This window comes from Piezobacter thermophilus (genome assembly GCF_055386745.1).
Genome location: NZ_AP042380.1, coordinates 3,218,031 through 3,272,487, shown reverse-complemented (window position 1 = coordinate 3,272,487; position 54,457 = coordinate 3,218,031). Strand labels below are relative to the sequence as shown.

General features: G+C 65.0%; 57 protein-coding genes and 1 tRNA gene (2 of these 58 only partly in view). 17 read left to right on the top strand and 41 right to left on the bottom strand.

The genetic code is table 11. The features are described from left to right. Together ACZ5CM_RS15910 and ACZ5CM_RS15905 are read right to left on the bottom strand one after the other, a co-directional pair. Positions 1-529: the start of a hypothetical protein gene (locus tag ACZ5CM_RS15910; RefSeq protein WP_464640120.1), read on the bottom strand. The gene continues 2,861 nt to the left of window position 1, outside the view; 529 of the gene's 3,390 nt are visible here — the first part of the coding sequence; the start codon lies at positions 527-529; its stop codon lies off the left edge, out of view. Next, positions 526-1,485, bottom strand: a complete 960-nt coding sequence (locus tag ACZ5CM_RS15905) for a DUF4007 family protein (protein ID WP_464640118.1) — start codon at positions 1,483-1,485, stop codon at positions 526-528. Before ACZ5CM_RS15905 ends, ACZ5CM_RS15910 begins: the two co-directional genes overlap by 4 nt. A gap of 154 nt (positions 1,486-1,639) precedes the next feature. Between ACZ5CM_RS15905 and ACZ5CM_RS15900 the strand changes: the two genes are divergently transcribed. Further along, on the top strand, positions 1,640-2,830 hold the full coding sequence (locus ACZ5CM_RS15900) for a cysteine desulfurase family protein (RefSeq protein ID WP_464640116.1): 1,191 nt from the start codon (positions 1,640-1,642) through the stop codon (positions 2,828-2,830). A gap of 60 nt (positions 2,831-2,890) precedes the next feature. Here ACZ5CM_RS15900 and ACZ5CM_RS15895 read toward each other — a convergent pair whose 3' ends face one another. From ACZ5CM_RS15895 to ACZ5CM_RS15855, 9 genes are read right to left on the bottom strand one after another with little or no spacing between them, the layout of a single operon-like run. Then, positions 2,891-3,457 (bottom strand): holin family protein, encoded by a 567-nt coding sequence (locus ACZ5CM_RS15895; protein ID WP_464640114.1) that lies wholly within the window; start codon positions 3,455-3,457, stop codon positions 2,891-2,893. After that, complete coding sequence (locus ACZ5CM_RS15890) at positions 3,448-4,062, bottom strand: holin-associated N-acetylmuramidase (protein WP_464640112.1); 615 nt, start codon at positions 4,060-4,062, stop codon at positions 3,448-3,450. Before ACZ5CM_RS15890 ends, ACZ5CM_RS15895 begins: the two co-directional genes overlap by 10 nt. Then, positions 4,059-4,349, bottom strand: a complete 291-nt coding sequence (locus tag ACZ5CM_RS15885) for a DUF6127 family protein (RefSeq protein ID WP_464640110.1) — start codon at positions 4,347-4,349, stop codon at positions 4,059-4,061. Before ACZ5CM_RS15885 ends, ACZ5CM_RS15890 begins: the two co-directional genes overlap by 4 nt. 26 nt (positions 4,350-4,375) lie before the next feature. Next, positions 4,376-5,116 (bottom strand): DUF2793 domain-containing protein, encoded by a 741-nt coding sequence (locus ACZ5CM_RS15880; protein WP_464640108.1) that lies wholly within the window; start codon positions 5,114-5,116, stop codon positions 4,376-4,378. Then, on the bottom strand, positions 5,116-9,549 hold the full coding sequence (locus tag ACZ5CM_RS15875; protein WP_464640106.1) for a baseplate multidomain protein megatron: 4,434 nt from the start codon (positions 9,547-9,549) through the stop codon (positions 5,116-5,118). Before ACZ5CM_RS15875 ends, ACZ5CM_RS15880 begins: the two co-directional genes overlap by 1 nt. Positions 9,550-9,555: 6 nt before the next feature. Then, complete coding sequence (locus ACZ5CM_RS15870) at positions 9,556-9,999, bottom strand: NlpC/P60 family protein (protein WP_464640104.1); 444 nt, start codon at positions 9,997-9,999, stop codon at positions 9,556-9,558. A 20-nt stretch (positions 10,000-10,019) separates the two neighbouring features. Beyond that, positions 10,020-10,904, bottom strand: coding sequence for a DUF2163 domain-containing protein (locus ACZ5CM_RS15865; RefSeq protein ID WP_464640102.1), 885 nt, complete (start codon positions 10,902-10,904; stop codon positions 10,020-10,022). Next, complete coding sequence (locus ACZ5CM_RS15860; protein WP_464640100.1) at positions 10,901-11,527, bottom strand: phage distal tail protein, Rcc01695 family; 627 nt, start codon at positions 11,525-11,527, stop codon at positions 10,901-10,903. The genes ACZ5CM_RS15865 and ACZ5CM_RS15860 overlap by 4 nt, the downstream gene beginning before the upstream one ends. A gap of 3 nt (positions 11,528-11,530) precedes the next feature. Next, positions 11,531-13,666: a phage tail tape measure C-terminal domain-containing protein gene (locus ACZ5CM_RS15855; RefSeq protein WP_464640098.1), complete on the bottom strand. Its 2,136-nt coding sequence runs from the start codon at positions 13,664-13,666 to the stop codon at positions 11,531-11,533. Between the two features lie 69 nt (positions 13,667-13,735). Here ACZ5CM_RS15855 and ACZ5CM_RS15850 point away from each other — a divergent pair, with 69 nt between their 5' ends. Beyond that, positions 13,736-13,948 carry an AbrB/MazE/SpoVT family DNA-binding domain-containing protein gene (locus ACZ5CM_RS15850; protein ID WP_464640096.1) on the top strand — a complete coding sequence of 71 codons (213 nt, stop codon included), beginning with the start codon at positions 13,736-13,738 and terminating at the stop codon, positions 13,946-13,948. 41 nt (positions 13,949-13,989) lie between these two features. Further along, positions 13,990-14,280 carry a HigA family addiction module antitoxin gene (locus tag ACZ5CM_RS15845; RefSeq protein ID WP_464640094.1) on the top strand — a complete coding sequence of 97 codons (291 nt, stop codon included), beginning with the start codon at positions 13,990-13,992 and terminating at the stop codon, positions 14,278-14,280. Here ACZ5CM_RS15845 and ACZ5CM_RS15840 read toward each other — a convergent pair. The 4 genes from ACZ5CM_RS15840 to ACZ5CM_RS15825 all read right to left on the bottom strand — a co-directional run bounded on the left by ACZ5CM_RS15840 (position 14,251) and on the right by ACZ5CM_RS15825 (position 16,327). Next, positions 14,251-14,394, bottom strand: a complete 144-nt coding sequence (locus tag ACZ5CM_RS15840; protein ID WP_464640092.1) for a DUF7697 family protein — start codon at positions 14,392-14,394, stop codon at positions 14,251-14,253. The genes ACZ5CM_RS15845 and ACZ5CM_RS15840 overlap by 30 nt on opposite strands. A gap of 101 nt (positions 14,395-14,495) precedes the next feature. Continuing rightward, positions 14,496-14,933: a hypothetical protein gene (locus ACZ5CM_RS15835; protein ID WP_464640090.1), complete on the bottom strand. Its 438-nt coding sequence runs from the start codon at positions 14,931-14,933 to the stop codon at positions 14,496-14,498. Between the two features lie 2 nt (positions 14,934-14,935). Beyond that, a complete protein-coding gene (locus tag ACZ5CM_RS15830; RefSeq protein WP_464640089.1) occupies positions 14,936-15,874 on the bottom strand; it encodes a phage tail tube protein in 939 nt (312 codons plus the stop codon). A gap of 24 nt (positions 15,875-15,898) precedes the next feature. Continuing rightward, on the bottom strand, positions 15,899-16,327 hold the full coding sequence (locus ACZ5CM_RS15825; RefSeq protein WP_464640087.1) for an acyl-CoA transferase: 429 nt from the start codon (positions 16,325-16,327) through the stop codon (positions 15,899-15,901). A 77-nt stretch (positions 16,328-16,404) separates the two neighbouring features. On the opposite strand from ACZ5CM_RS15825, the gene ACZ5CM_RS15820 reads away from it, so the two are divergent. Together ACZ5CM_RS15820 and ACZ5CM_RS15815 are read left to right on the top strand one after the other, a co-directional pair. After that, positions 16,405-16,689 carry a CopG family ribbon-helix-helix protein gene (locus ACZ5CM_RS15820; RefSeq protein WP_464640085.1) on the top strand — a complete coding sequence of 95 codons (285 nt, stop codon included), beginning with the start codon at positions 16,405-16,407 and terminating at the stop codon, positions 16,687-16,689. Further along, on the top strand, positions 16,677-16,967 hold the full coding sequence (locus ACZ5CM_RS15815) for a type II toxin-antitoxin system RelE/ParE family toxin (protein ID WP_464640083.1): 291 nt from the start codon (positions 16,677-16,679) through the stop codon (positions 16,965-16,967). The genes ACZ5CM_RS15820 and ACZ5CM_RS15815 overlap by 13 nt, the downstream gene beginning before the upstream one ends. 44 nt (positions 16,968-17,011) lie before the next feature. Here the strand turns inward: ACZ5CM_RS15815 and ACZ5CM_RS15810 are convergent, their stop codons facing one another. From ACZ5CM_RS15810 to ACZ5CM_RS15770, 9 genes are all read right to left on the bottom strand, one after another. After that, positions 17,012-17,359, bottom strand: coding sequence for a type II toxin-antitoxin system RelE/ParE family toxin (locus ACZ5CM_RS15810; protein WP_464640082.1), 348 nt, complete (start codon positions 17,357-17,359; stop codon positions 17,012-17,014). Further along, positions 17,356-17,613 carry a type II toxin-antitoxin system ParD family antitoxin gene (locus tag ACZ5CM_RS15805; protein ID WP_464640080.1) on the bottom strand — a complete coding sequence of 86 codons (258 nt, stop codon included), beginning with the start codon at positions 17,611-17,613 and terminating at the stop codon, positions 17,356-17,358. The genes ACZ5CM_RS15810 and ACZ5CM_RS15805 overlap by 4 nt, the downstream gene beginning before the upstream one ends. A gap of 58 nt (positions 17,614-17,671) precedes the next feature. Beyond that, a complete protein-coding gene (locus ACZ5CM_RS15800; protein ID WP_464640078.1) occupies positions 17,672-18,292 on the bottom strand; it encodes a DUF6441 family protein in 621 nt (206 codons plus the stop codon). Continuing rightward, a complete protein-coding gene (locus ACZ5CM_RS15795) occupies positions 18,289-18,600 on the bottom strand; it encodes a head-tail joining protein (protein ID WP_464640076.1) in 312 nt (103 codons plus the stop codon). The genes ACZ5CM_RS15800 and ACZ5CM_RS15795 overlap by 4 nt, the downstream gene beginning before the upstream one ends. Next, a complete protein-coding gene (locus tag ACZ5CM_RS15790; protein ID WP_464640075.1) occupies positions 18,600-19,619 on the bottom strand; it encodes a major capsid protein in 1,020 nt (339 codons plus the stop codon). The genes ACZ5CM_RS15795 and ACZ5CM_RS15790 overlap by 1 nt, the downstream gene beginning before the upstream one ends. Before the next feature lie 32 nt (positions 19,620-19,651). After that, entirely contained in the window at positions 19,652-20,032 is a 381-nt protein-coding gene (locus ACZ5CM_RS15785) for a head decoration protein (protein ID WP_464640073.1), read from the bottom strand. Between the two features lie 26 nt (positions 20,033-20,058). Continuing rightward, positions 20,059-21,330 (bottom strand): S49 family peptidase, encoded by a 1,272-nt coding sequence (locus ACZ5CM_RS15780; RefSeq protein ID WP_464640071.1) that lies wholly within the window; start codon positions 21,328-21,330, stop codon positions 20,059-20,061. Between the two features lie 62 nt (positions 21,331-21,392). Beyond that, complete coding sequence (locus ACZ5CM_RS15775) at positions 21,393-22,856, bottom strand: phage portal protein (protein WP_464640069.1); 1,464 nt, start codon at positions 22,854-22,856, stop codon at positions 21,393-21,395. 1 nt (position 22,857) lies between these two features. Continuing rightward, positions 22,858-23,073: a phage head-tail joining protein gene (locus ACZ5CM_RS15770; protein WP_464640067.1), complete on the bottom strand. Its 216-nt coding sequence runs from the start codon at positions 23,071-23,073 to the stop codon at positions 22,858-22,860. 110 nt (positions 23,074-23,183) lie between these two features. On the opposite strand from ACZ5CM_RS15770, the gene ACZ5CM_RS15765 reads away from it, so the two are divergent. Beyond that, on the top strand, positions 23,184-23,777 hold the full coding sequence (locus tag ACZ5CM_RS15765) for a LysE family translocator (RefSeq protein ID WP_464640065.1): 594 nt from the start codon (positions 23,184-23,186) through the stop codon (positions 23,775-23,777). A gap of 12 nt (positions 23,778-23,789) precedes the next feature. Here ACZ5CM_RS15765 and ACZ5CM_RS15760 read toward each other — a convergent pair whose 3' ends face one another. Then, positions 23,790-25,790 carry a phage terminase large subunit family protein gene (locus ACZ5CM_RS15760; protein ID WP_464640064.1) on the bottom strand — a complete coding sequence of 667 codons (2,001 nt, stop codon included), beginning with the start codon at positions 25,788-25,790 and terminating at the stop codon, positions 23,790-23,792. Continuing rightward, positions 25,777-26,316: an elements of external origin gene (locus ACZ5CM_RS15755; RefSeq protein ID WP_464640062.1), complete on the bottom strand. Its 540-nt coding sequence runs from the start codon at positions 26,314-26,316 to the stop codon at positions 25,777-25,779. The genes ACZ5CM_RS15760 and ACZ5CM_RS15755 overlap by 14 nt, the downstream gene beginning before the upstream one ends. Positions 26,317-26,447: 131 nt before the next feature. Here ACZ5CM_RS15755 and ACZ5CM_RS15750 point away from each other — a divergent pair, with 131 nt between their 5' ends. From ACZ5CM_RS15750 to drt2, 3 genes are all read left to right on the top strand, one after another. Further along, positions 26,448-26,966 (top strand): DUF3489 domain-containing protein, encoded by a 519-nt coding sequence (locus ACZ5CM_RS15750; RefSeq protein ID WP_464640060.1) that lies wholly within the window; start codon positions 26,448-26,450, stop codon positions 26,964-26,966. A 137-nt stretch (positions 26,967-27,103) separates the two neighbouring features. Next, positions 27,104-27,301, top strand: a complete 198-nt coding sequence (locus ACZ5CM_RS15745) for a hypothetical protein (RefSeq protein ID WP_464640059.1) — start codon at positions 27,104-27,106, stop codon at positions 27,299-27,301. Positions 27,302-27,684: 383 nt separating this feature from the next. Further along, the gene (drt2, locus tag ACZ5CM_RS15740) at positions 27,685-29,007 is read left to right on the top strand and encodes an antiviral reverse transcriptase Drt2 (RefSeq protein WP_464640057.1); all 1,323 of its coding nucleotides are present in this window, start codon (positions 27,685-27,687) and stop codon (positions 29,005-29,007) included. A 29-nt stretch (positions 29,008-29,036) separates the two neighbouring features. Here the strand turns inward: drt2 and ACZ5CM_RS15735 are convergent, their stop codons facing one another. Next, on the bottom strand, positions 29,037-29,180 hold the full coding sequence (locus ACZ5CM_RS15735) for a hypothetical protein (protein WP_464640055.1): 144 nt from the start codon (positions 29,178-29,180) through the stop codon (positions 29,037-29,039). Positions 29,181-29,245: 65 nt separating this feature from the next. Here ACZ5CM_RS15735 and ACZ5CM_RS15730 point away from each other — a divergent pair. After that, a protein-coding gene (locus ACZ5CM_RS15730) for an IS3 family transposase (protein ID WP_464637742.1) occupies positions 29,246-30,405 on the top strand; the annotation gives its coding sequence in 2 pieces (ribosomal slippage) (positions 29,246-29,495 and positions 29,495-30,405; 1,161 coding nt in all). Positions 30,406-30,647: 242 nt separating this feature from the next. Here the strand turns inward: ACZ5CM_RS15730 and ACZ5CM_RS15725 are convergent. From ACZ5CM_RS15725 to ACZ5CM_RS15690, 8 genes are all read right to left on the bottom strand, one after another. After that, a complete protein-coding gene (locus ACZ5CM_RS15725; protein ID WP_464640054.1) occupies positions 30,648-32,576 on the bottom strand; it encodes an ATP-dependent helicase in 1,929 nt (642 codons plus the stop codon). A gap of 424 nt (positions 32,577-33,000) precedes the next feature. Further along, positions 33,001-33,077: transfer RNA gene (locus ACZ5CM_RS15720), tRNA-Met, on the bottom strand. A gap of 66 nt (positions 33,078-33,143) precedes the next feature. Next, positions 33,144-35,072: a 1-deoxy-D-xylulose-5-phosphate synthase gene (gene dxs / locus ACZ5CM_RS15715; RefSeq protein ID WP_464640052.1), complete on the bottom strand. Its 1,929-nt coding sequence runs from the start codon at positions 35,070-35,072 to the stop codon at positions 33,144-33,146. A gap of 26 nt (positions 35,073-35,098) precedes the next feature. Beyond that, positions 35,099-35,965: a polyprenyl synthetase family protein gene (locus ACZ5CM_RS15710; RefSeq protein ID WP_464640050.1), complete on the bottom strand. Its 867-nt coding sequence runs from the start codon at positions 35,963-35,965 to the stop codon at positions 35,099-35,101. Continuing rightward, positions 35,966-36,208, bottom strand: coding sequence for an exodeoxyribonuclease VII small subunit (locus ACZ5CM_RS15705; protein WP_464640048.1), 243 nt, complete (start codon positions 36,206-36,208; stop codon positions 35,966-35,968). Continuing rightward, positions 36,205-37,128, bottom strand: a complete 924-nt coding sequence (locus tag ACZ5CM_RS15700; RefSeq protein WP_464640046.1) for a histone deacetylase family protein — start codon at positions 37,126-37,128, stop codon at positions 36,205-36,207. The genes ACZ5CM_RS15705 and ACZ5CM_RS15700 overlap by 4 nt, the downstream gene beginning before the upstream one ends. Positions 37,129-37,199: 71 nt before the next feature. Continuing rightward, on the bottom strand, positions 37,200-37,901 hold the full coding sequence (locus tag ACZ5CM_RS15695; RefSeq protein WP_464640045.1) for a response regulator: 702 nt from the start codon (positions 37,899-37,901) through the stop codon (positions 37,200-37,202). Then, complete coding sequence (locus tag ACZ5CM_RS15690; protein ID WP_464640043.1) at positions 37,901-38,410, bottom strand: MarR family winged helix-turn-helix transcriptional regulator; 510 nt, start codon at positions 38,408-38,410, stop codon at positions 37,901-37,903. Before ACZ5CM_RS15690 ends, ACZ5CM_RS15695 begins: the two co-directional genes overlap by 1 nt. 157 nt (positions 38,411-38,567) lie before the next feature. On the opposite strand from ACZ5CM_RS15690, the gene ACZ5CM_RS15685 reads away from it, so the two are divergent. After that, the gene (locus tag ACZ5CM_RS15685) at positions 38,568-39,434 is read left to right on the top strand and encodes a branched-chain amino acid aminotransferase (protein WP_464640041.1); all 867 of its coding nucleotides are present in this window, start codon (positions 38,568-38,570) and stop codon (positions 39,432-39,434) included. Between the two features lie 91 nt (positions 39,435-39,525). Here ACZ5CM_RS15685 and ACZ5CM_RS15680 read toward each other — a convergent pair whose 3' ends face one another. Further along, positions 39,526-40,464 carry a DMT family transporter gene (locus tag ACZ5CM_RS15680; protein ID WP_464640039.1) on the bottom strand — a complete coding sequence of 313 codons (939 nt, stop codon included), beginning with the start codon at positions 40,462-40,464 and terminating at the stop codon, positions 39,526-39,528. Positions 40,465-40,560: 96 nt separating this feature from the next. Between ACZ5CM_RS15680 and ACZ5CM_RS15675 the strand changes: the two genes are divergently transcribed. Beyond that, entirely contained in the window at positions 40,561-42,078 is a 1,518-nt protein-coding gene (locus ACZ5CM_RS15675) for a malonate--CoA ligase (protein ID WP_464640037.1), read from the top strand. Positions 42,079-42,174: 96 nt separating this feature from the next. Here the strand turns inward: ACZ5CM_RS15675 and ACZ5CM_RS15670 are convergent, their stop codons facing one another. Further along, positions 42,175-43,041, bottom strand: a complete 867-nt coding sequence (locus tag ACZ5CM_RS15670; RefSeq protein ID WP_464640035.1) for a LysR substrate-binding domain-containing protein — start codon at positions 43,039-43,041, stop codon at positions 42,175-42,177. A gap of 104 nt (positions 43,042-43,145) precedes the next feature. Between ACZ5CM_RS15670 and ACZ5CM_RS15665 the strand changes: the two genes are divergently transcribed. From ACZ5CM_RS15665 to ACZ5CM_RS15650, 4 genes are all read left to right on the top strand, one after another. Beyond that, positions 43,146-43,901: a class II aldolase and adducin N-terminal domain-containing protein gene (locus ACZ5CM_RS15665; RefSeq protein WP_464640033.1), complete on the top strand. Its 756-nt coding sequence runs from the start codon at positions 43,146-43,148 to the stop codon at positions 43,899-43,901. A 40-nt stretch (positions 43,902-43,941) separates the two neighbouring features. Then, entirely contained in the window at positions 43,942-45,105 is a 1,164-nt protein-coding gene (locus tag ACZ5CM_RS15660; protein ID WP_464640031.1) for an acyl-CoA dehydrogenase family protein, read from the top strand. Between the two features lie 277 nt (positions 45,106-45,382). Beyond that, complete coding sequence (locus ACZ5CM_RS15655) at positions 45,383-47,404, top strand: acetate--CoA ligase family protein (RefSeq protein ID WP_464640029.1); 2,022 nt, start codon at positions 45,383-45,385, stop codon at positions 47,402-47,404. Next, positions 47,401-48,180 (top strand): carnitinyl-CoA dehydratase, encoded by a 780-nt coding sequence (locus ACZ5CM_RS15650; RefSeq protein WP_464640028.1) that lies wholly within the window; start codon positions 47,401-47,403, stop codon positions 48,178-48,180. The genes ACZ5CM_RS15655 and ACZ5CM_RS15650 overlap by 4 nt, the downstream gene beginning before the upstream one ends. A gap of 114 nt (positions 48,181-48,294) precedes the next feature. On the opposite strand, the gene ACZ5CM_RS15645 is transcribed toward ACZ5CM_RS15650, so the two are convergent. After that, positions 48,295-49,164: an SDR family oxidoreductase gene (locus tag ACZ5CM_RS15645; protein ID WP_464640026.1), complete on the bottom strand. Its 870-nt coding sequence runs from the start codon at positions 49,162-49,164 to the stop codon at positions 48,295-48,297. Between the two features lie 80 nt (positions 49,165-49,244). On the opposite strand from ACZ5CM_RS15645, the gene ACZ5CM_RS15640 reads away from it, so the two are divergent. Beyond that, positions 49,245-49,880, top strand: coding sequence for a class I SAM-dependent DNA methyltransferase (locus ACZ5CM_RS15640; RefSeq protein ID WP_464640024.1), 636 nt, complete (start codon positions 49,245-49,247; stop codon positions 49,878-49,880). A 117-nt stretch (positions 49,881-49,997) separates the two neighbouring features. Here ACZ5CM_RS15640 and trxA read toward each other — a convergent pair whose 3' ends face one another. The 3 genes in view from trxA to addB are tightly spaced (at most 36 nt apart) and all read right to left on the bottom strand, a layout consistent with a single transcriptional unit that may run on beyond the window. Then, a complete protein-coding gene (gene trxA / locus ACZ5CM_RS15635) occupies positions 49,998-50,318 on the bottom strand; it encodes a thioredoxin (RefSeq protein ID WP_464640022.1) in 321 nt (106 codons plus the stop codon). 36 nt (positions 50,319-50,354) lie between these two features. Then, complete coding sequence (addA, locus tag ACZ5CM_RS15630; RefSeq protein ID WP_464640021.1) at positions 50,355-53,729, bottom strand: double-strand break repair helicase AddA; 3,375 nt, start codon at positions 53,727-53,729, stop codon at positions 50,355-50,357. Continuing rightward, positions 53,726-54,457: the end of a double-strand break repair protein AddB gene (gene addB, locus ACZ5CM_RS15625; protein WP_464640019.1), read on the bottom strand. Its footprint extends 2,202 nt past the window's final position; the window shows 732 of its 2,934 coding nt (coding positions 2,203-2,934); its start codon lies off the right edge, out of view; it ends in the stop codon at positions 53,726-53,728. The genes addA and addB overlap by 4 nt, the downstream gene beginning before the upstream one ends.

Sequence of the window (54,457 nt, the reverse complement as noted above, 5' to 3'; positions counted from 1 at the left end):
CCATTTCATCGATAAAAAGGATCAACCCGCCCTTTTGGTCGGGCGCCTTTTCTGACAGGGCGACCAAGGACGAAACGACCTTGGCGTCGGTCCAATGTTCGTCTCGCTTTTTCTTGACCAATTTCTGCTTAAGGAGCGCCTCCCCGATCACTTGGCATGCGTCCGCCCTACGACCGACAACCGGCAAGACCGTCCACCCCTTTGATTTCGGCGGCATAGCCTCCAAAACCTTTCCGGCGGTATCTTGACCTATGGAAGCGGTGGCAGTTTGGGCCAGCTCTTCATTTCCGCCGAGCAGCGCACTGAGCGCAACAACCAAACTTGATTTGCCGCTGCCATATGGTCCGGTCCAAGTGAACGCACCATGCCCGGTCTCAGAAACATGGTGCGCCATGGCAGCCAACACCTCAGCTGATGACTTGGGGCAAACAAACCCTTCGAGGGCCTGCGGGTCATTGTGATCGCTATCAATCCGGATCGATCGTTGAAATCGTCGGGCTACACGTACTTTATCGGCCAGCACTTTCACGCAACCTCCCTGCAATCGACTTTTGGATAATCAAGAGCCACATATTTTAGCGCCTCGCCGAGATCGACCTCGCCGTCCCGCAGCACCTGCTTCAGCCCCGCTGTCTCGGACCATCTAAACGCCCCACCGGTAAACTCTTCCAGTTCAAGCAACCTATCCACAACGTCGTTTTCATCCAGAAGAAATACGCGGCCAGGAGATCCAGGTTCGTGAGCAATGACCTCAAACGAAAGTGTATTCGCGGTCGTGTACCCCTGCCAGAACTCAATCAATGAATACAAAAAGACACCCGGGCTCAGCGTTGACTTCGGGCCTCGAACAAAACGAAAGCCGTCTTTTTTCCCAACAGCCTTTATCAGCCCGAGCTCGACTAGCGGTGACTCCAATGTGTCTTCAGGGGTTGCCTTTGCCGAGGCGGGCCTCGCTGCGTATGTCCGCAGAAAGCACTCGACATCCCGCTTGATTGTTGTCGTCGCGACCCGCGACCAATCTCTGTTTTTCGCAACCTTCTCAATGGCTTTCACAAGCCCCTCGCGCTCAAAGGTTGCTCCTGAGAAATTGTTGAAGCTCCAATACCATGTTGTTTTTTCCGGTCTTCCTGACAAGTTCCAATGCACCCACCACAAACTTGCCGGGTGTTCCAAATATGGGTCAATACCATGTTGGCCGAATAACATTCGCCCCATGGCCGTCGTTTCAAGAGAATTCGGCTCCGATCCTTCCTTAATGACCCCCGCCGCAATTGCCCAATGTCGCATCGAGGAAACCATATTTTTCCCAACGCCAAATCGCGCAATTGCGTCATCGCCGGTAAAAACTACACGATTATTGGCTTGCCCATCGCACTCAGAAACCGCATCGAATGCCTTTTTCAGCCATCCGTAACGTAGAGGAAAGGTTTCATGTCCAGAAAATTGCGGTTTATACGTGTCTAGGTAAATTGGGCCGCGCGCCATTGCCTCTCAACTTTCAAGTCATTGCTACTGGATGATCGATCCAGCTCGACCTTACCGCTGACGATGTGCTACAGTCAACTGGAGAACCGCTCCAGGGATATAGACTTATGTCCTCCATGCAGACCTCAGAAGAAACATAAGTAGTTGTAACAAAATGAAAATCTGCGATACGCTATATTTTGACCATCAAGCCACTACACCACTCGACCCTGCGGTTCTCGATGCGATGCAGCCATATTTCACGGCACACTTCGGGAACCCGCACGCGACGGACCACATAGTTGGGTGGAAGGCGAGCCAAGCCATCGAACAAGCAGCGACTGAAGTAAGTACGCTCGTAGGATGCGACCCTGACGAGATCGTTTTCACATCAGGAGCAACCGAAGCAAACAACCTTGCGCTGTTGGGGCTTGGAAGACGGGCAATCAACAGCCAGCGCAAACGGATCCTACTTGGCGCAACCGAGCACAAATGTGTGCTGGCAACAGGGCGCATTCTTCGGGATCAACTTGGTTATGAAGTCGTGCTGATCCCCGTGGACAGCAAGGGCCGGATCGATCTCGAATTTCTCGAGACCCAGCTTGATGAAGACGTCCTTATTGTGTCGATCATGGCCGTGAACAACGAGATCGGGACAGTTCAGAACATCGCTGAAATCGGGCGCCTAGCCCACCGGGTCGGGGCCTATTTTCATTGTGATGGTGCCCAGGCGGCATGCGCCATGGATCTTTCGACCATTTCTCAAGATGTCGATCTTCTCAGCCTTTCGGCGCATAAGATGTACGGACCAATGGGGATCGGAGCGTTGTATGTGCAGCGCGATGTGCAGCCGTTTCTTGAACCGATAATATATGGTGGGGGGCAGCAGAATGGCTTGCGCTCAGGAACGGTACCGATGCCTTTGTGCGTCGGATTCGGCGCGGCTGCAAAATACGCTGCCGCGGATTCAGCGGCTAGAGATCGCGTATCCCTGTCTCAGAGAAGAGACCGGTTTGTTGAAAAACTCCGCAAACTGCCGTGCGAAATATGGATAAACGGGCCTGCCCTCTCCGCAGAGAGGCATTCTGGAAACGCCAATATTGGCTTTTCGGGAGTCGATGCCCATGATTTACTCAGCACAATTCAACCGCGCCTTGCCGCCTCAACGGGTTCAGCATGTACAAGCGGGACACCGGAGGTTTCCCATGTGCTAAGAGCGATCGGGTTGACCGAAGAGCAAGCAGCGTCTTCGATTAGATTCAGCTTGGGAAAAGATACAACCGATCAAGATGTTGACGAGGCCGTGGAGATTGTTGGCTCGGCTTTGGCAAAGCTCCAAAAGAATGGGCTATTGCGGGCCGTTTAAGGTGCCAGTCGCGTGTGAATTCCTCTGCTGAAACCCAGTGCGCCGGGCGCAATCAGGGAACTACTGAACTCGCCAATCCTGCACCGCTCTGTTGTTACTTGACTCGATCACGCCCAGCGCCACCTCGGCCTCGGGCCCCACATCCGCCACACCAGGGCTGTCGGCGCGCAACGCCCGGATCGCCTCGATATTGCGCACCACCTGCGGCGTGCGAACCAGTGTTTCGGCCAGCGATGCCTGAAACGCCTGCGCCTTCACCTGGTGGCGGGCGCCGAAGTAGAAGCTGACGATAGCACCGAGCAGCCACCACAGCGGCTCGGGGACCAGCGCGAGGCCCTGCATGCGGGAGGCGAACCAGACGGGGTCGGCCATGGCCGAGCCGATCAGGAATAGCACGCCCAGCGCCATGGCCGGTCGCGGCAGACGGTTGAGACCATCGATCATGCGGTCGAACAAGCCACGACGATTGCCGAACTCGGCGCCAAACTGGTTGAGCGCGGCAGCCTGGAACTCGGCCGTCCGCTGCGCTTCCACCTCAGCGTTCGGGCGGAAGGTCTCGACCGTCTGGCGCACGTCCTTCAGCCCGCCGCCGAACAGCCAGCCGAACAGGCTCTGGATCAACCCCATGATTTCACCCTCTTTGCAAACTCGGTTTCGGTCATCCGGTAACGCGGCCGCATGAACTCTTCTGCCCGTTTGATCCAGCCGCCCTTGGTGCCGGCCCGGGTGCGAGCGAACTTGCGCAAGCGCGGCTTGCGATCGGCCAAACGGAAATAGTAGTTCCGCCGGGCAATGGCGTAGGCGTCCACTAGGTAGCGCCCGGCCTTCTCAAAGGCGCGCCTTGCGGCCTCAGCCGTCTGCGGCCCGATCAGCCCGTCCACCGTCACCGGCTCCTCGAACTCGGCCAGCAGGCGCTGCAGGAGGCGCACCGCATTGCTGCCGGCATTGACCTGCATGTCGAACACCGAGGGCTGCAATGGCCCTGGCAGCAGATCGATGCGGGGCCCGTGGAAATACCGCTCCCTGAAGATCCGCATGGCATCGGCCCGGGTGAGCGCCTTCACGTCCTCGACCGTCACCTGCCCGTCGCCTGTCTTGTCCAGGCCCAGCGCGCGCATGGTGCCGATGGTCACGCCGTATTTCGTGGCGCCGCCGGGGTCATCCGGGTCCATCACAAAACCGCCCTCGCGCGCAACGATCTCACGGGCAATCTCGTCCACCTCCATGTTCATTCTCCAATTCCGAAGATCTTGAGTTTCACCGCCACCCCCGCGATCAGCGCCAGCAACAGCCCGGTGGTGACGAGCCGCACGATGGTCTGCCAGGCGGTGCGCCGCGCCATGCGGAGGCTCGCGAGCAGGGTGCGAAGGTCACGGATGTCGATGGCGGCTTCCGGGCCCTCGAGGCCGACATCGGCGAGTGCCTTGCGGGCACCCTTTTCGGCGGCACGGGCGAGGATGGCCTCGAAATCCTCTTCGGGCATGCGGACGAAGCCCGCGTCCTTCGACGGTGGTGTCATGATTGTTTCCTCATGGTGGTGTCGGATCAGGCGGCCGGCGCTGTCGGCAGCAGATACTGGATCGCAATGCGCACTTCGCCGCCGGTGAAACTGCCGCCATTGGCGGTGAGCACGATCGGAGTGGGCGCATAGTAGGCCTGCGGGCCGATCACGCCCACGTTGGTGCTGCCGGCGGCGATGCCGAGCGAGCCGCCGAACTTGGCGGGCTCGCCGGCGATGCCGCAATCCCACGAGGTGGCGCCCAGCACGGCCGCGACGGTGCGGGTCGAGACCGCCAGCACGATGGCGCGGTCGGGAATGGCGATGGTCGAGGTGACGGAGGCGCCGGTAAGGCCCGAGAGCAATTCCTCGACTACATGCAGCCCGATGGCGGCCCCGCTCGCCCCCCGGGCCACCTCGACGGCAGGGCTGCGGACCAACAGGTTCAGGGCGGCGTCGAGCGTGAGCCAGGCCCCGCTCACGCGCACGACCAGCACGCTTTCGTCCTCGATCCAGACCCGCCAGCCTTCTTGGGGTGTGAGCCGCACCCATGCCCCGCCGGAGAACAGCACAACATCACCGCCCCAGCCGGTCCAGGGCCCAGTGGCCGCGGCGGCCACGATGTAGCGGTCTCCCTCGACGGGACTGGGCGGCGGCGTGGCGAGATCCCGGTCCTTCACGACAAGCTGCACCAGCCCGTCGAGCTGCGCGAGGGCTTCGTTGACGGTGACATGCTTCTGGGCCTGGGCGGCGGCGAGCAGCGGCAGGGCGAGGTTCGGGGTGGTCATCAGACGGTCTCCGTGACGGTGAGGGTAGTGGCAAGCGGCACGCCGCGGCCCAGCGCGCCGATCTGGAAGATGCGGACGTCAACGCTGGTGACAGGCCCGCCGAAGTCGGCGGTCTGGTCGGCGGCGGTGTAGGTGAAGGCCGGGCTGTTCAAGCCGGTAACAGTGCGCACCACGGCCCCGCCACTCAAGATCTCCAGATCATAGCTTTCCGATGCCTCGGACATCGGCGCATCGGCCAGCACCCAGCTGTCGGCCGAGAGCGCCCGGTCGCGGCGGATCCAGCGGATGGCAAGATCTCCGTTCGCCTCGCGCCGCATCCTGGCCTGCGCTGGGGCGAAGGGCTTCAGGCCGCGCCCGTTCGGCGTGAAGGTGAGCGCCTGCATGATGGCGTCGGAGGGCGCGGCATTGCCGGGACCGACGCGCCAGTTCCAGGGGATGCCGAGATCGGCCTCGGCGATGGAAAGCGGCTGGATGGCGGTGTTGAGGATCACCACCCGCGTACCGGTCGGGGTCGGATTGCCCATAGCATCTTCCGTGCCCCGCTGGCCGCGCAGCAGGCGGGTGAGCTTGTAGCGCCCGGTTGCCACGAGTTCCACGCTCCCGAACTGGACAATCTCCCAGGCACCCGTCGCGCTTTCGACCGCAAGTACGTTCGCGCCATTGAGAAGCTCGGTATCGGTGACCGAAGCCAGCGTGCCCGAGGTGAGGTCCACCAGCAGTTCGTTGCCCATGTCGAAGCGCCAGAGCGGCCCGACAGGCAGGTCGGCCGCCAGAACCCCCATGCGAGCAGACGCGCCGATGGTATCGAGCAGCTGGAAGCCGGAGGTGTCGGCACTGCGCCAGACGGCCCCGGTGCCGTACCAAGGTCTGGCGAAGACAGCGGCATACGGGCGATGCGCCGGGATCGTGTCGTGCAACTGCGGCAGGTCCATGAGCGCCACCTCGGCCGGGCCGAAGACCGTGGGGGTGGCAAGCTGCGGCGCGCGGGGCTCGCCCGGCGGCAGGTCGTAAAGGGCAGCATCGGTGCGGATCGCCTCGATGGCGCGCGAACCGGCATCGGCGATGCGGGTGAGGCGGTAGTCGATGCTGCGCCCGTCATGCTCGAGAGCGATTACGGCGCCCGGGTCCAGCGCGAGGCGTGAGGGCGGCAGCTTTGCCGTCAGCGTCTCGCGCCCCACCCAGGCTTCCAGCAGCGCCCGGCGGCAGCGCCGGTCGGCTTCCTCGAGTGAAACGGCAAGCGGGAAGGTCTCGGAGGACACCCGTGCGGCCTGGACGGTGCTGCGGCGCGCTTCGACCGTGGCCGCGTCATATTCCTCGTCGGCCCGCACCAGTTGCCACTTGAGCGCTTGCGGCAGCTCGGTCTCCTGCCCGCGCGTCAGTTCCATGACCTCGGCCTGACCATTGCCGACCAGCTGGTCCGGTGTGATGGTCATGGCCGCCGCCCGCCCCCGAACCCGGAACACGATCTTCCCGCCGCTCTCGGCGGCATCGAAGCCGAAGTGACGAGCCAGCACCGCGATCGAGGCGCGCGGACTTTCGAGTGCGGCCACGGTGAAGCCCGGCACGATGTCAGAAAGCTCGGAGGCGTCCACCAGGCTGGCATCGAGCCCCGCCGCCCGGCACAGGTCCCGCACCAGCGCACCGAGCGAGACCTGCCCGAGGCGTCCGCCCATCCAGTGCCCGAGACGCCAGTTGGAGGCATCCGACCAGATATCCGCACGCGCCGGGAAATCCGGGTATGGCCGCGCGTCCCAGGTCCAGAGCGCGGCTTCGGCGATCTCGATCATCGGCGCGCCGTAGACGCTCGAGACCGGGTTCTTGGTCGCATCGCCCCAATAGCCGAGCATCGCGACAACATAGGCCCGCTGCACCGCCTCGTCCTGCCAGCCGCGCGAGAAATACGGCAGGGCGCTTTCCGAGGACTTCGGGTCAAAGAACACGTTCGGCTGATTGGTACCCCGGTCGACGGCCGGGCAGCCGAACTCGGTGAAGCGGATGGGCTTGGCTTGCGGCACCCAGCCAGTGGTGGATTGGCCAAAGGGCAGCACCTCGACCCCGTAGACCAGGATGTCCTCGCCCATCGTCGCCGAGCGCGGGCCGATGCGGAAGCCGGCCGATCCATCGAGGCCGGCAGTGACGTCCATGGTGATCTTCCACAGCCCCGGAGACACTTCCGCCTGGCTCGTGGCGTTGATGGTGTGCGCCCCGGGTGCGGTGTTCTCCCAGCCGCCAATGGTGCCGAAGTAGGAAGCATGATCGGCGCCGCCGCCCAGCGCGAGATACAGCGCGAAATCGCCGGAGGTGCCGGGGGCAACAAAGGCGGTGATGGTCACCCGCTCGCCTACCGTGAGCGTCCGATACCCGGGCGTGGCCCCGTGCCAGGTTGCCCCGTCGGAGGCGATGCGGGCCGGGCTGCTGAATGGACCGAACGTGCCGGTGGTGGCGGTGATAGCAACCGTCGAAGGGTTCGGGTCAAAGCTCACCGGGTCGGCGGCATTCTGGAAAAACCCGAAGCGCACACCGCCGAGGCGGTCATGGTGGACGTTCTGCCACCAGTTCCGCATGTCCTTCGGGCGGAACATCCAGGGCTCGTTGTAGAAGCCGTCGCTGATCGGCGTCCTGACCTGAGCCTGCCGATCGGCGTCGGAAGCATAGAACCACTCATACCCCTCGCCGCCCTCGATATTGGCGCTGAGGTAATCGAGATCGCGGACAGAGGCCCAACCGGCCTGAGCATCCAGATGGTCCGTGCCGTCGCGCCAGTCACTGAGCGGCAGGTAGTTGTCGATGCCGACGAAGTCGATCGCCGGGTCGGCCCAGAGCGGGTCGAGGTGAAACAGGGCATCATTGGAGCCGTCCTGCGGCTGGTGGCCGAAGTATTCGGACCAGTCGGCGGCATAGCTGATCTTCGTGCCGGTCCCGAGAATGACGCGCACATCCGCCGCCAGTTGTTTCATGGCCGCGACCGCCGGGAAGCCGGTGGCGCTGTCGCGGATCGTGGTCAGCCCGCGCAACTCCGAGCCGATCAGCAAGGCATCGACGCCGCCCGCCGCCTTGCAGAGGTGGGCATAGTGCAGGATCATCCGCCGATAGCCCCAGTCATTGCCGCCGGTCCACGAAACCGTCTCACCGCTCACCGCGAAGTCCGAGATCTGCGCATTGCCGAAGAAGGCGGAAACCTGCGTGGCCGCGTCGGTCGTCTGGTCGACCATGCCGACGTAGCCGGTCGCCGGCGAACAGGTGATGCGCCCGCGCCAGGGGTGGGCCGGCTGGCCCACTGAGGCGGCGTTGTCGCTGTAAGGATCGGGCAGCGTGTTGCCCTCGGGAATGTCCATCAGCAGGAACGGGTAGAAGGTGACGCGCAGGCCGCGGGCCTTCACCTCCCGGATCGCCTGCACCACCGAGAAATCCGCCGGCGTGCCGCCATAGTTGGCGCGGCCTTGCGTATCGAGGCTGATCAGGTGGGCGTTCGCACGGTCCACACCGTTCACGCTCCAGGTCTTCGGCGCGGTCAACTTGCTCGCGGTCTCGACGCCGGGCCGGATCTCGCAGTTCCCGGCCCGCAGGTCGAGACCGAACCAGCTGACCACCAGCGAGACATTCCCGATGTTCGGCGCCGCCGCCCGCAGGTTTTCGAGCGATGCCAAGATGTCCGGCTTGCCGGTGGTGTTGTTGACATTCTCGGAGGCCGTGTTGCCGCCGGTGCCGCGCGAGATCGGCTCGGTGGCGTAGACGAACTCGCCGGAGCCCGGGATCATGGTCACCGACCGCACCATGCCCTCGGCGGTGGCAGCCTCCACCAGAGGGCGGAACACCTCGAAGGAGAGCTGCGGAATGCGGTTGCCGAAGGGCGTGAGGTCGAGTTCCTCGAACATCACGTATGCGGTGCCGCGATAGGCTGGGGCATTGCCGGCGCCCATCCTGGCCTCGATGAACGGGTCGGGCTGCTGCGCCTCATCCCCCTTGTAAAGCCGCCAGGTTGCATCTTTCAGATCCAGCGGCTTGCCATCCGCCCACACCCGCCCGATCCCCGAAATCGCCCCTTCGCACAGCGCCACGGCGAAGGATGCAGTGTAGGTGTAGCTGGTGGTCGTGACCTTCGGCCCGCCGCCGCCCTTGCCCGCGCCTCTCGTCGTGGTGCTGACATGTTCGGTGAAATCCGTGGCCCATATGATGTTGCCCCCGAGGCGCATCCGCCCCCAGACGCGCGGAATCACGGCGCCTTCGGTCGAGGTGGTGACCGCCAGGTTTTCCAGCCGCGCGCCCTCGATCCGCTGGCCCGGGGTGAGCTGCGACACGATCCAGCTGTCAATGAGCGTTCCCGCCAGGGAGCCGATGGCGCCGCCGATAACCGCGGAGGACACACCGAGAATGCCGCCACCAATCGAGGCGCCCAGCGCGGTGCCGGCGGAGGCAAGAAGGATCGAAGCCATGGCGGATCAGCTCACGGGAAAGCGAAAGGCGAAGACGATGCGCCGGCGCCAGGGATCGGTCAGAAGCTCCTCGATGACGCCCGTGCGTTCATAGGCATGGATGAAGTGAATAGAGCCGTGAATATTTTGCCCCCGTTTTGTGAGAATCCCGGCGTGCTTGGCAATCGCCCCCTGACGCATCCGAAACAGCACCACGTCGCCGGTGCGGGCGTCGGCCACGTCGATCTCGATCATCGCCGCCCGCGCCGCTTCGGCGAGCACCTCGCGTGGGCCGGCTTCGCCCCAGTCTCGGGAATAGGGCGGCACCGGCATCGGTTCCGGGCCCACGACCTCGCGCCAGACGCCCCGGATCAGGCCGAGGCAGTCGCAGCCCACCCCCTTGACCGAGGCCTGGTCGTGATAGGGCGTGCCGAGCCAGCCGCGCGCCGCCTTCACGATCCGCGCGGGCATGATCTTCGCTGCCCCCGCGGTCACAGCACCGCCCCCGCATTGTCCTCGCCCTTCGCGGCATAGCGGATCACGGTGTCTTGGCCCGGGATGTGCGGGAAGCCCCGAAAATTGACGGCATTGGCAAACTTGGCCTTGCAAGTCTCAAACCGCTTGTCGCAGCCTGCGGTGATGTCGAAGGTATCGCCCGCGGCAATCGCGATCACAGAGGCTTCCAGCAGGGTGATGGTGATGTCGGTCGATCCCACCTCATGGGTCAGAACCTCGGCCTTGCGGCCCGCGTTGGCGCCAGCGGTCCAGGTGAGGGTGCCCAGCGCGAACCAGCCGTCGGCGTAAGCCGAGAGGCCCGAGACCGTGAAGCTCCGATCCCCGTTTGCCGTTACGACCGTTCCGCTGCCGGCATATGCAGGATCATTCAGGTCCACCTGGCAGCGCACATCACCGAGGATGGCATCGCAGCTGGCCTGAAACGTCCGCCCGACGCTCTGGCCCAGCACATGCGCCAGCGAGCGCATCTCCGCCACGAACTGCACCCGGCCCCGCCGGACCTGGCCGATCGCCCCGCGCCGCATCAGCACGCGCTGGCTGGTGTCGGCCCAGTTCACGCGCCAGATTTCCACGGCGGCATTGTCCCAGCGGCCGTCGAGAATGTCGGTCTCGGTGATGGTGGTGGAGGTGAGCACGCCCTCGGCATCCTGCGCATCGACCGACAGATCGGAGCCCGCGCGGATTTCCGAGGCGGTGAAACCGCTTTCGGGTTGATAGGTCGTGCCGTCGAACGTCAGCGGCTGGTCGTGATCCGTAAACCCGAACACCTGCCCGTCGGAGCGGGTCAGGCGCCAGCACCAGGACAGAGTCGTGGTACCGCTGTCCAAATGCGTCTGCATGCCCATTGGGAGGGTTTTCATCGCCGCACCTCGACTAGGGGAACGGAGGTGATGGAGCCGAGCCGCTCGATATCCATCGTTACGTCCAGCGTGTCGGTATCGAATCGCACCGGCACATCGAATTCGAAGCCGGCGGTGATGGCGGCGCCGGACGCCGGAGCGGTGGTGAAGGTCACCAGCCCGGTGGTGGTGTCGACCGACCAGCCGGAGGATTGAACGCTCCCACCGACGGCGACCTTGACGGTGCCCGCGACCGGCTTGGTGATGTTGCGGGTCCAGCTCTGGCTGCCGGAGGTGTAGCTCTTCGTCAGCTGAAACGCGGTTTTCGTGCCGTCCCCGGTGCCGATGGTCTGATCCGTCGCCGCCGGTGTCTGGGACGGCAGGCAGGACTTGTAGTCCGCCCAATCCTTCCAGCGGAAACCGTAAAGGCGCCCGTTGCGCGCCTCGAAAAAGGCCACCACCGCTGCGAGATCGTCGGCCCGCCGGACGCCATAGGCGGCATCATAGCGGCGGCGCGAATTGGCCCAGCTGGCATTGCGCTCCTCGTCTCCGCTCGCAAGCTCGACGACTTGGGTGCGCCGCTCGGGACCGCCGCGCGCGCCGCGGCTGATGTTGTCAGGAAAGCGGACTTCATGGAACGCCATGGGTCACATCCCCCTGCGGCCCAGCGCCACGGCGCGGGCGATGTCCGTCGCGACCTGGGCACGCGACTGGCGGAAGCTCTCGGCGTCGCGGGTCTGGATGGTGATGTTCACCGGGGCTGCACCGACACCCGCCGCCACCTCACGCCGGCTCAGCACCCGCTCGCCCCGTTGCAGGATCGCCGGCACCTCGTCAGGGCGCAGACCGGCCCACCCGCCGCTGTGCATCCGGGGCGCGCCCGCGAAGGCCATGGCCGGGACCGCCTGCGTCGGCCCGCCAGCGCCCACGACACCGCCGGAATGGAGCACGGAGGCCAGCAGACCCCCGGTACCGCCAAGCCCGCCCAGCGCGCCGGACAATGCATTGGCCAGCGGCCCGAGGATGAACCGGCGCGCCGAAAGCTGGGCCAGATCGGCCAGGATCGAGGTGACCAGCGAGCGAAAATCCAGCTTGCCGGTGCGCACGAACTCGCCGATGGCCTGCTCCGCGCTGCGGAAGGCGCCCACGAGGCTGTCGCCCAGCCCCTTGCCGAGATCCATAGCCCTGGTGGCGTAATCCTTCAGTGACGTGGCCGCCGTCTCCCAGGCCGACTTCGCCGCCTCGGCGGCCTTCGCGGCGGCGCCACCGGCCCGGGCGACACTCGCGGCCAACCGCGAGGCGGCATCGCTGGTGCGTTCCAGTGCTTGCGCGCCATCATCCCCCGCGCTCTTCATCGCCTCGCGCAGAACAGTCATCGTTTCCAGGGGCCGGGTGATATTGCCGGCCAGGATATCCGCCTGATCGCCCAGGTTCCCAGCGTAGAAGCGGAACTCGTCCGCGGTCCTGCGCAGCTGGTCCACGGCCTGGCCGGCGAAGGCGGCATCGAGCCCGATATCCATCGCCAGCCCGTCCATGCCGGGGATGCTGAACAGCGCGCCGGAGATGGTTTTCAGAAACCGCGCCCACTTGTCCTGCATGGCGGCCAGCGCATCGAACCAGGTGGCCTTGAGGCGGTTGGCAACAGCGCGCATGCGCAGGACGATGGTCCACGCGCCGTCGCCGATGCGCGCCCAGACCTCCACGGCGACTTCCTTCATCAGGCGCAGTGCTTCACCAAAGCCACCTGCACTCTTCACCAGCCGGCCGAACCAGTAGATCAGTTCGCCGGCCCCGACGATGAGCGCGCCAAGCCCGGTGCGGATGACGGCTGCGCGCAAGACCTTCATGGACAGCACCAGCTTGCCGACGCCCAGCGCCGCGGCAGTCAGCGAGGCGACAAGGCGGATGCCAAGAACACCAGCGAACATCGCGGCGATGGTGGCAATTTCGCCGAGGCGGTTGAACAGCCCCTTGATGGCGCGCCCCAGCGGACCGGTCGTCTTGCCGATGACGGCAAAGGCATCGGCCATGGCCTCGAGTGCAGGTGCCGCCGCCACAGCCAGCTGGTTGGCGATCCCTTTCCACAACAGCCCCATGCGCGAAAGCGCGTCATTGGTGCGCTGGATCCGGGCGGCGTCCTGCTCGGAAACCGTCACGCCAAAATCCTGCACGTCCTTGGTGGCCTGGCGCAATGTCGCGCTGTCGATGCGCGAAAAGATCAGCCCGGCGCGCGCCCCGAAGATCTGTGATGCGACAGCGGCGCGCTGTGCCGCAGGGATGTATTGCTGGATCGCATCCTGAATCTTTGTCAGCTTTTGGTCGATCGACAGTTTTGCAAGATCATTGGCCGACAGGTGCAACTGCTGCAACGCCTTCACCGCCGGCCCGGTTCCCTGGGCGGCCTGGGACAGGCTCTTGGTCATCATGATTGTCGCCTGCTCGACCTCGCCCTGAGAGACCCCGGCCAGATCGGCGGCGCGGGCCAGCACCTGCAGGCTCTCGGTGGTGGTGCCGAGGCTGGCGGCCAGCTTGGCCTGCTCATCGATCACCTGCAGCCCGGAGCGGACCATGGCGACACCGGCCGAGACCGCTGCCGCCGCCATGATCCCGGCCGTGATCTTCGCACGTCGCGCAAACTTCGCGAGCTTGGCATTGGCGATCTCCATCTCGCGCGAAGCCTTGCCAAAGCCGCGCCTGCCCGCCCCACCGATCCCCTCAAGTTCGGCCCGCACCTGCTTGCCGCCCACCGCCGCAAGGCGGACGCTGATGCGTTTTTCTGCCATTGTTCAGCTTCCTTGATTTGTCGGGCGATCTGGCGCAGATCATGCTGTCCAAGCCCTATGAGAAAGACCATGCCGAACACCGCCACCCTTTCGAAGCGTTTCCAGATCGCGATCCCGGAGGCGATCCGAGAGGCCCGGAACTGGGAACCCGGCCAGAGATTTGCCTTCATCCCGAAAGGCTCAGGCGTATTGCTGGTGCCAGTCCCTCGGAAGGCCGATCTCAAGGGGCTGGTGAAAGGAGCCCGAAACACGAATGGGCGTGATCGCGCGGACCGGTTCTGATTGCGCCGGCAGATCTCCGGGCCCACGGGAAAGGAAACGAGATGACCATGTTGCAAGCCCCGTCCCACCCGGGTGAGGTTCTGAAGGAACTGTATCTCGATGCGCTGGGCATGAGCGCGATTGCGCTGGCGAAGGAACTGCATGTGGCGCGCACTCGGATCGAACGGCTGGTCAAGGGCGAGACCGGGGTTTCGGCCGACACCGCCATGCGGCTGGCGAAGTTTTTCGGCACCACGCCGGAATACTGGCTGAACCTGCAGCGCGCCTGGGATCTAGCGCGGGCGCGCGAACAGGTGGACGTTTCAGACATCACCCCGCTCAACCTCGCTTGAGGCGATCCGTTCGTTGAGCTGGGCGACCATTGCCGCTTCGATCGCGGGCAGAAGCTCCGCAACCGCCACGCCTGGCACGCCCAGCGCAGATGCCAGAGCCAGTACCGCGCCCATGTCCCAGCCGATGATCCCGCCGGATGGGGCGACGCGCAGTTGCCCGCCAAGACGGCCAACCAGGTCCCAGACTTGGCAACCCTCAATTGTCCGCGGTGCATTCAGCCGTTGCGGGCAGTCCGGGCAGATACCTTGGCAGTTCCGGCAATATCCGTCGCCCCCGCCGAAGGACCACTCGGCGAGGGCGATGAGGCGTTTTTTTCCTGTTCCAGCAGCAGGCCTTTTGCGACATAGTCGGTCTGGAAGGCTTCAAACAGAGGCCAGAGGTCGAGGAGGGCGTCGATCGCCTCAGGGCTGACGGGGATGGGGTTTCCGTCTGCGTCGCCAACACCCTCCCAGTCGAGGATTGCGACCCGGGCCAAGGCGCTTGCGAAGGCCAGCGCGCTTTCCTCGTCCGAGGCATTCTCGGGCAGATCCTGCACCACCTGATCATTGCGGGCGGCCACCATCAGGGCGGTGGTCAAAGGCCGCAAGTGCAGCCGCACGCCGTGGCCAAGGTCCAGCCACGCGGGCTCATTGGAAAGATCGAGTTTCAGCATGATCAATAATTCGCCACCTGGTTCTTGAGGACGATTGTGCACATCTGCCCGGCCACGGAATCGTATGCCGCCTGCCAGTCGAAACTGGCCTGGATGCCTTGCGGACCCTGGATCTCCACCCGGGGACGCGGCAGGTAGACCGCATGCGCGGTGATGGTCAGGCTGACATTGGCGGAGATCGCCCATGAGAACTCCAAGGCGGCCGCCGTTCCGTTCAGCGCCTGGTCCATCAGCGTGTTGTCAGCGAAACGCACCTCGATCCGGCCCGTGAGCGCGGCAATGGATGGATCGGCACCATCGATGCGACCATCACTGCGGATGGTCTCGATGCGTTCCACGTTGTTGGAATAGGTGAAATCCGCCGAGACGATGTTGCCCAGCGCGGTGCCGTTGCGCTTGATCGCACCATTGAAGTGGCCGAAGCGCTGGAGCGCATAGGCCGTTGGCGTACCGGCCGCCGTGGCGGTGGCGACATTCTCGCCTTGGGCGACCAGCTTCACGTCCGCCGTCAACAGGCCGGAGCGCTGCATCTGCAGGCTCAACTGGTCCAGCACGCAGCCGGTGTACATGGCAAAACGCGGGATCTCGGGCATCGCCACCTCGATCGCCATGCTGGGCAGGTTCCACGAGCCCGACTTGAAGGTGTGGGTCTTGTTGGTGGTGCCGGTGGTAGTGGGCGACCCGAATGCCGCCTTCAGCCAGAAGCCGAAGGCCTCGGCGTCGAGCGGCACCTTGATGTCGCCGTCAGCCGTGACCGCATCCTTCAATGGGGCCAGCGGGTCGCGGCCATATCCAAGAAGCTCGGAGGCCAGCAGCGGCTGCTCGGCCCCCAGCGAGGCGCTGGCAAAGGGCATCTGCATGAAGCCGGATGTCGGCGCGGTGCCATAGGTGGTTTCAAACGCGGCCGCCAGTTGCGACCGCGCGCCTTGGGCGCGGGGCATGGGTCTTTCCTTTCGGTTGTCGATTCAGGTGAGCGGGTCGCTCGTCGTGTAGTGTAGCGTCACCGCGATCACCGCGGCCTTCAGCGCCTGTCCGCCCTCGACCGGCAGGTCGATCGGACGCGGCGCCTCGGTCTCGACCCAGTCGCAGAGGCCGCCCAGCGTGCGGTCGGCGGCGAGCGCGGCACCGATGGCAGCGGTCAGCGTGTCGAAAGCGGTGTCTCGGTCGGCAGGCATCTTGCCCTGCACAACCACTTCCAGCTCCGCCCGGTGTTCATAGTGGTAGCGCACCGGCGACAGTGTCACCTCGGGCTCCCCCGGCTCGCCGTCGCGCAAAATTACGAGGCCGCCCGCCGGAACCCGCTCGGGCAGCACCTCGCCGCGCAGGACGGTGGCGGGCACGGTTTGCAGGGCCGCCAGCAGCGCCTGCAGGATGGTTTCACGGGTTGATGGCATGATTTCCGCACCGGACCTTTCATTCGGCAGATGATCGTGTTAGGTATTACCTATAGATACCAGGGGGAATTCTTCACATGGGAGCCATCCGACCGATTGCCGTGAAGCTCGACCAGGACCTGCGCGACCGCCTGCAGCACCTGGCCGAAGCGCGCGACCGTTCCACCCACTGGTTGCTGCGCAAGGCGATCGAGCAGTTCGTCGAGCAAGAGGAAAAGCGCGAGGCGCTGCGCCAGGATGCCCTCAGGGCCTGGGCCGAATACCAGGAGACCGGCCTTCACGTCACCCATGACGAGGCCGGCGCATGGCTGGCACGGCTGGAAGCGGGCGAAGAGGCAAAGGCCCCTGAATGCCACGAGTGATCTGGACGCCTGCCGCGCTTGGCGACGTCGAACGGCTGCACGATTTCCTGAAGGACAAGAATCCGCTGGCCGCGCGCCGGGCAGTGCGCGCGATCCGCGAGGGGCTGAACCTGCTGGCCGAGCAGCCGCAGGTCGGCCGCCCGGTTGAGAACATGGAGCCGGAATTCCGCGAATGGCTGATCAGCTTTGGCGACAGCGGCTACATTGCGCTTTATCATTTCGACGGCGAGGACGCCGTCATCCTTGCCGTTCGCCATCAGCGGGAGGCCGGGTATTGAGTGCCGCTCCCTGGCTGTCCCGCGAAGCCCCCGTAAAGCTGTTGTCAACTTTCACCTTCGTTCCCACGCCCCGCCATATCCATGATGCGCGCCGGCAGATCACGTCGCCCATGCAGAAAATCCACGATGATGAACTGCTCAGGCTCGTCCACGAACACGATCAGGTGTTCCCCACAACGCGTGAACCGCAGACCCTCCGGCAGTCTCGGATCGATGACTTTCCGGCAGCTTTGCCAGGGGGCCTCGCCCCTTGCGATCGCTTCGCAGCGGTCGATCAGGTCAGCCTCATAGGCCTCGGCCTGGCGCGGGCCGAACGTCTCCAGCGTCCAGAGCGCAATATCAACCAGCGCCGCCTCGGCCTGCCGTGTCAGGCGCCAGGGCTTGCCGCTCATCGGCGGGATCGGGCTGCACGAAAGGCGCGCCGGACCGCTTCATCACCCGTGCCCTCGGCGAGGTCGCCGCGCCGGGCCTGTGCAAGGCCGGTTTCCAAGCGCGCGCGCAATGCGTCGAGTTGCGCTTCTTCATTTTCCAGAAGCCGCAGCCCCGCGCGCAGGGCCTCGCTGGCATTCTGGTAGCGCCCCGAGGCGACCAGGCGATCGACCAGCGCGGACTGGCTTTCGGTGAGGACGACGTTTCTCGTGGCCATGGTAAAATCTCCTTCATTGGCAATATATGCCAATTCGGAATCCAATTCCACCTCGACCTTACGAACGCCACCTTTCCACCACCAGCCCCGGCACCTTGCCTGCCACCTTCTCCACATCCCGCGCCAGATCAAGCCGCTTGCGCAGCTTGACCTGCGGCACCAGCAGGAAGATCGGCACGGTGGCGCGGCCCCGGCCGGTTTTCGAGCGCGACGCCACGCCGAGACCGCGCGTGTTCAGCCGCCCGTCAGCAACGAGCAAGCTGGGCCCGCGGCGCCGGTAGACAAACCTGAGCCGCATCCCCCGCCGCCTTTCCCATTCCCCCGGGGTCAATCGCGCCCCGCCACGTCCCTTGCCGGCGGCGGGCAACGGGATCGCCAGCCAGAAGCCATGCTTCGAGCGGATCAGCACGCCGCGGTCATGGGCCGAGACGATCTCGGGGGCGTTCGACCAGACAAACGCCGCTGCATCGAGGCTGTCGCCCTGTTGCGGATAGGTCCGGTTGCGAATGGTGCGCGGCAGGCGGTGACCCAGCCCTGCGCTCGTGATCTGCTGGCGCCATGCCTGTTTCAGCTCACCCCCGGCTTGCGTCATCGCCGCCTTCACGGCCCGCTCGCCGGCCTTCACCTCGGCCTGAAGCATGGCAACGGGATCCGGTTCGAAGCCGAGCTTCAGTTTCACGCCGCCGCCAGTTCCAGGGTCCAGAGCAGCCGATCCTGGTCCCGCTTCGGCTCGCCCTGGATGGCGAAATTCTCGACACCGATCGCAATCCCGTCCCCCGGTTTCGGGTTGGCCATCTCCGAGATGCGTACATCGATGATCGTGGTATCCGACAGGATCTGCGCCGCCCCGAAGCTGGTGACCTCATCCGGCGCCTTGCGGATCACGCGGACAGGCTGTGGCGCCCCACCGGCCGGATACCAGGTCGCGTCCACGCCGAGGTTCACGTCCTGGAACAGCGCATCCATGGCGGCAGCGAAGGCGTTCATCAGTTCGAACTGAACAGCCGCACGGCCAGGGCCGGGCGCTTGTTGACCGGGAGGATCGAGGCCTCGGTGAGGAGATCGATGCCGTCGCCGCGCTCGCGGGTCATCTGGCGGGCGTAAAGTTCCAGGCCGACGGTATTGGCGGTCTCGATCAGGTTGGCGGGCGCGCCATAGGTGGTGAAGGTGTCGATGGTGCCCATCGGGAAGGCAATGCCTTCGCCCGCCGGGATCAGCCGCTCGGTGGTGCCGTTCGAGAGTGTGACCGAGGCGTTGTATTCCTCGAACAGGATACCGGCGAAGGGGAAGGCGCGGCGCATGTCTTCACGGAGCGGCTGGGCGCCGGAGGCGTAGTACTGATACGCCGTTTCCACCGTCGCATGCCCGATCAGCTTGTCGAAGAACTCGGGGCTGACCAAGGCGCGCACCCCGGTCATGGTCTCGCCCTTCAGCTCGGTCTCGATCTGGCGCAGCACGGCGCGCACCTTCTGCTGCACCTTGGTCCCGGCGGTGCCGAGGACGAAGTCGGTCTGCTGCTGGGTGATCCCGAACTCGGTGAAGTAGTCGTAGAGCGTGGTGCCGGCCCCGTCCTTGACGATGCCGCGCAGCGCGTTGATCTCCATGTACTCGCGGGTCTGGGCGTGCTTGTTGCGCATGAGCGTCAGCTTCCGGGTCATGACTGCGAGCAGCGGGTCGGCATCGCTGCCCGAGCCGATCGCCCGCACCCCCTGGATGTCGGCGGGCAGGATCACGTCGTTGTGGGGGATCCACGGCACCGCGAAGGAGCGCATGGTGCGGCCCTCGCGGGTGCCGACGGTGGCGGGTGCACCGAGCGGCACCGAGGGCAGCAGCGACAGCACCCCTTCTCGGGCCTCGATGACCACGGTCCTTTGGGTGATCCCCTCGAAGCGGAACAGGCCGAGTTGCCCGAGCCTCGTGTAGATGTTGGGCAGGATGTTAATGGCGCGGGTCATTTCCGCGAGGGAATAACCGCCCGCGTCGAACGGGTTGATGATGGTGGGCATCAGATTTTCTCCGGATGGGAATGGGGAAGGGATCAGGCCGCATCGCGCGGCACGATCCCGGCGGCGGCCAGCTGGCCTTGCTTGGTGGCGATCTTGGCGGCGGTGCCGACCGTGGCATCAAAGTTCAGCTGGGCCTTCGAGACGATCACCGGGCCGCGCGCGACGATCAGCCCCACAGCATCGGCAGCGGTGGCATCGACAGCTTCGATCAGCACGGCGACGGCAACTTGCGATCCATCGGTGCCGGTATCGGGCGAGAGCTTGTACTTGCCGCTGGCGGTGATTTTCCCGAGCACAGCGCCGAGGGGGTAGTTGGTGCCGGCCAGCAGGGTAACGGTCTCGCGGCAGTAATCGGGGTTTTCCTCGTACTTGAGGAGGTCGCCCATGGAGGGCGGCTGGGTGAGAACGGGCATGGTGGGGGTCCTTCATCTGCAAGTGTTCAGGTGGTGGTACCGGCGGCGGCAGCTTTCGCGGCCGCAATCAGCGGGCTTTCCTTTGGTGCCGGTTCGTCCAATGGCGGGGCGATGGAGGCAACGATGGTGGCATCCGTGGTCTTCGCCAATTGTTCCAGCACGGCACGGCGCAGGGCATCGGGTTGCGTGCCGGCACGAACGGCTTCGGCCGCATCGATGGTGAGGCCAAGCCTGCTGGCCTGGGCTGCGATCTCGGCAATCTCGGCGGCCTGTTCGCGGATCTGCGCGGCCGGATCGGGTGCTGGTGTGGTGGTCGGGGGTGCCGAAGGGGTCACCGTGGAGGGCCCGGCAGCCGGGCGCATTGCCGGAGCCGGCACGGGAACCGGTTCTTCTGCCGGGTTGGCCGCCTCGGGCGTCGCCCCCATCTCGGCCGCAACCGTTCCTGCCTCCGTCGTTTCCTCCGATGCCTGCGCCGCCGGTTTCGCATCAGTCTTGCCTTTCACTGCCATGGTGTCGGTCCTTTCCTCGTTGAGAGATTTCCGTGTGGGGGTTCTGGTGAGTGGTGAAGCATCAATCGCGGCCAGCAGGCCGGCATGCGCGCCTTCCAGTGTGGCAATGCCGTCGGCCAGCCCGGCCGCGACAGCATTCTGGCCGCGGTAGATGGCGGCTTCGGTGGCAGCGATGGATTCCGGCTTCATGCCCCGGGCCCGGGCCACATTGGCAACCAGCCGGGCATAGAGATCGTCGACGTCAGCCTGGATGTCGGCCAGCGCCTCGGGCGTCAGGGGAATGTGCGGATTGCCGTCCACCTTCTTCGCCCCGGCATGGATCAGGGTGTATTTGCGGCCCTCCGCCTGGTCGTGCCCGCTCTGGTCCACGTGCACGGCTATGACTCCGACCGAGCCGACCTCTCCGGTTTGCGTGACCAGCAGGCGGTCCGCCACCGAGGCAATGGCATAGCTGGCGGACAACGCCTGTTCCCGGGCAATGGCCCAGAGCGGCTTGCCGGTCTCGGCCTTCAGCGCCACAAGGCGATCGACGAGATCGAACAGCCCCGCGACCTCGCCGCCCGGGCTGTCGATCTCCATCAGCACTGCGCGGGTGCCGGGCTCAGTGAAGGCGGCCTCGGCCGCGGCGGCAATGTCGTCGTAGCTGGCAATCCCGAACATTGCTGTCAGCCAGTCGCCGCGCTGGACCAGGGGGCCGAGAACGGGCAGATGCCCAATCCCGCCCTCGGTCATCTGCCAGCCAAGGCCGGCAGTTTGCGGCGCCGGCGTTTCGCCCAGAAGCGCGTCCACAGCGCGCGGTGCCAGTGCCAGCGGGCGGGCGGCCAGCCTGCGGGAAAGCATGTCGGGTCGGGTCATGGGCTTGAAGTTTCCGTCGTGTTGGCCGGTGGATCGCTCGGGGCATCGACCAGTTGCGCCGCGCCTTGCGCGGGTGAGCCGGGGCGGCGGAAGTCGAGGCCAAGTTCGGCCTCGCGCGCCCGGTCGGCGGCGATCTCCGCATCCACCCGGTCGGCGTCGTATCCACGCTGGGCCATGGCCATGGAGCGGCTCTTGAGACCCGCCTCGATCTCGGCCACCTCCGCCGAGATGTCCTTCAGCGGATCGACCCAGTCCCATTTCGGCGGTAGCCAGTCGGATTTCAGCCAGGCGCGGCGGTTGGCAGCAAAGTCCGGCAGGTCCAGCGCACCGGCCATCACCGCGGTATCCATCCAGCGGGCCCAGACCGGTTTGCACAGCTGGTGGATCAGCACCCGGTGCTGCCAGGCCGAGAGCCGACGGCGGAACTCGATGATCGACAGGCGCGAGTTGGCGAAGTTGGCTTTCGCAAGGTCGTTGGACACATAGGAATACGGCACACCCAGCGCCGCCGAGACCTGCAGAAGGGTGCGGTACTGGAACGGCTCGTAGGTCGGCCCGCTGTCGGGGGGCGAGGGCGTGTCGATCGCCTCACCCGGATCGAGCCGCACCACCTGGCCCGGCTCCACCGCCAGCGGCTCGTCGGGCGAGTCCAGCGGCGCGTCCACCTGTGGCGAGGTCACGAACAGCGCAAACATCGAGCTGACCTTCTTTCGCTCGAGCTCGGCGTCGTCGTACTGATCGAGGAAGAACAGCTTGACGATGGCGGGGGCAAAGCGCGACACGCCGCGCACCTGCCCGGCCTCCACCGGGTCGATCACGTGGATCACTTCCGACGCCGGCACGCGGACCTTCTCGACGGGGGTGTTGGTATCCGTCACGTCCCCCGGATGCCGGCGCAGGAAGTGATAGGCGATACGCCGCCCGATGGGGTCGAACTCCACCCCCTGCCGGATCATGCCGCCCCCAGGTACATCGCGGTTGTCGTCAAGCGGCAGCATCTCGGCCGGGATCATCTGCAGCTGCAGCGGCACCGACAGGCCGTCCTGCGGCAACCTCGGGCGAAAGCGGAAGAACACTTCGCCCGCCAGGAACAGCTCCCGCGCGGCGCGGCGCTGCAGCCCGTAGACGTCGGTCAGGCCTTCGGCGTCTGCCTCGGCCACCCATTCCTGCCAGAGGGACTGGATCGCGGCCTTGCCCGCCTCGTCCTCCACCTTCGAGGTCGGCTTCACCCCGTCGCCCACGGCATTGCCGGTCCAGCTTTCAAGCGCATTCAAAGCATAGCCGTTGTTGCGAACGAGCCACCGCGCCCGCGCCGTGATCGTCGGGCCGGCCTGCGCGATCAGCGTGTTCACATGCGCACGGCTGGCCTGGAAGCGCAGCAGGCGGCGGCCCTGCAGCCCCGCCTCGAAGCCGCCGATGAAGGCACCGATGCGTTTGCGCAGGCCGGTCATCACCGCCATCTCAGAGCCCCTTGGAGGCGGTGACGCGGGTCACGCGACGGTGGGGATTGGTGCCGGTTTCGGCCGCGATCCTCGCTTCCAGGTCGGCAATCGCGCGCGCCATCTCGGCGTCACTGCCATAGGTCACGGTCTTGCCGTCATAGCTCGTGGAACGCACGCCGCGAAAGCGCGCTGCCAGCAGCGCATCCAGCTGCGTCTGCATCTCTGCAAGGGTCATTGCTTACCTCATGATCTTCGGCGTATAGACCCGCCGCTGGCGCCGCGGGGTGCGCGACCCGCCAGATGAACCGGCTTGCCTGATGGGTCAGCATTTATTACCTTTGTGGAATGCAAGAGGGTTTCTTTTCCGCATTCATGATGTTTGCCTTCGTGGCTTCGGCCACGCCGGGGCCGAACAACCTGATGGTCATGGCGTCCGGCACGAATTTCGGCCTCGTTCGAACGGTGCCCCATATTCTGGGTATTGCCTTCGGTTTCGCGGTGATGTTGCTGCTGGTGGGCACCGGCCTCATGCAGGTCTTTGCCGCGTTTCCCGGGCTCTATGGCATTCTCAAGGCTGTCAGCATCGCCTACCTGTTGTGGCTTGCATGGAAGATCGCCACGGCAAGCGCGCCGAGCGAGGATGGGGCTACAGATCGCCCCCTTGGTTTTCTTCAGGCTGCCGCCTTTCAGTGGGTGAACCCCAAGGCATGGACCATAGCCACCTCTGCCATCGCGGCTTTTGTTCCCGATGGCGACATGTTTGGCATCCTGATGGCAGCCCTCATTTTCGGGGCGATGTCCCCATTCATCACCGCGACCTGGACGCTGGCGGGCAGCTTCATCCGCGGGTTGCTGAGCAACCCCGTGCGCCTTGCGCTGTTCAACTATACGATGGCAGCGCTTCTTCTGTTGTCCCTCCTGGTGACGCTCCGCAGCTGACCGGCGAATGCGCTACCTCATCATGTTCGGCGTATAGACCCGCCGCTTGCGCCGCGGGGTGCGCGGCTGGCCGGCGGTCGGTTCGGGCGGGCTTTCCGGAACCGGGGTGGAATCCGCCGCGCCCACGACCTCTTCCTCCCGGGCAATCCCCACCTGCGCCTCCAGCGATTGCCAGGTGCTTTCCGGCCAGCGGTCGGCCCCGAACAGCCAGGCGGCGGCGCGGGCGTAGACGCGGCAGTCCAGCGCCTCATTGCGCTCGCGCATCTTCTGCCATTCCATCTTCGCAAAGCCCCGCCGATCACGCCGGGTCACCAGTTGCTCGGCGGTCAGCTGCTTCAGCCATTCGGAATCCACCCAGTCGGGGAGGTGAACGAAGCCCGGGGGATCGGCGGCGCCCTGTTTCCGTTCCTCGGACGTCGGCCGGCGCAGGCGCAGGAACCGATAGGTCTCGGCCTTGAATGTGGCGGTGGCAATGGTCCAGAGTTTTGCCCCGCGCCGGATCCGCTTGCCGCCCTCGGTGGCGTCCACGAATGTCGGCCCGGTCACGGGGCTTGCCCGGTTGAAGCCCTCGACACCCTTCACCGGGGCCACCTGCGCGCCGGTCTGCTGGCGCGCCCAGCTATAGACGGCGGCGGATTCATACCCCGTATCGATCGCCAACTTGCCGATCTGCATCTGCGCGCCGTTTTCGTGCTGCCAGGTCCGGCCAAGAAGGCTCGACAATTCTTCCCAAGCCCCGGGATCGGCCGGCCCGCCCTCGATCACGATGTGATCAACCAGCCAGCTTTCCAGGCCCCGCCCCCAGGCCCAGATGTCGATTTCCAGGCGGTCCTTCTGCACATCGGCCCCGGCGGTCAGAAACAGGCCCCGCGCCGGCACCGTGCCTGCCGCCCAGCGCGCGCGCCGCTCGTAGAGCCGCTGCCAGTCGGGCGCCTCGCCGCTTTCGGCCCAGGTCTCGCCCAGGATGGTGTTCTTCAATGTCTTCAAGGCGGAATCGTTGCCCTTTGCCTCTTCCCATTTCCGGGCAATCGCGGCCCAACTCAGCCAGCCCAGCGGCGAGTAGAGGCCGTTGATGTGGAACCCGACAATGCCGGCGGCTTCTGCCTTCTTCCTGGTTTCTTCATCGGCCGTGGGCTGCCAGCAGGCACCCTGCTCCTCGGCCATCATCTGCGTCTTGAACCGTTCCTCGATTTCCGCTTCGCAGTGTTCGCAGATGTAAATGGCCGTTTCCGGCTTGCCCTTTTCCCAGCGCAGGCGCTCGAACTTCAGCCATTGCAGGCCGCCGCAATGGGGGCACGGCACAAAGTACCGGCGCTGGTCCGAGAGCTGGAACTCCCGCTCGATCCGGCTGAGCCCGGTGACTGTCGGGGTGGAGGCGAGGAAGATCTTCGCGCGATGCCCGAAGCTGTTGGTGCGGGCCTCGGCCAGCTGCACCGGGTCGCCCTCGCCATCGACATCGCCCGGATAGGCATCGACCTCGTCCATGAACACCCAGCGCGCGGGCATCGAGCGCAGGCCCACGGCCGAGTTCGCCCCGGTCAGGATCAGCTGCCCGCCGGGAAAGCGTTTTGCCAGAACCGTGTTGCCGCTGTCGCGTGAGCGCGACGGGCTGACCAGGTCGCGCAGCGCCGGGCTGTCCTCGATCAACGGATCGATGCGCTGTTGCGACAGGCGCTTGGCCAGGTCCACCGTCGGCTGCACCGCCAGCATCGGCCCCGGCGCGCGGTGGATGCAAAACCCGATCCAGTTGTTGCCGCCCTCGGTCGCGCCGACCTGGGCGGGTTTCATGAAGATGACGCGTCGCGCGGGATTGCTCGGGCTGAGCGCATCCATGATCCCCCGCATGTAGGGTGTGCGCGCGGTGCGATAGGGGCCGGCTTCCGAGGCTGCACGGGATGACAATATCCGGTGTCGGTCGGCCCACTCGGAAACCGTCAGGGCCGGATCTGGCGCAAGGCCCTTCAGCCAGGCGGCCCTGATCCCGTTCGTGCCATCCCCGTCATCCGAGCTCAATCTCGATCTCCGCCAGCTCCGCGAGGTGCCGGCGGAGGTGGTGCTCCAGCACCTGCTCCATCAGATGGGCGTCCACCCCCAGTTCGGCCGCCATGTCAGCGGCAACCCTGGGCGGCCAGTTCATCCAGGCGTCGCGCTCGCGCCGGGCAAGATCGAAGACAAGTGCAGTGGCCTTGGCCCGGTCCACCAGCTCGCCCTTCATCTTCTGCAAACGCAACCTTGCGGTCTGGGCCTTCAGCACCTCGTTGGCCATGCGGGCGCGCAGGAACGACATCTCGCCGCCCGGGGCAGCGGTGCCCGCCTCGCGCAGGGTGTCATCGACCGCCTTGATGGCCGCGCGGGGGACAGGCTTGCCGGATACGTGCCGCCTCGATGGGTCGGTTTGCGCCTCCCACTGCCGGTCGGCCTTCACCGGGTCGATGGTACCATCCTTCTCCAGCGTGATGCGGCCCGTGGCAATGGCCTTGCGTACTGCCTTTTCGCTGACGCCCCGGTGCTGGGCGTAGGCGCGACGAGAAAGTCCCATGGGAATCCTCCGCTCATGATGCAATCAGCACGGCGCGGATAACGCCATGATATTGCTGCGATTGTCGTTGATGCGCGCGGCGCGCCGATCAAACGTGATGGTATTCGATGGCCCATTGACTGGAGGTTGCCGTGCCAAATCTCACCGATACCCAATCCCTCATTCTGTCCCGTGCGTCCCAGCGCGATGACCGAATTGCCCTGCCGCTGCCGGGGCGCCTGCGTGGGGCGGCCGCGAAGAAGGTGGTCGCGCCGCTGATCGAACGCGGCCTGCTGACCGAGATCGATGCCGATCCCCGCAAGCGTGGCGCGCTCTGGCGCCAGCGGCAGGATGGGTCCTTTGCCACGCTCGCCATCACCAATGCCGGGCTTGAGGCCATCGGCATCGAGATTGACCCGCCCCGGCCGGAACCGCCCGCTGACCCGGCGCCGGACTGCCCGGCCTCGCGCAAGGGTACAAAACAGGCCATGCTGATCGAGATGCTGCGCGCCAAGGATGGCGCCACCCTCGACGAGATCACCGCGGCAACCGGCTGGTTGAAACACACCGCACGTGGTGTGATCTCGGGCCAGCTGAAAAAGCGGCTGGGACTGAACGTGGTGACCGACGCCGATGCCCGGCGCGGGCGGGTTTACCGCATCGTCGATTGACTGCCCGCTGCTGGATACGCTCGATTGTAATCGATGGCCTCAAGATAAAGTCATGATATTGCTGCGATTATAGTGGATAGACGCGCCCGGACGATCAATCCTGTGGGCACGAAACGACACACCACGGAGACCGCCCCATGCACAGCCAGATCCACACCGTCACCGACCTGATGACCGCTGCTGCTGAGGCCCTGCGCGAAGGGGATCAGGCGACCCTCATGGATCTCATCGAGATCAGCGCCAACTGGCTGCAGCCTGACGCCGAGGCCGACGCCCAGCGCGCCATGCTGGAGGCGATGATCGAGGCCATCGACAACATCCCCGACCGAGGGTGAGGCCTGCCCTCAGCAGGTGGTATCGCGCGACAGTTCCGGCGGGCGGCCCAGCAACAGGCGCAGATTGCGCTTGATCAGGTTGGTTTAGACCAAGAAAAAGGGAGACGCATAAGGTCTCAGCGCCCGCCCCTTGTTTTTCCGCAAGGATTACCTACATCACATGTGCCCCGGGGCATTGGACCCGGATGACCAGTGTTAAGGACCGCAAGCGCGAGTTGCGCCAGCGGGCGGCGTGTTGGCGTGATCCAGGTCATGTCGCATCCTTCCATGCACATCGTGGTGACACTATACCACACTAGGTTATCTCGTACCGGAGGGTGCAAAATGCATCTGTTGATGGGAGCAAGGTTAAATAGCCCGGGCATTTGACGAACGGAGTCGCCATGCCCGGGCTTTACCAACCAACCGAGAGTGAGTTTGATCCATCAATTGATGATTTCGTTCTTCGGGCCCTCTCGAAAGAGCGGCGATACAAGCACTTTGATCTGCCACTATCAGACACCCAACGAAAACTGACAGTCGATTTTTCCCAAGAAGTGAAACCGCACCGTTTCCTGCCGCTACTTGGTTTCACCGATGAGGCGAGAAAGTATATACGCGATGGAAATGGCAATCGGTTCCTCAAGGTCAAAAAACGACCTATTCGCTATGCCAGCCATGCAGATGCGGCCTATCTCCAAGCTTATGCCGAATACCTCAATCCTTACTACGAGAAGGCACTTGCCAATGATGGAACAGCTGGGGCGGTTCTCGCCTACCGAAAAGGCGGCGGGACGAACATTCATCACGCAAAAGCCTTGTTCGAGGAGATCGCCAAACGCGGAAATTGTACCGTCATAGCCATGGACATTTCTGGCTTCTTCGATTGCTTGGAGCACTCAATGTTGCGTGATGAAATCGCCGGGCTACTTGGGAGAAAGCGGCTTGACGGGCACCACGCAACCGTGTGGAAGAACATTACTAGGTATTCATGGGTGGAAACCGAGGATCTGGACACACTGTTGGGGAAAAAACGCGCTAGGCGCGGTCGTGTCTGCACTCCTGCCGACTTCAACATGCACGTCAGAGGCCGGAAAGCCGGACTGGTCCGAACTCATGATCTACCTTTCGGAATCCCCCAAGGCACACCCGTTTCCGGGTTGTACGCGAACATCTACCTCCGCACCTTCGACCGAGAGCTGACAGATATATGCAACCGATATGGTGGGTCGTATCGTCGATACTCAGACGACATCGCCGTAATTCTTCCCCTCGGCGTCAAAGTCGAACACGTAGTCGCAATCGTGGAGAAGATGCTAGCAGACTTTGGCCTGGCGATGTCGGTGGACAAGACAGAGTATGCTCATTTCCGTAAGGGCCGTCTCATTTCTTCGAAACCCATCCAGTATCTAGGATTTACCTTTGACGGCAGCAAAACCCTTATCCGTCCATCTTCTCTGGACGCCTATAGACGCAAGATGCGCCGCGGCATTCACGCCAAACTGGTTGCAGCCAAAGCAAAGGGCATCCCACCAGACAAAGTTTTCAAACGCGAGGTGCTCAGCCGTTACACGCATCTCGGCAAGCGACGGAACTTCTTGAAATACGCCTACAAGGCAGCGGACGTCATGAGAAGTCACGAGATCAGACAGCAGGTCAAGCCTCACATGACGTGGTTCAAGCGTACTTGGGAACGAGAAATCGACAAGGTATTTTTCGGGCAGTAGGGTACCTTACTGGTCGAATAATCATCGCCTCAGCGCGGGTTCTCGGCCACATCGGCAAAGGTCTGGCCGGTCTCCTCCAGCACCGCCTGGCGCCCCGTTGCCTCCTGCCAGCGTTTGATTGCCACATCCACGAAGGCAGGCTGAAGCTCCATCGCGTAAACCTTCCGGCCCATGACCTGCCCCCCGCCAACGCCCGCATTTTGAAGTAGAGTCTGCCCGATCAGAAAGGAGCAGACGAATGCGAAAGAGCCGTTTTACGGAGGCGCAAATCATTGCGATGATCAAGGAACAGGAGGCCGGAATGCCGACGGTGGAGGTTTGTCGCCGGCATGGGCTGAGCCCGGCGACGTTCTACAAGTACAAGTCGAAATACGGCGGCATGGGGCTTTCGGACGTGAAGCGCCTGAAGATGCTTGAGGACGAGAATGCCAAGCTCAAGCGCCTGTTGGCCGATGCGATGCTGGACAACGCGGTCCTGAAGGATCTCCTGGGAAAGAACTGACGACGCCGAGCGCGCGGCGTGATGCAGCGCTGCGGGCGATGCGGGATCATGGCATCTCGCAGCGCCGGGCCTGCAGGCTGGTCGGTGTCGATCCCAAGACGGTCCGGCGCGAACGCCCGCCGGACCATCCGGAGATCCGCGAAGCGATGAAGCAGATTGCGGGCAAGCGCCGCCGTTTCGGTTACCGACGGATCGGCGTGTTGCTCGAACGCAAGGGAATGATCATGAACCACAAGAAACTCTATCGCCTGTATCGCGAAGAAGGGTTGTCGGTGAAACGGCGGCGCGGGCGCAAGCGCGCCAGAGGCTCGAGGACGCCAATGCCCGAGGCGATCAGGCCAAACCAGCGATGGAGCCTGGACTTTGTCTCCGACACGTTTGGTGCTTCGCGTCGGTTCCGCATCCTGGCGGTGATCGACGATTGCTGTCGCGAGAACCTCTGCCTGGTTGCCGACACCAGCATCTCGGGCGCGCGTGTGGCGCGCGAGCTTGATGCTCTTGTCCGCCTCCATGGCAAGCCTGAAAGCATTGTTTCTGACAATGGGACCGAGTTCACCAGTCGGGCGATCCTCAAATGGGCGGACGACAATGACGTCGACTGGCATTACATCGATCCTGGCAAGCCTCAGCAAAATGCCTTCATCGAGTCGTTCAATGGCAGCCTGCGTGACGAGCTTCTGAACGAGGAGCTGTTCGATACTCTCGATGACGCCCGCCGAAAACTGGCCCTGTGGCGCTATGATTATAACAACGTCAGGCCCCACTCATCGCTGGGGAACCAGACGCCGGCCCAAGCGCGCCGGACGCTTGAGCGACCCAAAGGCTCCGCGCCCGGCGCGCTTGCCCAAACCGAAACCGCAGATTATGAAAACCAAACCCGCAGACTCTCGTTATGAATGAGGGACCATTGGGGGGCAGGTCACTAGAAACGCCCCTTGCGACGTATTCTGATTGGTGCGCCGCGGCCCGCCAAACTGGACATCTCCCGCAGGTGCTCTCAATCTTGGCGCTTCTGAAGCTTAGCATCGCAGGACGGAGCTGACGATTCCGTTGAGAGATACACCCTTTGGGCGATATGGAGTCATTTTCGACAAGCTTACCGCCATTCATCCAGCCAGTGAGCCACCAATTGATCGGCCTATCCACGGACTGGTTCAGGCGCTTGAGGCCCAAGCTCATTGATAAAGCGGCTTGCGAGCAACACAGCATCTCCGTAATCCTGTCGCGCTGGTTGAATGCCGGCACGCCGAGCGTCACCGTAGGGCATCCTTTGAGCGTATGTCAGAATCAGCGTTCCGGACTTACCCTCCCCCGGTACCGCTTTAACTCGTGTGATGCCTACGTAGAATAGCCGTCGTTGTTCTTCGATGTATTCCGCCACCTGTTGCACTGCCATACCGTCTTCGGGCCGACGGGGCAGCAAGCCCTCGACGCACCCACACACAATTGTAACCGGCGCGCTCAGCCCTTTGCTCTTGTGCAAACTCATAATGCGAACGTAGTCGACGTTCGTTGGAATCTCGGGTTGGGTTACCGCAGTCAGCAATTCGGCTACAAAATCGGTTCGATTTATGTCAGGATTACCTTCGAGCACTTGCAACGACAAGGTCCGTATTTCCCGCGTCTCGGCTTGGCCGTCAGGGAACAGGCCGTCGATGAGAGTGTTGAGATCAGGAACGGTCTCTAGAGTATCAAGTTCGGCACACAGGTCGCGGAAGGCCTGAACGATATTGTCGGTGTATCGCAATGTCAGGATACCGTCGCGCAACTGTTCCAGCACGGCCCACGGCGTATCCCCCGTGGCTTCACAGCGCTCCCGGACGCGGCGATAGCCAGCAGCGTTCCACGTGTCGCTGTCAACTCCGACGAGCCATCGTAACGCCACCCGGTCCCCTCTATCGTCGAGCAGCTTTAGCAATGCGAACGCTCGTTGTGCATCCAAACTATTCAGCTCGGCTTCTGTATACTCAGACCGGGCGGCGACACCGGCGCCCGCAATCGCCTCGAAAATCGGCGTGCCAACGGCCTTGCTCTGAGCAAGTACCAGGATGTCGCCTGGAGGAACCCCATCGGCGACGAATTGTGACACCAGTTGCGAGACGCCCCCAACTTCGGCATCGAGGGTTCCGTACTGGATGATTCTCACATCACCAACACCATTCGCTGGCATCGGATTGAGCTGGCGACGCTCTGGGCGGTTACCATTGTGTGCGATCAGCGAACGCGCCATCTCTACAACGCGAGTTGGGCACCGGCGACAATCTTCGAGGCCAATGTCGGCGGCGTCCGGGTTGTCGTTTATCCACTCACGGATGCCATCGGGATGAGCGTGCTTGAAACTGTAAATCGACTGATCATCATCGCCGACAATACAGACATCAGCAGTGGTCGACAGCAGACGGATGACGCCCTGCTCAGCTTTGTTCAGGTCCTGATACTCATCAACGAGGATGTGCGAATATTCGCTCCTTTCATTTGCTGCCGGATTCGCCGAAAGGAAGTCATAAAACAACGGGACGACTTCGCCGATGAGCATCGCTTCATGGAAGCGAAGCCACGCCAACAACTCTGCTTGGAATGCTGCGTCTTCCGCTACCACGGCGTGGCCAGGCTCCTCCTGCTGAAGGCGAGCCCACGCCGCTTCATATGCTAATTGGAGTTTTCGAACTACACGCTTACCACGACCATTGCGCATTAGGTCCGCAATCATCGGTTCAACTTCGAATTGGTTTAGCGGGCGGGCGTGACGACCCGTCGCTGCCAGGACGGCCTGGCGCGATAGGCGGCGGAGACAAAGGCGGTGGAGAGTTGTTCCTTCCAGTTCGTCGCAACCGGGAACATCCATTCCAACCAATTCGCGGTGCAAGTCTTCCGCTGCAACTCTAGTGAACGTAACCGGGAGAATTCGACTCGGCGCGACACCTTCTTCTAGAAGACGCGCGACACGGCGCTTCATTGCGAACGACTTGCCCGTACCCGGACCGGCGACGACCCGAACGCGATTATTTGTTTCAGATGCAATCTGGTACGCAGGGGTGCCCGGTGTCAGGCCCTGATGCCATGCCATTACTATACCTCAAGAAATACCTCTTCCTGCTAGTATGGAGAACCCGACGTTCCGTTTCAACCTTCAACCACGGGCGGAAAATCCAGTTTGGCCGTGCATCGGCATGCGCAGCTAGATCCGGCAATCTCGGGCGCTGACCCAACTTACGGGATGTGCTGGCGAAAAATGGAGTAGCCGCCGGGATATCCGCTTTTCGAAATCTCGCGGCCTGAAACAGCCTACGGCGAACTTCCTGTTCCTGCCCAATCCCGAAATTGATGCGGTGATAGAATCTACCGCCAACGTAGCGCCAACGGCTCTGTGCAAATCGAACCACCTGTTCCGCCTTTGTTTGCGGTTTGTTGCGGTCGAATGCGGGAAATGTTCTCGCGCGAAAATGTTCCGATTTTCGCCGTAAGCCTTTGATATATATGGGGTATTTTGTTGGTTGCGGGGGTAGGATTTGAACCTACGACCTTCAGGTTATGAGCCTGACGAGCTACCGGGCTGCTCCACCCCGCGCCAATGCCGGTTAGGTAATACCATTGGACGGCAGGCTCAACCCCGAAATTCGAAAAAATTTACCCCCTACGCCCGCCTGTCCACCAGAGAGGCGATGCCCAGAACCTCAAGCACCTTCGCCTCCACATGCCGCGCAGTCAGGCCGGCCGCGTCATACATGTCCTCAGGGGACGCCTGATCAATGAACCGATCCGGCAAGACCATCGAACGAAATTTCAACCCCGCGTCAAACACCCCTTCTTCGGCCAGAAACTGCGCAACATGGCTGCCGAAACCGCCAATGGCACCCTCCTCGATGGTGATCAGAGCCTCATGCCCGGCCGCCAGCCGCAGGACCAGCTCGCGATCCAGCGGCTTGGCAAAGCGCGCATCCGCCACGGTCGGAGAAATGCCGCGCGCCGCAAGGGCCTCGGCGGCGCGGATCACCTCGGCCAGCCGCGTGCCCAGCGAAAGAACCGCCACGCGCGCGCCTTCTCGGATCATCCTGCCCCGGCCGATCGGCAGCACCTCGCCCCGCTCGGGCAGGTCCACGCCCACCCCTTCGCCGCGCGGATAGCGAAAGGCGATCGGACCCTCGTCATGGGCCGCGGCGGTAGCCACCATGTGAACCAGCTCGGCCTCGTCGGCGGCGGCCATCACCACCATCCCCGGCAGGTTGGAAAGAAAGGCGATGTCGAAGGCACCGGCGTGGGTCGGCCCATCCGCCCCAACCAGCCCGGCGCGGTCAATGGCGAAACGCACCGGAAGGCCCTGAACCGCCACGTCATGCACCACCTGGTCGTAGCCGCGCTGAAGAAAGGTCGAATACATGGCACAGAAAGGCCGCAACCCGCCTGCCGCCAACGCCGCGCAGAACGTGACTCCGTGCTGTTCGGCGATGGACACGTCGAAACAGCGCGAGGGGAAGCGTTCCGCCATCAGGTTCAGCCCGGTCCCGTCCGGCATCGCCGCAGTGACGGCGACGATGCGGTCATCCTCGGCCGCCAGCCTGACCAGCGTCTCGCCGAACACCCGCGTATAGGTGGGCGCGTTCGACGGGGTCTTCTTCTGCTCGCCCGTCACCACGTCGAACTTCGCGGTGGCGTGGCCGCGGTCGCGGGCGCTTTCGGCCGGGGCATAGCCCTTGCCCTTTTTCGTCAGCACATGGATCAGGATCGGCCCGCTCGCGCGTGCCTTGACCGTGCGCAGCACCGGCAGCAGCTGGTCGAGGTCATGCCCGTCGATCGGCCCGACATAGGAAAAGCCCAGCTCCTCGAACAGCGTGCCGCCGATGGTCATGCCCTTGAGCATCTCCTTGGCGCGCCGGGCCCCTTCGCGGAAGGGCTCGGGCAGCAGCGACACCGCCCCCTTGGCGGCGGCCTTCAGCTCCTGATAGGGCGCGCCGGCATAAAGCCGCGACAGATAGGAGGACAGCGCCCCGACAGGCGGGGCGATGCTCATCTCGTTGTCGTTGAGGATGACGATCAGCCGCTTCTTCAGATGTCCGGCATTGTTCATCGCCTCGAAGGCCATGCCGGCGCTCATCGCCCCGTCACCGATCACCGCGACGGCATCGCCCAGCCCCTCGGGCACCACCCCGCCCAGGTCGCGCGCCACGGCAAAGCCCAGCGCCGCGCTGATCGAGGTCGAGGAATGTCCCGCCCCGAACGGGTCGTAGACGCTCTCGGCGCGCTTGGTGAAGCCCGACAGGCCGCCCTTCTGGCGCAGGGTGCGGATACGATCGCGCCGGCCGGTCAGGATCTTGTGCGGATAGCACTGGTGGCCAACATCCCAGATGATCTTGTCGCGCGGGGCATCGAAGACCGCGTGCAGGGCCACGGTCAGCTCCACCACGCCCAGCCCCGCGCCCAGATGCCCGCCGGTCTGCGACACCGCGGCAATGGTCTCGGCGCGCAGCTCCTGCGCCAGCTGCGCCAGCTGCGCATCGGTAAACTGCTTGAGATCGGCCGGGCTGTGCACCCGGTCCAGCAGTGGCGTGTTCGGTCGGTCGGGCATCCGCGCCCCTCCTCGGGCGGCAGGGTTCAGCTTTCGCGCGAGATAACGAAGCGCGCCGCCTGCCGCAAGCTTTCCGCCTTCGGGCCATAGACGTCAAGCGCGGCACAGGCCTCGTCCACAAGTTCTGCCGCCCGCGCCCGGGCCGGCTCCAGCCCAAGCAGGGACACGAAAGTGGCCTTGCCGGCGCGCGCATCCTTCCGCAGCCGCTTGCCGGCCTTCGCCGTATCGCCCTCAACATCCAGGATATCGTCGGCAATCTGAAAGGCCAGCCCCAGCGCCCGGGCATAAGCCGCCAGCGGCGCCAGCTCGGCCCGGGCCAGCCGCGCCCCGGCACAGGCCGCCCAGCAGATCAGCGCCCCGGTCTTGCCCGCCTGCAATGCGGTGACCTGCTCCAGCGTCAGCGGCGCCGGCGCCCCTTCGGCGGCCATGTCCAGCGCCTGGCCCAGCACCATTCCCCGCGCCCCGGCCGCGCGCGCCAGCGACAGCGCCAGATCGGCACGCACGGCAGCCGGTCCGTTTTCGGGATGTGTCGCCATCTCAAAGGCCAGAGCCTGCAACGCGTCACCCACCAGAACCGCCGTCGCCTCGTCCCATTTCACATGCACAGTGGGGCGGCCGCGGCGCAGATCGTCGTCATCCATGCAGGGCAGATCGTCGTGGACCAGCGAATAGGCATGCATGGCCTCGATGGCCGCCGCCGGCCAGATCGCACGCCCCTCGCCGATGCCATGCAGCCGCGCGCCCTCCAGCACCAGAAACCCGCGCAACCGCTTGCCGCCCCGCAGCGCATGGGCCATGCCGCGGGTCACGGGCAGATCGTCGAGTTCCGCCAGAACCCGGTCGAAATGCGCCTGGATCCGAGCCGCATCCGCGGCCAGCCGCTGCCGCAACATTCACAACCCTTCGACAGGCCTGGCCCCGGTGGGGTTCCCATCCGCATCCAGCGTGATCGCCGCGACCTTCTCCTCGGCGCGGGCCAGTTCCTCCTCGCACCGCTTCTTCAACGCGGCACCGCGTTCATAAAGCGCGATCGACTTGTCCAGGGCCACATCGCCCCGCTCCAGCTGGCCGACCACCGCCTCCAGCTCGGCCATTGCCTCTTCGAAACTCATCTCGCTGACGGGTTTTTCGCTCATCTCGCCGCCTTCACCAGTTCTTCCACATGCGCCCGCGCGCTCTCGCTCAGCGCTTTCAGATCATACCCGCCCTCCAGAGTCGAGACGATACGCCCGCCGCACAGTTCATCCGCCAGCTCGCAGATCGAGGCAGTGATCCACCGGTAATCCTCGGTCTGCCAGTTCAGTTCCGCCAGCGGATCGTCGGCATGCGCATCGAAGCCGGCCGATACCAGGATCAGACCCGGCCGAAAGGCGCGCACCCGGTCAAGGGCCTGCGCCCAGGCCTCGCGCATCTCGGCCCCGCCGCTTTGCGGGGCAAGCGGCATGTTCAGCACATTGCCATGCGGCCCGGTATCCTCGGCCCGCCCCGTGCCCGGCCACAGCGGCGCCTGATGGCTGGAGACGAACAGCACGCGCGGATCCTCCTGTAACAAGGCCTGCGTCCCGTTGCCGTGATGCACGTCGAAATCCAGAACCGCCACCCGGCCCAGCCCCCGCGCCTCCAGCGCATGCCCCGCCGCAATCGCCACATTCCCCAGCAGGCAGAACCCCATCGGCGTCTCGGCCTCGGCATGATGCCCCGGCGGGCGAACCGCGCAAAAGGCATTCGCCGCATCGCCGTCCAGAACCATGTCCACGGCCCGCACCGCCGCCCCCGCGGCCCGAAATGCCGCATCCAGCGTGCCCGGAGACATCCACGTATCCGCATCCAGCCGGGCAAAGCCCTCATCCGGCGCCTGACGCCGCAACGCATCCAGATACCGCGCGGGATGCATCCTCAGAATCTCCTCCTCCGCGACCACCGGCGCCGTCACCCGGTTTACCTCCAACGGCTCCAGCGCATGCAGCACATGCTCCAGCCGCGCCACCCGTTCGGGATGCACCCCCGGCGTGACATGACCCAGGCAATCGGCATGGGTGACCAACGCTGTATTCATCCCCGCGCCCTCTTCCTCTTGCTCCAAATACTCCCGCCGGAGGCACGGCCCGGAACGGGCCGTTCCCGGGCTCAGTCCGGGGCCAGCATGTAGCCTTCCCCGCGCACCGTCTGCAGATAGCGCGGCTGCCTGGGATCCGGTTCGATCTTGCGCCGCAGACGGGTGATCTGCACATCGACCGCCCGTTCCTGCGCCTGCCCCCGATCGCGGCCCAGCTCCTCCACCAGCCGGGCGCGGCTCACCGGTTCGTTCGGGCAGGCGGAAAAGATCCGCATCAACTGGCTTTCCGTTCCCGTCAGCCGGATCGGCTCGTCCCCGCGCCACATCTCGCCCCGCTCGATGTCATAGCGGATCTGCCCCAGATGCAGGATCTTCGGCACACTGTCCTGCGCCGAGGTATCGGGTACCCGGCGAAGGATCGCGTTGATGCGCAGCAGCAACTCCTTCGGCTCGAACGGCTTGGGCAGGTAGTCGTCAGCCCCGGCCTCCAGCCCGGCAATCCGGTTCTCGGTCTCGCCCCGTGCGGTCAGCAGCAGGATCGGCGTGCTCCGGGTTTCGCGCAGGCTGCGGGTCAGCGACAGCCCGTCCTCGCCCGGCATCATCACATCCAGAACGATCAGATCGAAATCCAGCCCGGCCAGCAACCGCCGCGCATGTTCGGCATCGCGCGCGGCCGTGACCAGAAAACCGTTCCGTATCAGGAACTTCTTCAGAAGCTCGCGGATCCTTTCATCATCATCCACGATCAGAAGATGCGAATCCAACGCCCCCATCACGCACCGTCCTTCAGCCGGTTGTAGGCGCGGCGCATGTCTGCATCCATCATCGCCTCGAGCACCTTGCGAAAACCCACCACCGCCTCGGGCCCGGCTTCGCGATAGGCGGCGCGCATCCGGGCGCGCTGGGCATCCGACAACCGTGATTCAAGCGCCCGCCCGGCCTCGGTCAGATACAGGTGACGCTCGCGCCGATCTGCCGTGCCGACCCGGCTTTCCACCAGCCCGTCGGCAATCAGCGTCCGCAGCACCCGGTTGAGCGACTGCTTGGTCACGCCGAGGATCGACAGAAGGTTGTTGACCGTGGTGCCCGGCGCGCGGTTGATGAAATGGATCGCCCGGTGATGCGCCCGGCCATAATGCATGTCGGCCAGAATCCGGTCCGGGTCGGCGGTGAAGCCGCGATAGGCGAAGAACATCGCCTCGATCCCCTGCCTGAGCTGCTCGTCGGTCAGGTAGAGCAGGCTTTCGCCTCCGTAAACCGGCGCCGCGCGTCCGTCCGACATCTCTTGCCCCTTTCCGTTTGACACAGTTTACGTCAGCCTTGTTGACATTCCAAGTGCGAAGAGTTATCGAATCGCAGTTTTCGCGCAAGATTATGACCGCATCGGCCATAACGAGCGCAACAATCGGAAAGGCGCGCGTGACACAGGAGGATGCGCAATGGCTGGATATGACGATCGGGACGGCCTGATCTGGCTGGATGGCAAGCTGGTCGATTGGCGGGACGCCAACGTGCATGTGCTGACCCATGCCCTTCACTACGCCTCCTCGGTGTTCGAGGGCGAACGCGCCTATGGCGGCCGGATCTTCAAGAGCCGCGAGCATTCCGAGCGCCTGCGCGCCTCGGCCGGTATGCTCGATTTCGAAATCCCCTGGAGCGTCGATCAGATCGAAGAGGCCAAGGCCCGGGTGCTGGAGGCCAACGGCCTGTCGGATGCCTATGTGCGCGCGGTCGCCTGGCGCGGCGCGGGCGAGGACATGGGCGTGGCCTCCGCCCGCAACCCGGTGCAGCTGGCCATCGCCGCCTGGGAATGGGGCGCCTATTACGGCGACGCCAAGATGAAGGGGGCGAAACTGGATATCGCCCGCTGGAGGCGCCCCGCCCCGGACACCATTCCGGTTCATGCCAAGGCGGCCGGGCTCTACATGATCTGCACCATGTCCAAGCACGAGGCCGAGGCCAGGGGCTGCTCGGACGCGCTGTTCATGGACTACCGCGGCTATGTGGCCGAGGCGACCGGGGCCAACATCTTCTTCGTCAAGGATGGCGAGGTGCACACGCCCAAGCCCGACTGCTTTCTCGACGGCATCACCCGGCAGACGGTGATCGGCATGTTGCAGGACCGGCAGATCAAGGTGCATGAGCGCCACATCATGCCCGAAGAGATGGAAGGGTTCGAGCAATGCTGGCTCACCGGCACCGCGGCCGAGGTCACGCCGGTCGGTCAGATCGGGCCCTACAGCTTCGAGGTGGGCCAGCTCACCCGCGACATTGCCGAAGGGTATGACAGGCTGGTGCGGAAATGACCCCGCATCGCCGGATCGCCAGGCGCCCTGCCCCGGCGGGGACAGGGCCGACAGACCGGGGTATTTCCACGACGCAGCCCCGGCCCCTCCCTCACAGCCGCGGCAGACCGGCCGCCCTTGCCCGCTCGCGCCGCAGTCCCAGCTGCCGCTCGCGCCAGATCACCACGGCATTGCTCGCGATCACCAACGCCGCGCCGCTCAACATCACCAGCGTCGGCAGATCTCCAAACAGGGCATAGCCCAGCACCACCGCGAACAGCATCGACGAATAGTCATAAGGGGCCAGCAGCGACGCCGGGGCAAAGCGGAAGGACGAGGTGACGAGGATCTGCGCCACACCGCCGATCAATCCCGCCAGGATCAGCAGCCCCACGGTGCGCGGGTCGGGCATGACCCAGCCGAACGGCGCGGTCAGCAGTGAAAGGCTGGCAGCGGTGGCGGAAAACCAGAAGACGATGGCCGAGGTCGGTTCGCTCTCCACCATCTTGCGGATGTGAATCTGCACCATTGCCCGCACCATCGTCGCCCCCAGAACCATCACTGCCCCCAGTGCCGCGCCGCTTTCCAGCCCGGATGCCCCGCTCAGCCGCGGCCACAGCATGACCAGAACCCCGGCCAGCCCCGCCAGCACGGCCGAGATGCGCACGATCCGCACCGTCTCGCCCAGGATCAGCGCCGCCAGGATCAGGGTGAAGATCGGCGTGGCGAAGCCGATCGCCGTCACCTCAGGCAGCGGCAGCAGGCCCAGCCCGGCAAACGTCAGCCCCATCGCCGTGGTCCCCAGCAACCCGCGGCGCACATGCATCATCGGATATCGCGTCCGCAGCCCCTGCGACAGCTCGCGCCGCCACGCCAGCCAGGCCACGATCACCGGAATGGCAAAGAAGGACCGAAAGAACACCGCCTCGCCCGGCGGTACCGAATCGGAGGTGGCCTTGATGATTGCCGACATGCCGGTGAACAGGAAAATCGCGCTCAGCTTCAACGCGATGCCCAACCCCGGTCGATGCGATGTTAAGGACTTCACCATGCCGCGACCCTGCGCCCGATCCGGGCAAAGATCAACGGGTTGATTTCATCCGCGCGCCGGGGGCAGATATCCAGCGCACAGAACGGAGTCCCGACTATGTATGACCGCAACCACCTTCTTGCCCATCTTCGCGCCGCATCGCTGGGACGCGAGAGAGACGTGTTCGCGCAGATCCCTGACGCCGATCCGGTGACTTTCGGCGACCTGTTCTCCGGGGCCGAGAGGATGGCGGCGGCACTGGTCAGGGCCGGGGTGAAACCGGGGGACCGCGTCGCGGTGCAGGTGCCCAAGACCATCGAGGCAATCGAGCTTTACCTCGGCACCGTGATGGCCGGCGGGATTTTCCTGCCGCTCAACACCGCCTACACCACGCCCGAAGTGGCCTATTTCCTCGGCGACGCAACCCCTGCCGTGGTGGTCTGCGACCCGGCCCGGAAAGGGGACATCGCAACAATCGCCGGCGACGCCACGATCCTGACACTCGACGCGAAGGGGCACGGCAGCCTGCGTGATGCGGCGGATGCGCAACCGCCCGGTTTCACCCCGGTTCCACGCCGCGCGGACGACCTGGCGGCGATCCTCTACACCTCGGGCACGACCGGCCGTTCCAAGGGCGCGATGCTGAGCCACGACAACCTGTCATCGAACACGCAGGTGTTGCGTGACTACTGGCACTTCACCGCCGAAGACGTGCTGATCCACGCGCTTCCGATCTTTCATACCCACGGCCTGTTCGTGGCCACCAACGTGGCGCTGATGGCCGGCTGCCGGGTGATCTTCCTGCCCGGCTTCGACACCGACGCAGTCCTCGCGGCCATGCCCGAGGCCACGGCGCTGATGGGCGTCCCCACCTTCTACACCCGACTCCTGGCTGATCCCAGGCTGAACCGCGCGCGCACTGCCAACATGCGGCTGTTCATTTCCGGCTCGGCACCGCTGCTGGTGGCCACGCATAGGGAATGGGAGACCCGAACCGGACACCGCATCCTTGAACGCTATGGCATGACGGAAACCAACATGACCTGCTCGAACCCGTATGACGGCGAACGCCGCGCCGGCACGGTGGGCTTCCCCCTGCCGGGGGTCGAGACGCGAATCATGAAGGACGGCAGCGAAGTGCCCGTGGGCGAAATCGGCGTGCTCGAAGTGCGCGGCCCCAATGTGTTCAAGGGCTACTGGCAGATGCCCGAAAAAACCGCGCAAGAGCTGCGCCCCGACGGATGGTTCATCACCGGCGACCTCGCGACACGGGACGCAGACGGCTATCATACCATCGTCGGCCGGGCCAGGGACCTCATCATCTCCGGCGGGTTCAACATCTATCCCAGGGAAATCGAAAGCCTGATCGACGACCTGGAGGGCGTCGCCGAAAGCGCCGTGATCGGCGTCCCGCACCCCGATTTCGGCGAAGGCGTGGTCGCCGTGGTGGTCCCCTCCGACCCGACCCTGACACCCGAAAGGATCCTGGAGGGGCTTGCCGGGAAACTGGCGAAGTTCAAGCAGCCGAAGAAGGTGATCCTGACCGACGCGCTTCCGCGCAACACCATGGGCAAGGTGCAGAAAAAGGCCCTGCGCGAGGCCCATGCCAACCTCTTTTCGCCGCGGCACGGCTGACCGCCCCACCTTCCTCTTGCCAGAAATACTCCGGGGGTGAGGCCCGCAGGGCCGAGGGGGCAGCGCCCCCTTTCCCCGTCAACCGCACGCCCCCCCTCAGCCGGCAGCCATTTCCGCACGCAGCCAGTTGACAAAGGCGACCGCCGCCGCAGACCGCTCGGCCTGCGGCGACAGGATCAGGTAATAGGCCTCGCGCATCGGCACGCGATGCCGGAAGGGGACCACCAACCGCCCCTCGTCCACAAGCCCCTGCACGATCGTATCGTGCCCCAGCGCAAGCCCCGCACCAGACTGGGCGGCGGCCAGCGTCACTGCAAAGGTCGTGGCATGGGTGATCCTCGGATCGGGCCAGTCCAGCCCCTGATCCTCGGCCCAGGCCGCCCAGTTGGACAACAGGTCGACGCAGTCGAAAAGCGGCTGCCGGGCCAGCGTGGCAGGCGTCACGGGATAACCCGGTGCGCAGACCGGATAGTATTCGTCACGGCGCAGAAGCTCGGCCCGCACGGTATCGGACGGGCGCAGGGAAAAGCGGATCTCCACATCGGCACCCTCGGCCATCTCGCGCGGCTCCCACAGCTCGGTGGAGATGCTGAGCAACACTTCCGGGTGGGCTGCGCGAAACCGGGCCAGACGCGGCGCCAGCCAGTGAACCGCAAAGCTGAGATTCGACTGCACCCGGACCGCATCTTCACCGCCGCCGGTGACCGCGCGGGTGCCTTGCGCAAGCGTATGAAAGGCCTCGCGCACCACCGGAAGATAGCTGATCCCCGCCTCGGTCAGTTCCAGAACCCGTGGGCGACGGTGAAAGAGCGGCCGGCCGAGAAACGACTCCAGCGACTTCACCTGCTGGCTGACGGCACTTTGCGTCATGTTCAGGTCGCGCGCAGCCCCGGTAAAGGACAGATGGCGCGCGGCCGCCTCGAATGTGCGCAGCCAGCCCAGCGGCGGAAGCCGATCCCGCATGCCCATAACCCCTCCATAAGTTCCACTTATGATTAGATGCCGATTTTTTCGTTGGTCAAGGCAGCAAGATGGCGGCACGGTTCCCCGGCAAGGGAGGATGCACCATGAGCGCGACAAAACCACGGTCCGGCATGGACCACTGGCAGGAACGGGTGGACCTTGCCGCCGCCTTCCGCTGGACCGCCCGGCTGAACATGCACGAGGCCGTGGCCAACCATTTCAGCCTTGCCGTCAACGAGGACGGCACGCGGTTCCTGATCAACCCCGACCAGATGCATTTCAGCCGGATCCGCGCCAGCGACCTGCTGCTTCTCGATCCCAATGACCCGGACACCCTGAAAGGCCCGAACGCCCCCGACCCCACCGCCTGGGGGCTGCACGGATCGCTGCACCGGCGCTGCCCGCATGTCCGTTGCGCCATGCATGTGCATTCGATCTTCGCGACCGTTCTTGCCTCGCTTGCCGACTCCCGCCTTCTCCCCATCGATCAGAACACGGCGACCTTCTTCGACCGTTACGTGATCGACGAGAATTTCGGCGGGCTGGCCTTCGAGAATGAAGGCGAACGCTGCGCCAGGCTGCTCGATGATCCGAAGAAGAAGACGCTCATCATGGGCAATCACGGGGTCCTGGTGACAGGCGGCAGCGTGGCGGAAACCTTCAACCGGCTCTATTACTTCGAGCGCGCCGCCGAAATCTTCATTCACGCACTCCAGACCGGGCGGCCGCTGCGGGTGATGCCCGACGAGATCGCGGAAAGGACCGCGCGCGAAATCGAAACCTATCCCGGTCAGGCCGAGCGGCACTTCACGGAACTGAAACTGATTCTCGACGCCGAGGGCTCCGACTACGCCTCCTGAGGCGCGCACCCGCCAACGAGACCAAGCGAGGACGGAAAAGATGGACTTCGCCCTGACCGAAGAGCAGGAAATGATCGTCGCCACCACCCGCGCCTTCGTGGAGAGAGAACTCTATCCCCACGAGGACGAAGTGGAACGAACCGGGCGGCTGAACATGGAGGTGATCCGCGACGTCCAGCGCAAGGCGATCGCGGCGGGTCTTTATGCTGCAAACATGCCGCAGGAGGTTGGGGGCGCAGGCCTCGATACCCTGACCTGGCTGCTCTATGAAAGGGAACTGGGCCGGGCGAACTACGCCCTGCACTGGACCGGCGTGGCCCGTCCGTCGAACATCCTTCTCGCCGGTACCGAAGAGCAGAAGGAGAAATACCTCCGTCCCTGCATCCGTGGCGAAACCTGGGACTGCCTTGCCATGACCGAACCGGGGGCGGGATCGGATCTGCGCGGGATGAAGGCGACAGCCAGACGCGACGGCGGCGACTGGGTGCTAAACGGCACCAAGCACTTCATCAGCCATGCCGACATCGCCGGCTTTGCCATCGTCTTCATGGCGACCGGAGAAGAGGACACGCCGAAGGGGAAGAAGAAGCTGATCACCGCGTTTTTCGTGGACAAGGGAACGCCCGGCTTCACGGTGCGCGAGGGCTACCGGAACGTCAGCCACCGCGGCTATTCGAATTCGATCCTGGAGTTCGACGACTGCCGCCTGCCGGACCGGGCGGTGCTGGGAGAGGTGAACAAGGGGTTCGAACTGGCCGGCCGTTGGCTCGGGGCGACGCGGCTGCAGGTAGCAGCGACCTGCCTCGGCCGGGCGGAGCGCGCCTTCGGCCACGCCCTGACCCATGCCGCCGAACGGCGCCAGTTCGGCCAGCAGATCGGCCGATTCCAGGGTGTGTCGTTCAAGCTGGCCGACATGGCGACCGAGATGAAGGCCGCGGCCCTGCTGACCTGGGAGGCAGGATGGAAATGCGACCGCGGCACCGCCACCGAGGCCGACATGTCCATGGCCAAGCTGAAGGCCACCGAGGTGCTGGCGCATGTGGCCGACGAGGCGATCCAGATCCATGGCGGCATGGGGCTCATGGACGAACTGCCGCTGGAACGGATCTGGCGCGATGCGCGGGTGGAACGGATCTGGGAGGGAACGTCCGAAATCCAGCGCCACATCATCAGCCGCGAACTGCTGCGGCCGCTGGGGGCATAACCGTGTTCCGAACGGGCAGAGCCCGTCCGGCCGGTGCGAGGGGCCAGCCCCTCGCACTCCCCGGGATATTTGCAGCCAGAAAAAGAGCGGGGATGGCGCGAACCACCCCCGCATGTCGAAAGGCCGTTTCCGGTCTTTTCCTGGCACGGTCATCGGCGTCCCCGCCTGTACCGTGTCACCAGATTGGCCGTTTCCGGTTAACAATTGGTGTCTTTTTCTGGCTGAAAATATCCCCGCCGGAGGCCCCCGCCCCTTCAACCTCTCGCGGAGGGGAAGGATGAGGCGCAACCTGTCCCGTTTGCTCAAGCCCCGGTCCATCGCTGTGATCGGGGGCGGCGCGTGGTGTGTGGCGGTATTGCAAGCCGCCCGGCAAATCGGATTCAGGGGCCAGATCCACCCCGTTCATCCCTCGGGCAAGGACATCGCAGGCATGACCTCTCTGAAGCGGATCGAGGATGTTCCCGGCCCGATCGATGCCGCCTTCATCGGCATCAACCGCCACGCAACCGTCGAGGCCGTGGATACCCTGCGCCGGCTGGGCGCCGGGGGAGCGGTGTGTTTTGCATCCGGCTTCACCGAGGCCGCATCCGAGGACGGGCAGGCCGCCAATCTGCAGGCCCGGCTGATCGAAGCGGCCGGCGAGATGCCGGTACTGGGGCCGAACTGCTATGGATTTGTCAATGCGCTGGACGGAGTTGCGATCTGGCCCGACCAGCACGGGATGGCAAGGGTCGAGCGGGGCGTTGCCATCCTCACCCAGTCCTCGAACATCGCCATCAACCTGACCATGCAACGCCGGGCATTGCCCATCGCGGTGATGGTCGCCTGCGGAAACATGGCTCAGACCGGCCAGGCCGAGATTGCCGAGGCGCTGCTGGATGACGACCGGGTGAGCGCGATCGGCCTGCATGTCGAGGGCTTCGGCCGGTTGCGCGACTGGGAATCTCTGGCACGCAAGGCGCATGAACGGGGCATTCCTCTGGTGGTCCTGAAAGCGGGCCGGTCCAGGCAGGCAAGGGCCGCCGCCATATCCCATACCGCGTCGCTTGCCGGAAGCGATGCCGGCGGACAGGCCTTTCTGGACCGGCTGGGCATTGCGCGCGTGGACAGCCTGCCCGCACTGCTGGAGACGCTGAAATTGCTGCATGTGGTGGGTCCGCTGCGATCGAACCGCATCGCCTCGATCAGCTGTTCGGGGGGCGAAGCGAGCCTGATCGCAGACATGGCCGCGGCGCGCGGCATCGAGTTCCCGCCATTGTCGCAGACACAGCGGGCGAAACTGCGCGAGGCGCTGGGGCCGATGGTCGCGCTGGCCAATCCGCTGGACTACCACACCTATATCTGGCGCAATGAGGATGCCATGACACGGACGTGGGCGGCCATGACCGGCGAAGCTGTCGGCCTGACCCTGTCGATCGTGGATTACCCCCATACGGATGCCTCCGACTGGACCTGCGCAACCTCTGCAGCGCTGAATGCAAGACGTCTGACCGGTGCGCCGTTTGCGGTGGTTTCCAGCTTGCCGGAGCTGATGCCCGTTGACATGGCCGAACGGCTTGTGGCCGGCGGGGTCGTTCCGATGAACGGGCTCGACGAGGCGCTGGCCGCCGTGGAGGCGGCCGCGAGGATCGGCGCACCAGATCCGGAGCCGGTTCTGCTTGCGGGCGCGGTGCAGCCCGGTCAGGTGCTGACCGAAGACGAAGCCAAATCCGCGCTGGCGCGACACGATTTGCCGGTTCCGGATTTCCGCGTGGCCCGCTCGGCCGCGGAAGCGGGGCGGTTGGCATCCGAGCTGCACGCACCCCTTGCTCTCAAGGGCATTGGCCGCACGCACAAGACCGAAGCGGGCGCCGTCCGGCTGGGGCTTGGGCCCGAAGAGGTGGAGGGGGCGGCACGCGCCATGGGGGGCGACAGGTTCCTGATCGAGGAAATGGTTCCGGACGCGGTGGCCGAACTGCTGATCGGCGTGGTTCGCGACCCGGCGCACGGCTTCGTTCTGACCCTTGGCGCAGGCGGCGTGCTGACGGAAATCCTGCGCGACACAGTCTCGCTTCTGGTGCCGGCCAGCAGGGATGCCGTGCGCGCGGCCTTGCTCCGGCTGCGCTGTGCCCGGTTGCTGAAGGGATGGCGCGGCAGGCCGGCAGCGGATGCAGAGGCCATCTGCGACGCGGTCGAAGCGGTTCAGGCCTACGTGATTGCCAACGCCGAAAACCTGAGTGAAGTTGAAATAAACCCGTTGATCTGCACCCCGACAGGCGCGGTTGCCGTCGATGCCCTGATCCGAAAGGCAAGACCATGAACCCGGTGAAAACGCGGCGCGAAGGCGCCATTCTCGAAGTCACGCTCGACCGGCCCAAGGCCAATGCGATCGACCTGGCCACCAGCCGGATCATGGGCGAGGTGTTCCGGGATTTCCGCGACGACCCGGAGCTGCGGGTGGCGATCCTGACCGGCGGGGGGGAGAAGTTCTTCTGCCCCGGCTGGGATCTGAAGGCGGCGGCCGAAGGCGATGCCGTGGACGGCGACTATGGTGTGGGCGGTTTTGGCGGCCTGCAGGAGCTGCGCGACATGAACAAGCCGGTGATCGCCGCCGTGAACGGGATCGCCTGTGGCGGCGGGCTTGAACTGGCCATGTCGGCCGACATCATCCTGGCCGCCGATCACGCCACCTTTGCCCTGCCCGAGATCCGGTCGGGAACGGTGGCTGACGCGGCAAGCGTGAAGCTGCCCAAACGCATCCCCTATCACATTGCAATGGAGCTTCTGCTGACGGGGCGGTGGTTTGATGCCGAAGAGGCGCACCGCTGGGGCCTGGTGAACCGCATCGTGCCTTCGGCCGCGTTGATGGACGAGGCATGGGACATGGCACGGCTTCTGGCGAGCGGTCCGCCGCTGGTCTATGCCGCGATCAAGGAGATCGTGCGCGACGCCGAGGATTCCAAGTTCCAGGATGCCATGAACCGCATCACGAAACGGCAGTTGCGAAGCGTGGACGAGCTTTATTCCTCGGAAGATCAGCAGGAAGGCGCGCGGGCCTTCGCGGAAAAGCGCGATCCCGTGTGGAAGGGGCGGTAGAGGGCCGGCTTCGCGTCTTTGTGAGGCGAAGATCGTTTGCGGTCGGGTGCACGGCCTTTTCGGGGGCTCTGCCCCCGTCCCGCGCCTGACGCGCGGGACTCCCCCGGGATATTTTCAGCCAGAAAAAGAGCCGGGGCGCCTTTCTTCTTCGAGCAGGGCGCGCAGCCCTGTGCGGTAGTCGGGGTATTTCAGCCGGACGCCGAGTTCGTCCCGTATCCGGTCGTTTCGGACCCGCTTGTTTTCGCCGTAGAAGCTGCGCGCCATCGGCGACAGGTCGGCCGTCTCGAACGGAACCGCGGGCGGGACCGGCGTGCCGAGCAGGCGCGCGGCATGTTCGATCACGTCCTGTGGCGGTGCCGGGTCGTTGTCGCAGACATTGTAGACGGCTCCGGGATTCGGACGGTCGATGGAGGCAGCCAGAACCTGCGCGACGTCCTCTACATGGATGCGGGAAAAGACCTGTCCCGGCTTGATGATCCGCCGGGCTGTGCCCGCTCGCACCTTGGCAAAGGGACCGCGACCGGGGCCGTAGATACCGGCCAGCCGGAAGATGTGCAGCGGCAACCCGGGGATCGCCGCCCAGGCATTTTCTGCCGCAACCCGCCAGCGGCCGCGACGCGACGCCGGATTCAGGGGCGCGTTTTCATCCACCCATCCGCCGGCGCGATCCCCGTACACGGCGGTTGTCGAAAGATAGCCTGCCCATTGCAGCCGCGGAGCGATGGCAGCGATCCGGCCGCCGAGGGCGTTCAGGACCGGGTCACCCTCGGCAGTGGGCGCGATGGATATCAGAAGGTGCGTTGCCGATTCGAGCGGAACCTCCTGCCCCGGCCAGGTGACGATCTCGGCCCCGGTTTCGCGCAGCTCCCCGGCGCGCGCGGCATCGCGTGTCGTGCCGATGATCCGCCAGCCCTGCGGCAGCAGCAGACGGGCCAGCGCCTGCGCGGCGTAGCCATGGCCGAAGGAAAGAAGCGTCCTGGTCATGCCGACTTGATGGGCCGCCTTTCCCGCGGATGCAAGCGGCTTCTCTTGATTCGAATCCCCGGATGCGCCTTTGATGGGGCATGACCGAGAAGAAACCCGACCTGCATGCCGCCTATTCGCTGACATCGCCCGAGGAGTCCCGCAGGCTCTATGCCGAATGGGCCGGCGATTACGACGAATCCTTTGCCGCGCGCGAGGATTACCAGCTTCACATTCACACCGCCCGCGCCTTCGTGGCGGCAGGCGGACAAGGCCCGGTTCTCGATGTCGGGGCCGGCACCGGCCTTTGCGGTGCGATCCTGAGCGATCTCGGGGTCGGGCCGATCGACGCGACCGATATCAGTGCGGACATGCTTGCGCAGGCCATGCGCAAGGACATCTACCGCGATGCAATCGAAGCGGACATCACCGAAGGCATCCCGGTGCGGCGCGAGAGCTATTCCGGCATCGTCTCGTCGGGGACATTCACGCACGGACATGTCGGCCCCGAGGCGCTGGACGAGTTGTTGCGGATCGCCCGGCACGGCGCCCAGTTCGCCATCTCGATCAATACCGAACATTTCCGCGACGCGCATTTCGCCGACAAGTTCCGGCAACTCGAAACCGGGCACCGCATCTGCCGCCTCAAGCTGCATGAAGTGCGCATCTATGGCGATATGGCGGTCGGGCCGAACAAGGACGACACCGCCTGGATCGCCCTGTTCGAAAAGGCCTGAACCGACCGGCGTCCGTTTCCGGCCGGGGCCGGCCAGCGGCGGCGACCATTGCAGCAGCCGGAACGCGAAAGGGCGCCCGTCAGGGCGCCCCCGCATGTTCCCGTCTTGCGAGCCGTGTCAGATCGATTCCTCGATCCAGCCCTTCAACGCCGCCTTGGGGGCCGCGCCCATCCGGCTGGAGACCGGCTGCCCGTCCTTGAAGATGAACAGCGCCGGAATCCCGCGCACCCCCATGGCCGCAGCCGAATTGGGGTTCTGGTCCACATCCACCTTGGCAATCTTGATCCGGCCCGAAAATTCGTTGGCCAGCTCTTCAAGCGCCGGGCCGATCTGCTTGCACGGGCCGCACCATTCGGCCCAGAAATCCACCACGACGGGGATATCGGAATTCTTCACTTCGGCATCAAAGGTCGCGTCCGTGACAGCAACGGTGGACATATTCTGTCTCCTGCATAGGATTGTCTGCGCCCGAACCTAGGCAGCGCCGCCAGCAAGGTCAAGGGAAGGCGCACGTGCCAGCGCCGCCGCCACAAGATCCCCCGGAAGCGGCATCAGGGTCGCGTTGTGCGTCCACAGGATGGCGGTTTCGATCCGGCGACCGGGATAGATCGGAGCCAGCGCCGCGGCATAGGCGCCCATCTGCCGCAATATCCCTTCGGGGCAATCCGCCGCCCGTTTCGGCACCGTGGCGTTGGTCTTGAAATCCACCGCCATCACGGAGCCATCAGACAGGATCAGCCGGTCGATGGCACCGTGGAGCCGCCGCTCTCCCAGCGGCGCGGTCACCGAAACCTCGGCCAGGCTGCCGGAGGCAAAGACATGCGCCAGATGCGGGGCCGTCAGGACGGCGCGGGCCTCGGCCAGAGCGGCGGCGCAATCGGCCGCGGAGGCGTCGGCCAGGATGTTTGCGGCCGCCCGCTCCCATTCGGCCGGCGCGACATCGGGCAGCAGTTCCAGCAGGCGGTGCACCCGCGTGCCGTGGCGCATGGCCGCATCCTCGTCGGTGCCGGCGTCCCCTGGCAGCGCCTTGGCCCCGCCCAGATCGGAGGGGCTGATCGTCGCCCGGCGGGCGGCAGGAGTGGGTGCTGCCGTTTCCATGAAATCGGGCAATGGTGGCGCGCGTCGGGCGGTATCGACAGGGTGGGCAAGATCGAGGCCGGTCCAGTCGCCATGAGCATGGCGCAGGATGCCGTCCTCTTCTGCCGCGCCGGCGCGCCGCATCGCGGCCTCGATCCGCTGATACCAGCTGTCGCCGTCCCTGTCCAAATCGCCGGCCGCGGCCACGATGAGCCATTTCTCGGCCCGCGTCATCGCCACGTATAGCAGCCGCATCCGTTCCTGAAGCTGTCTCTCGCGCTGCGCGTCCAGCGCCTCGGCAATCAGCGCAGGGGCGCGGTCGACCGGGGCTTTCCACACGGCCGTCCCCCCGACCGGAACGATCTCGTCGTGCCTGGGCGGGCGGCGCGCGGCGGTGTCGGGCAGGATCACAATCGGCGATTCCAGCCCCTTGGCGCCATGTACCGTCATCACCCGGATCATGTTCCCGACACTGCCCATCTGGCGCTTGATCTCGAGATCGTCAGTCTCCATCCAGGTGAGAAAGCCGGTCAGGCTGGGGATTTCCGTTTTCTCATAGGCCAGCGCCTGCGACAGCAGAGCGTTGACGCCGTCCTCGGCCTCGGCCCCCAGCCGGCCCAGCAGACGCTTGCGCCCCTCGTGCCGGGTCAGGATGCGCTCGATCAGGTCGAAGGGGCGCAGGAAATCGGCGGCATCACGCAGATCGTGCAGGATGTTCAGCGTGTCGCCGAATTCGTCCGCGCGTGCGCGCAGGGCCTCCCACAGAAACGCGTCGCCGCGGCGGTGGGCAAGATCGAACAGTGCCTGTTCGCTCCAGCCCAGCAGCGGCGATTTCAGTGCCGTGGCCAGCGACAGGTCGTCCTCGGGCGTGGCGACAAAGCGCAACAGCGCCGCCAGGTCCCTGACCGCCAGTTCGGCCCCGACCTTGAGCCGGTCGGCCCCGGCAATCGGCAGATCCGCCGCCTTGCAGGCGCGGATGATTTCCGCAAACAGGTCCGAACGCCGCTGCACGAGGATCAGGAAATCGCCCGCCCGCACGGGGCGACGACGGAAACTGCCCGGCACCGGGCCGTCCTCGGGGATGGTTTCGCCGCTTTCGATCATCTCGCGGATGGTCTGCGCGATGCGTTCGGCCAGCACCACGGAGTGATGACGTTCGCCGCGACGGTCCACCGGATCGGTCCAGTGCGCATCGCCCTGTTCCGAGGTCTTTGCCACCACCGGCCACAGATCCACCCGCCCCGGCAGGTCCGCCTTGAACGCCCGGTGCTGGGATTCCTTGCGGAAACCGGCAGCCGCGTGGCCATCGAAGACCAGATCGACAATCTGCAGGATCGCGGGCGACGAGCGGAAGGAGAATTCCAGCTCCAGATTCTGAAGCCCGCGCCCGATTGCGCGCAGCCGTCGCCCGAATTCCTGTTGCATCCGGTCGAAGGCATCCGGGTCGGCGCCCTGGAAGGAATAGATCGACTGTTTCTTGTCGCCAACGACGAAAATGGTGCGTTCGACCCCTTCGCGCGCACCCTGCCCGCTGGTGAATTCCTGGGCCAGCTTCTCGATCACGTCCCACTGGGCGGGGCTGGTGTCCTGCGCCTCGTCCACAAGGATGTGGTCGATCCCGCCGTCCAGCCGGAACAGAACCCATGCGGCCACCGCCGGGTCATTGAGCAGCTGCCGGGCCTTGTGGATCAGGTCGTCGAAATCCAGCCAGCCGCGCAGTTGCTTGCGGCGTTCGTATTCGGGCAGGAAGGCCGCCGCAAAGCGGTGCAATGCGTGCGTCTTGCGCGCCGCCGCCAGCGCCAGACGCCGGGGCCGGGCGGCCTCAACCCGCCGCATGAGCGACTCCAGCGCCGGCATCCGCCCGGCCAGGGCACCCTCGCGCAGGGCCTTGGTGGGGAAGGCGCCGATCTTCGCGGCAAACGGCACTTTCGTCCTGGCGCCGGTCAGCAGCACGCCCTCGAGAATCTCCAGCCCGACCAGGTCGGGGGCAGTGAAGCCCGACAGCTTTTCCGCCGCCCTGGCATTGTTGCCGCCGCTGGCCGCCAGTTCGGGCAGCAGGCTGCGGATCAGCTCCACCTCGCTGCCGGCAAAAACCTCGGCCAGAAGCCGCGATTCGTCGTAATCGGCAGGCAGGCCGAACAGGGCCAGAAGCGCGGGCCAATCCATGGGACGGGCGAAGGCCTCGCGCCTTGCGGCAATGGCGGTGACAAGATCCTCCAGCGAAGCATCGCTGACATGCGGCGCCAGCGCATCGATCAACCCGGCCTGCGGACCGTCGGCGAAATCTTCCACGATCTCGGCGCGCAGCAGGGCGGCGGCGCGGTCTTCCACCTCGGTGAATTGCGGGCTGACCCCGGCCTCGAGCGGGAACCGCCGCAGCAGAGAGGCACAGAAGGAATGGATCGTCTGGATCTTGAGCCCGCCCGGCGTTTCGATCGCTCGGGCGAACAGGGTGCGCGCATGGGCAAGATGCGCCGCATCCAGCCGGGCTTCGACCCCAAGCGCCTGCAGCGCCCGGCGCAGCGGCGCATCCTCGAGCATCGCCCATTCGCCAAGCCGCGCGAACAGGCGGTTCTGCATCTCGCCGGCGGCGGCCTTGGTGTAGGTCAGGCAAAGGATATGCTGGGGTTGCACCCCCTCCAGCAGCAGCCGCGCCACCCGGTCGGTCAGCACCCGCGTCTTGCCCGACCCAGCATTGGCAGCAAGCCATGTGGAGGCGCGCGGGTGGGCCGCTTCGACCTGCCGCTGGGTTGCCTCGTTGCGCGGTGTCATCGCAGATCCTCCGGGGCAGGGGCGGCTGTCAGGTCCCATTCGCCGAAGCGGGCCAGCTGATCGAAATCGCCGCGATCCGTATCCTTCTGCATCGCCCGGCGCGCGGTGAACCCCTGCTCGGGGCGCAGATAGGCGGCAAGCAGCTTGCGCAGATCTTCGCGGACCCGTTCGGTCGGTTCATCCGCAAGCGGGGCGGGCACTTCCTTCGGCGTTGTCCCCAGCCCGATGAACACCGCCGCGGCCACCGGAGCCGGGTCGATCCCCTCGAAAGCACCGGATTCGGCCATGACCGCCTCAAGCAAGAGCTGCTTGTCAAAGGCGGCCTGTTCCTTCGCCGAGGGCGGGCTGCCGGTCTTGTAGTCGTAGATCACCAACCGCCCGGCATCGTCCCTGTCGATCCGGTCGGCAGTGCCGGTCAGGGTGAAGGCCGGGTCCTTCAGCTCCAGCCGCCCCCTGCATTCGAAGGCGATGGGCCGGGCGACGGCCTGCCGCGCGGCCTCGCGCGCGAGGAACCAGTCGGCCACCCGTGCAATCCGCGCCAGCCACAGCCGGCGGGCCGCGGGCCAGGGCACGTCGCGGGCCATGATCCGCTCGGCCAGAGCAAGGAAATCCTCGCGGTCGGGCAGGCCGCCTTCCAGGCTGCCGCGCACGAGCTTTTCCAGGACTGCGTGAATCACCGTGCCGCGCAGCAGCGCATCGGGCTGGCGGACCAGCGGGTCAAGGGGGCG

Bases quoted from the DNA above. Each gene is read 5' to 3' on its own strand.
- ACZ5CM_RS15745 (WP_464640059.1), top strand. From the start codon at position 27,104: ATGCACAGCCAGATCCACACCGTCACCGACCTGATGACCGCTGCTGCT.
- dxs (WP_464640052.1), bottom strand. From the start codon at position 35,072: ATGCCCGACCGACCGAACACGCCACTGCTGGACCGGGTGCACAGCCCG.
- ACZ5CM_RS15770 (WP_464640067.1), bottom strand. From the start codon at position 23,073: ATGACCCTTGCAGAGATGCAGACGCAGCTGGATGCGCTGCTGGCAGCG.
- ACZ5CM_RS15875 (WP_464640106.1), bottom strand. From the start codon at position 9,549: ATGGCTTCGATCCTTCTTGCCTCCGCCGGCACCGCGCTGGGCGCCTCG.
- ACZ5CM_RS15695 (WP_464640045.1), bottom strand. From the start codon at position 37,901: ATGGGGGCGTTGGATTCGCATCTTCTGATCGTGGATGATGATGAAAGG.
- ACZ5CM_RS15890 (WP_464640112.1), bottom strand. From the start codon at position 4,062: ATGAACATGGAGGTGGACGAGATTGCCCGTGAGATCGTTGCGCGCGAG.
- ACZ5CM_RS15640 (WP_464640024.1), top strand. From the start codon at position 49,245: ATGACCGAGAAGAAACCCGACCTGCATGCCGCCTATTCGCTGACATCG.
- ACZ5CM_RS15805 (WP_464640080.1), bottom strand. From the start codon at position 17,613: ATGGCCACGAGAAACGTCGTCCTCACCGAAAGCCAGTCCGCGCTGGTC.
- ACZ5CM_RS15725 (WP_464640054.1), bottom strand. From the start codon at position 32,576: ATGGCATGGCATCAGGGCCTGACACCGGGCACCCCTGCGTACCAGATT.
- ACZ5CM_RS15825 (WP_464640087.1), bottom strand. From the start codon at position 16,327: ATGCCATCAACCCGTGAAACCATCCTGCAGGCGCTGCTGGCGGCCCTG.
- ACZ5CM_RS15665 (WP_464640033.1), top strand. From the start codon at position 43,146: ATGAGCGCGACAAAACCACGGTCCGGCATGGACCACTGGCAGGAACGG.
- ACZ5CM_RS15810 (WP_464640082.1), bottom strand. From the start codon at position 17,359: ATGAGCGGCAAGCCCTGGCGCCTGACACGGCAGGCCGAGGCGGCGCTG.
- ACZ5CM_RS15855 (WP_464640098.1), bottom strand. From the start codon at position 13,666: ATGGCAGAAAAACGCATCAGCGTCCGCCTTGCGGCGGTGGGCGGCAAG.
- ACZ5CM_RS15700 (WP_464640046.1), bottom strand. From the start codon at position 37,128: ATGAATACAGCGTTGGTCACCCATGCCGATTGCCTGGGTCATGTCACG.
- ACZ5CM_RS15755 (WP_464640062.1), bottom strand. From the start codon at position 26,316: ATGGGACTTTCTCGTCGCGCCTACGCCCAGCACCGGGGCGTCAGCGAA.
- ACZ5CM_RS15650 (WP_464640028.1), top strand. From the start codon at position 47,401: ATGAACCCGGTGAAAACGCGGCGCGAAGGCGCCATTCTCGAAGTCACG.
- ACZ5CM_RS15850 (WP_464640096.1), top strand. From the start codon at position 13,736: ATGCCGAACACCGCCACCCTTTCGAAGCGTTTCCAGATCGCGATCCCG.
- ACZ5CM_RS15645 (WP_464640026.1), bottom strand. From the start codon at position 49,164: ATGACCAGGACGCTTCTTTCCTTCGGCCATGGCTACGCCGCGCAGGCG.
- ACZ5CM_RS15905 (WP_464640118.1), bottom strand. From the start codon at position 1,485: ATGGCGCGCGGCCCAATTTACCTAGACACGTATAAACCGCAATTTTCT.
- ACZ5CM_RS15790 (WP_464640075.1), bottom strand. From the start codon at position 19,619: ATGCCCACCATCATCAACCCGTTCGACGCGGGCGGTTATTCCCTCGCG.
- ACZ5CM_RS15840 (WP_464640092.1), bottom strand. From the start codon at position 14,394: ATGGGCGCGGTACTGGCTCTGGCATCTGCGCTGGGCGTGCCAGGCGTG.
- ACZ5CM_RS15785 (WP_464640073.1), bottom strand. From the start codon at position 20,032: ATGCCCGTTCTCACCCAGCCGCCCTCCATGGGCGACCTCCTCAAGTAC.
- ACZ5CM_RS15680 (WP_464640039.1), bottom strand. From the start codon at position 40,464: ATGGTGAAGTCCTTAACATCGCATCGACCGGGGTTGGGCATCGCGTTG.
- drt2 (WP_464640057.1), top strand. From the start codon at position 27,685: ATGCCCGGGCTTTACCAACCAACCGAGAGTGAGTTTGATCCATCAATT.
- ACZ5CM_RS15880 (WP_464640108.1), bottom strand. From the start codon at position 5,116: ATGACCACCCCGAACCTCGCCCTGCCGCTGCTCGCCGCCGCCCAGGCC.
- ACZ5CM_RS15830 (WP_464640089.1), bottom strand. From the start codon at position 15,874: ATGCCCCGCGCCCAAGGCGCGCGGTCGCAACTGGCGGCCGCGTTTGAA.
- ACZ5CM_RS15795 (WP_464640076.1), bottom strand. From the start codon at position 18,600: ATGAACGCCTTCGCTGCCGCCATGGATGCGCTGTTCCAGGACGTGAAC.
- ACZ5CM_RS15835 (WP_464640090.1), bottom strand. From the start codon at position 14,933: ATGCTGAAACTCGATCTTTCCAATGAGCCCGCGTGGCTGGACCTTGGC.
- ACZ5CM_RS15860 (WP_464640100.1), bottom strand. From the start codon at position 11,527: ATGGCGTTCCATGAAGTCCGCTTTCCTGACAACATCAGCCGCGGCGCG.
- trxA (WP_464640022.1), bottom strand. From the start codon at position 50,318: ATGTCCACCGTTGCTGTCACGGACGCGACCTTTGATGCCGAAGTGAAG.
- ACZ5CM_RS15735 (WP_464640055.1), bottom strand. From the start codon at position 29,180: ATGGGCCGGAAGGTTTACGCGATGGAGCTTCAGCCTGCCTTCGTGGAT.
- ACZ5CM_RS15710 (WP_464640050.1), bottom strand. From the start codon at position 35,965: ATGTTGCGGCAGCGGCTGGCCGCGGATGCGGCTCGGATCCAGGCGCAT.
- ACZ5CM_RS15870 (WP_464640104.1), bottom strand. From the start codon at position 9,999: ATGCCCGCGCGGATCGTGAAGGCGGCGCGCGGCTGGCTCGGCACGCCC.
- addA (WP_464640021.1), bottom strand. From the start codon at position 53,729: ATGACACCGCGCAACGAGGCAACCCAGCGGCAGGTCGAAGCGGCCCAC.
- ACZ5CM_RS15895 (WP_464640114.1), bottom strand. From the start codon at position 3,457: ATGGGGTTGATCCAGAGCCTGTTCGGCTGGCTGTTCGGCGGCGGGCTG.
- ACZ5CM_RS15670 (WP_464640035.1), bottom strand. From the start codon at position 43,041: ATGCGGGATCGGCTTCCGCCGCTGGGCTGGCTGCGCACATTCGAGGCG.
- ACZ5CM_RS15865 (WP_464640102.1), bottom strand. From the start codon at position 10,904: ATGAAAACCCTCCCAATGGGCATGCAGACGCATTTGGACAGCGGTACC.
- ACZ5CM_RS15655 (WP_464640029.1), top strand. From the start codon at position 45,383: ATGAGGCGCAACCTGTCCCGTTTGCTCAAGCCCCGGTCCATCGCTGTG.
- ACZ5CM_RS15685 (WP_464640041.1), top strand. From the start codon at position 38,568: ATGGCTGGATATGACGATCGGGACGGCCTGATCTGGCTGGATGGCAAG.
- ACZ5CM_RS15660 (WP_464640031.1), top strand. From the start codon at position 43,942: ATGGACTTCGCCCTGACCGAAGAGCAGGAAATGATCGTCGCCACCACC.
- ACZ5CM_RS15675 (WP_464640037.1), top strand. From the start codon at position 40,561: ATGTATGACCGCAACCACCTTCTTGCCCATCTTCGCGCCGCATCGCTG.
- ACZ5CM_RS15690 (WP_464640043.1), bottom strand. From the start codon at position 38,410: ATGTCGGACGGACGCGCGGCGCCGGTTTACGGAGGCGAAAGCCTGCTC.
- ACZ5CM_RS15820 (WP_464640085.1), top strand. From the start codon at position 16,405: ATGGGAGCCATCCGACCGATTGCCGTGAAGCTCGACCAGGACCTGCGC.
- ACZ5CM_RS15885 (WP_464640110.1), bottom strand. From the start codon at position 4,349: ATGACACCACCGTCGAAGGACGCGGGCTTCGTCCGCATGCCCGAAGAG.
- ACZ5CM_RS15815 (WP_464640083.1), top strand. From the start codon at position 16,677: ATGCCACGAGTGATCTGGACGCCTGCCGCGCTTGGCGACGTCGAACGG.
- ACZ5CM_RS15900 (WP_464640116.1), top strand. From the start codon at position 1,640: ATGAAAATCTGCGATACGCTATATTTTGACCATCAAGCCACTACACCA.
- ACZ5CM_RS15765 (WP_464640065.1), top strand. From the start codon at position 23,184: ATGCAAGAGGGTTTCTTTTCCGCATTCATGATGTTTGCCTTCGTGGCT.
- ACZ5CM_RS15775 (WP_464640069.1), bottom strand. From the start codon at position 22,856: ATGGCGGTGATGACCGGCCTGCGCAAACGCATCGGTGCCTTCATCGGC.
- ACZ5CM_RS15705 (WP_464640048.1), bottom strand. From the start codon at position 36,208: ATGAGCGAAAAACCCGTCAGCGAGATGAGTTTCGAAGAGGCAATGGCC.
- ACZ5CM_RS15845 (WP_464640094.1), top strand. From the start codon at position 13,990: ATGACCATGTTGCAAGCCCCGTCCCACCCGGGTGAGGTTCTGAAGGAA.